Genomic DNA, 55,470 nt, shown 5'->3' with positions numbered 1-55,470 from the left:
TCGAGGTGGCGACGCTGTTCCGGCGCGTGCAGAAGAGTGTCTATGACGCCACCGGCGGCCGGCAGACGCCAGAGCTGTCACTTTCGCTCCTCGGCGATTTCTACCTCAACCGCGAGGAGACCGACGCCGATGTCTGGCGGCGGATCCGGGCCAGCAACGAAGCTGGGGTGCTGAAGGCATTCATCCAGCGCTATCCGACGAGCTTCTTCGCCATCGATGCGCGCACGCGGCTCGACCTGATCGAACGCCGGTTCCTGGAGACGGCCGAGCGCGACAAGCTGGCCCGTGAATTCGCCGAGCGCGAGCGCGTCCTGCTCGAGCGCCTGGAGCGGGCGGAACAGGGGCGCCGGCAGGCTGCGGAGGATCTCGCCCGCAAGGACCAGGGCGATGCGGTCGCCGTCGCGCCGTCGGCGCCGCCGGTCGGGCCTGCACCTCCCGCCGCCAGCGTGCCGATTGCCCCCGCGCCGCGCGCGCAGGACAAGGCCGAACGGGCCCGCCTCGCCGACGAACTCGCCCGCCGCGAAACCGAGCTTGCGGCGATCGCGACCGAGAAGCAGCGCCTGGCCGAGGAGCGGCAGGCGGTCGAGCAGGCCCTGGCGGCAAGGCTGGGCGCGATGGCGATGCCTTCACCCGACCGGTCGGCGCAGCCGGCAGGGGCGTTGCCGGCTTCCGAAGGGCCAGCCCCCGCGGCGAAGGGGCGGATTTCCGCCGGCTGCGCGGAGCTGCTGCTCAGGGCCCAGCTCGGCGACCTGACGCCGGCGACGCGGGAGCAGTTGCGGCTCTGCCGCTGACCATTGCGCGGAACACTCCCGCGCCGACAAGAGGAGAAGCGAGGCAATGACCGGCTCCTTCCGCTTCACCGGCGTTCTCGCCGGCGTGGTCCTGCTGGCCTCCGCCGTCGCGGCAGGGGCTCAGCCGGCGCCGCCCGTGCCGGTTCCGTTCCCGGATGCGCTGCGGAAGGCGGCGGACGATCTCTTCGGCAAGGCGGCGCTCGCTGGGCCGCTCGAACTCGTCATCGATCCGCTGATCGACGCCGCCTCGGGCTCGCAATCGGCGGCGACCCGCGGGATGCAGCAGACGCTGATCGAGATCGTCCGCTCCTCCTATCCGCGCTTCACCGTCCTGCCCTTCGACAGCCAGGCGCTGGCGCGCAAGCCGGTGGTGCTGGTCGGCACCTTCACCGCCGTCAACAACCAGGGCGTCCCAGACGGGCCGCGCGACGCCTATCGCATCTGCCTGACACTCGCCGACCTGAAATCGAACAGCGTCGTCTCGAAGGGCGTCTCGCGCGCGCGGCCGGAGGGCGTCGATGCGACGCCGACATCGTATTACCGCGACGCCCCGCTCTGGACGAAGGACCAGGCCACCGATTCCTACGTCAAGATCTGCCAGGGCACGAAGCTGGGAGACCCGATCGACCCGGGCTATGTCGAGACGCTCACCGCCAACGCGCTGATCAACGACGGCACGCTCGCCTATGAGGGGCAGCATTTCCGCGAGGCGCTGGCGTTCTACCGGGCCGCAGGGAAGCTGCCGGGCGGCGAACAGCTCCGGGTCCGGATCGGGACCTATCTCGCGGCCAGCAAGCTCGTCCGGCGCGAGGACATGGTCGACACGTTCGGCGATCTCGTCGATTACGGCCTGCAGGCGAAGCAGCTGATGGTGAAGCTGCTGTTCAAGCCGGGAACGACGCAGTTCATCGACGATGCGCAGGTCACCGAACCCTATCCGATGTGGCTGAGCCAGATCGCGACGCGGGCGCGGCAGAAGGGGGCGTGCCTGGAGATCGTCGGCCACACCTCGCGTACCGGCCTGCCGCAGGTGAACGAGCGGCTCTCGGTGCTGCGGGCGCAATTCGTCATGGATCTGCTGCTCACCGGCGCGCCCGACAGCCGTGGCCGGATGATCGCGACCGGCCGCGGCTTCAAGGAGAACCTGGTCGGCACAGGCAAGGACGACGCGAGCGACGCGCTCGACCGCCGGGTGGAATTCAAGGTGATCGGCTGCTGAGGCGGCAGGATCGCTCGCCTTTCGGGGGGACCCGCGAGCTTCAGGCCGCGCCCGCCTCGGCCTCGGCGGGCGGCAGGATGCCGCGGCCGACATCGGTATACTGGAAGCCCTTGGCGCGGACCTGCTCGGCCCGGTAGACGTTGCGCAGATCGACCAGGACAGCGCTCTTCATCAGCTGCTTCACGCGGTCGAGGTCAAGCGCGCGGAAGATGTTCCATTCCGTCACGATCACGGCGGCGTCGGCCTCCGTCACGCAGTCATAGGCGTCGGTGCAATAGACCACCTCGCCCGGCAGGGCCGCCTTCGCCTGCTGCATCCCCTCCGGGTCGAAGGCCCGGATGCGCGCGCCGCCGTCGAGCAGCGCCGTCACGATCGCCAGCGAAGGGGCGTCGCGCATGTCGTCGGTGTTCGGCTTGAAGGTCAGGCCGAGCACGGCGATCGTCTTGCCGCGCACCGAGCCGCCACAGGCGGCCACGACCTTGCGCCCCATCGCGCGCTTGCGCTGCTCGTTCACAGCGGCGACGGTCTCGACGATCCGCGCCGGCGTGCCGTGGTCCTGCGCCGTCTTGATCAGCGCGAGCGTGTCCTTCGGGAAGCAGGAACCGCCATAGCCGGGGCCCGCATGCAGGAACTTCCCGCCGATGCGGTTGTCGAGCCCCATGCCGCGGGCGACGTCCTGCACATTCGCGCCGACCTGCTCGCAGAGATCGGCCATCTCGTTGATGAAGGTGATCTTGGTCGCCAGGAAGGCATTGGCCGCATATTTCGTCAGCTCGGCGGTGCGCCGGCTGGTGTTCAGGATCGGCGCGCTGTTGAGATAGAGCGGCCGGTAGATGTCGGCCATCACCTCGCGGGCCCGCTCGTCCTCCGCGCCGATGACGATGCGGTCCGGGCGCTTGAAGTCCTCGATCGCCGCGCCCTCGCGCAGGAATTCCGGATTGGAGGCGACGGAAAAGGCCGCATCGGGGCGCAGCTCGCGCACGATGCGCTCGACCTCGTCGCCGGTCCCGACCGGAACCGTCGATTTGGTGACGATCACCGTATAGCCGTCGAGCGACTGGGCGATCTCGCGCGCCGCCGCATAGACATAGGTCAGGTCGGCAAAGCCGTCGCCGCGGCGGGAGGGGGTGCCGACCGCGATGAACACCGCGTCCGCCTGGGCGACCGGGCCGGCGAGATCGGTGGTGAAGGACAGGCGCCCCGCCGCCGCATTGCTGCGGACGAGCTCGGAAAGCCCGGGTTCAAAGATCGGGATCTCGCCGCGGTTCAGTGCCTCGATCTTGCTCTCCTGCTTGTCGACGCAGACGACGTCGTGGCCGAAATCGGCAAAGCAGGCCCCGGACACGAGTCCGACATAGCCTGATCCAACCATCACGATCTTCATCGTCAGCTCCTGGGAAAGACGGTTCCGCTCGCCTCTCGCGACTGCGAAGTAGCATAGGCGGCCCCGCCGGCCAATGCGCGGCGCGGTCCGCGCAGAGCCGGACGGCCGCCCTCGCGCATCCGTGTCGTTTCAGCCTGGGTGACGCATTCCCTTTGGAGAAGGAGCAGGTTATTCCTGAGGGGGTTCTCGGGGGGCTGCGACCATCGTTACCATCACGCCTCTGATCATGGCCGGCGGGGCCGGCACCAGGCTCTGGCCGGTTTCCCGCGATTCCATGCCGAAGCAGTTCATCACGCTGCTCGATGACGGCCTGTCGACCTTCCAGGCGACGCTGCTGCGCGTGGCCGGCGCCCCGTTCGGCAAGCCGATCGTCATCACCAACCACGAGTTCCGTTTCGTGGCGGCGGAGCAGATGCAGGCGGTCGGCGTGGCCGGCGAGATCGTGCTCGAGCCCGAGCGCCGGGATTCCGCCGCGGCGGTCGCCGTGGGCGCGCTCCTGGCCAGGGGGCAGTCGCGCGATGCCGTTGCGGTCGCGCTCGCGGCCGACCACGTCATCATGGATGCGGCGCGGTTCCGGGCCGATTGCCTGACGGCGGCCGAACTCGCCGCCGGCGGGCTGATCATGACGCTCGGCATCGTTCCGACGGCGCCGTCCACGGCCTATGGCTATATCGAGGCCGGCGAAAGCCTGGACCGGCCGGGTGCCAGCCGCCTGGCGCGCTTCGTCGAGAAGCCGGATGTCGAGACGGCGCAAGGCTATCTCGACCGCGGCTTCCTCTGGAACAGCGGCAATTTCGTCTTCTCGGCCGCGACGATGATCGAGGAACTGACCCAGTTCTCGCCGGAGGTGCTGGCGGGGGCGGGCGCGGCGCTCGACGCCGCCAAGGCCGATCTCGACTTCCTCAGGCTGGACCCGACCGCCTTCGCCGCGGTGACGCGGATCTCGATCGACTATGCGGTGATGGAGAAGACCCGCAAGGCCGGCGTCCTGGCCGCCGGCTTCGACTGGTCCGACATCGGCTCCTGGGATTCGATCCATGAGGTGATCGACAAGGACAACCGGGGCAACGTGATCCATGGCTCGGTCGTCGCGATGGATTCCGCGAACTCCCTGCTGCGCAGCGACGACATGCTCGTCACCGCGATCGGCCTGCGCGACATGGTGGTGGTGGCGACGCGCGACGCGGTGCTGGTCGCGGCCCGCTCCGAGGCGGCGAAGGTGAAGACCCTCGTCGAGCAGATGAAGAAGGAGGGGCGGCCCGAAGCGACGGAGCATCTGCGGATGTACCGGCCCTGGGGCTGGTATCAGCGCATCGATCTCGGCGCGCGCTTCCAGGTGAAGCACATCATGGTCAAGCCGGGCGGCAAGCTCAGCCTGCAGAAGCATTTCCACCGTTCCGAGCACTGGATCGTGGTCAGGGGCACGGCCGAGGTCACGCTCGACGGGACGGTCAGCCATATCCACGAGAACGAGTCGATCTACCTGCCGATCGGCTGCACCCACCGCCTCGCCAATCCCGGCCGGATCGAGCTCGAGCTGATCGAGGTCCAGGTCGGCAGCTATACGGGCGAGGACGACATCGTCCGGCTGGAGGATGTCTACGCCCGCGCCTGAGGAGGCCGACGGCGCGGCCGGCGCCAGACGGCGTCCGGCGCTTGCCGCGATGGGGCCGTGTTTGGTTGCGACCCTGCGATTCCCTCCGTTTCCAACCGGTGCGCCCTCGCGCGCCTGCAGCAGAGACTGTCCATGACCGATACAGTGAGCCCTCTTGCCGGAAAGCGGCTCGAGCCCGGGATGCTCGTCGATGTGGCGGCCCTGACCAAGGCCTATTTCGACCCGCCGGACCCGTCGCTGCGTGCGCAGCAGGTCGCGTTCGGGACATCCGGGCATCGCGGCACCTCGCTGAGCCGCTCCTTCAACGAGGCCCATATCCTCGCCATCGCCCAGGCGATCTGCCTCTACCGGCGCGAGCAGGGCATCGACGGCCCTCTCTTCCTAGGCATCGACAGCCATGCGCTCTCGCGCAACGCCTTCGAGACGGCGCTGGAGGTCTTCGCGGCCAATGGCGTCGTCACCGTGATCGACGAGGCGCTCGGCTTCACGCCGACGCCGGTGATCTCGCATGCGATCATCACCCATAACCGCGGCCGTTCGGCCGGGCTCGCGGACGGGGTGGTGATCTCGCCCTCGCATAACCCCCCGGCGGACGGCGGATTCAAGTACAACCCGCCGCATGGCGGCCCGGCCGATACCGACGCGACCGGGTGGATCGAGAAGCGGGCCAACGGCTTCATTGCCGAAAAGCTCGCCGGCATCGTCCGCATGCCCTATGAGCGGGCGCTGAAGAGCGAATATGTCCGCCGCCACGATTATGTCAGCGGCTATGTCGCGGATCTCGCCGATGTCGTCGACATGGAGGCGATCCGGCAGGCCGATGTCGCGATCGGCATCGATCCGCTCGGCGGCGCGGGCATGGCCTATTACCAGCCGATCATCGACCGCTACCGGCTGAAGGCGACGATCGTCAGCAAGGATATCGACCCGACCTTCGGCTTCATGACGGCGGATTGGGACGGCAAGATCAGGATGGACTGCTCCTCGCCCTATGCGATGTCCAGCCTGATCGGCATGCGCGATCGCTTCGACGTCGCCTTCGCCAACGACACCGATGCCGACCGGCACGGCATCGTGACGCGCAGCGGCGGGCTGATGAACCCGAACCACTATCTCGCGACCGCGAGCGCCTATCTCTTCGCCAACCGACCCGGCTGGCGCGCCGATGCCGCGATCGGCAAGACCGCCGTGTCGAGCGCGATCATCGACCGCGTGGCCGCCAAGCTCGGCCGTGGCCTCGTCGAGGTGCCCGTCGGCTTCAAGTGGTTCGTCGACGGGCTGATCTCCGGGGCCTTCGGCTTCGCCGGCGAGGAGAGCGCCGGCGCCTCCTTCCTGCGCCGGGACGGAACCGCCTGGACCACGGACAAGGACGGCATCATCCTTGGCCTGCTCGCGGCCGAGATCACGGCGAAGACCGGCAGCGATCCCGCCGTGCTCTACCGCAAGCTGACGGCCGAGCTCGGCGAGCCTCTCTATGCGCGCGTCGATGCGCCGGCGAGCGCCAGCCAGAAGGCTGTCCTCAAGAGCCTTTCGGCCGAGAAGATCGCGACCAAGGAGCTGGCCGGGCAGCCGATCACGGCGATCCTCAGCCATGCGCCCGGCAACGGTGCCGCGCTCGGCGGAGTCAAGGTCACGGCGGCGGATGGCTGGTTCGCGGCGCGACCTTCGGGCACCGAGGAGGTCTACAAGATCTACGCCGAGAGCTTCCGCGACGAAGCGCATCTGCGGCGCATCCAGGATGATGCACGGCAGATCGTGGGCGCGGCCTTTGCGGCGGCCGGCGCTGGCTGAACGCCGGCTTCGCCGCTCAGATCGTCTGGTTGTAGGCGCCGACCTCCGGGTTGGCCCTCAGCGCGCCGTCGATAGCGGCGAACATCGCGCGCATGCGCGCCTCGGAGACCGGACTCTCGCAGACGACGACGAGCTCGGGCTTGTTGGACGAGGCGCGCACCAGCCCCCAGGTTCCGTCGGCGACGGTGACGCGGACGCCGTTGACGGTGACGACATCGCGGATCGGCTGATCGGCGAAGCTCCCGCCCGCGGCATGCAGCGCCTCGATCGCCCGGGTGACGCGGGCAGCGACGTCGTATTTGATCTCGTCCGCGCAATGGGCGGCCATGGTCGGCGTGCCCCAGGTCCGCGGCAGTTCGGCATAGAGCTCGGCCATCGAGCGATCGGGGTTGCGGTCGAGCATGTCGAGCACCGCGATGGCGGTGACGAGCCCGTCGTCATAGCCGCGGCCGACCGGTGCGTTGAAGAAGAAATGCCCCGATTTCTCGAAGCCGGCCAGCGCCTGCAGGTCGCGCACCCGGCGCTTGATGTAGGAATGCCCCGTCTTCCAGTAGTCGGTCCGGACGCCGAGCTCGCGCAGCGCGGGATCGCTGGCGAACAGGCCGGTCGATTTCACGTCCACGACGAATTGCGCGCCGGGGTGGAGCCGGCCTAGGTCGCGCGCCAGCATGACGCCGATCTTGTCGGCGAAGATCTCCTCGCCAAGGTTGTCGACGACGCCGCAGCGGTCGCCGTCGCCGTCGAAGCCGAGCGCGACGTCAGCGCCGTGCTGCTTCACGGCCTCCGCCATCGCATGGAGCATCTTCATGTCCTCGGGATTGGGGTTGTAGCGCGGGAAGCTGTGGTCGAGCTCGGCGTCGAGCGGGATGACCTCGCAGCCCAGCGCCTCGAGGATGCGCGGGGCGAAGGCGCCGGCCGTGCCGTTGCCGCAGGCGGCGATGACCTTGAGCTTGCGCGCGATCTTCGGCCGCTCGGTCAGGTCCTTGATGTAGATCTCGGGGAAATCGGGCACGAAACGATAGGAGCCGCCGCCGACGAGGTCGAAATCGGCATTGAGGACGATCTCCTTGAGCGCGTTCATCTCCTCGGGCCCGAAGGTAACGGGGCGCGCCGCGCCCATCTTCACGCCGGTCCAGCCATTGTCGTTATGCGAGGCGGTGACCATGGCGACGCAGGGCACATCCAGCGCGAACTGGGCGAAGTAGGCCATCGGCGACATGGCGAGCCCGATATCGTGGACCTTGCAGCCTGCCGCCATCAGCCCGGTGACGAGCGCCATCTTGATCGCGGCCGAATAGCCGCGAAAATCATGGCCGGTGACGATCTCCCGGGCGATGCCGAGGCGCCCGATCAACGTGCCGAGCCCCATCCCGACGGCCTGCACGCCCATCAGGTTGAGCTCCTCACCGAAGAACCAGCGCGCGTCGTATTCGCGGAAGCCGGTCGGCTTCACCATCGGCAGCGATTCATAGGCGTGGGTGTTCGGCTTGAGCGCGGGCAGGGGCCTGGGAAACATCGTCGACATCCACTCTGAGCCTCGGATCAACCGACATAGCCGAAAGCCCTTGCCAAAATCACCCATGTTCCGCTGCGGTCGCGATGCGAAAAGCCGGCGCGGCCGGCTAGGCCTCGGCGACCTGCTCCAGTACCGTCTCGAAGAAGCTGCGCACCAGCGGCAGCCTGCGACGCTCGGTCCGGCAGACGGCGTATTCGCCGACGGCGAGGTCGGCCCCGGTCACCTTGAGGCGTGTCAGCTGCGGATCGGCGCGGAACTCCGAGTCGAAGGTGATGCCGATGCCGAAGCCGGCGGCGACGGCCTCGCGCACCGCCTCGCGCGACTGGACCTCGAGCAGGTTGGCGGGCCGGATGCCGGCGCTGGAAAGCCGCGTCTCGAACACCTCGCGCGTGATCGAGCCGCGCTCGCGCAGCACCACGTCCTCGCCGGAGAAGGCCTCGATCGGGATGGAGCGGTGGGCGGCCAGGCGGTGGTCGGAGGCGACGAAGGCGACCAGCACGTCGGAGCGGAGCTTCAGGACATGGATCTGCGGGTCCGAGATCGGCCGGGCGGTGATCGCGACATCGGCGGCGAAGTCCATGATCTGGCTGACGACCTCGGAGGAGTTGCCGATCGTGAGCGAGAAGGTCAGCCCGGGATATTTGGAGCGCATGCGGGCGAGCGCGGCCATGACATGGGTCGCGCTGTCGGCGGCGATGCGAAGATGGCCCCGCTGCAGGGTCCGGGTTCCGGCGAGGAGGGCTTGCGCCTCGTCCTGGGCCGCGAACAGGCGCGAGGTGATCACGAACAGGTTCTGGCCGAGCGGCGTCAGCCGGGTCTGCCGGCCGATCCGGTCGAACAGCCTGACGCCATAGCTTTCCTCGAGGCTGCGCACCTGGGCCGAGAGGGTCGGCTGGCTGACATGGCGGGCCCGCGCCGCGCCGGTGAAGCTCTCGGCTTCGGCAACCGCATGGAAGGCCGCAAGGCCGGAATAGCTGATCGCCAATGTATAGATCCTCTCTATGAGTTATATGGAGAGGATGTATTGGAACTATGTCAACCCGCGATCTAGCGTCTGGCAACTGCCCCAGCGCAAAGCGAGACCGACATGGCCCAAGCCCGCCGCCCCGCCACCTCCGAGACCGGCGATCCGCTCCTGCTGACGCCCGGGCCGCTGACCACGAGCAAGGCGATCAAGGAGGCCATGGTCCATGACTGGGGATCTCGCGACGCCACCTTCGTCGGCATCAACAAGGCGGTAATGGACGAACTGCCCAAGGTCATCCACGGCGAGGACGCCTTCGTGACCGTGCCGATGCAGGGCTCCGGCACTTTCGCGGTCGAGGCCATGCTGACGAGCTTCGTCCCGCGCGACGGCAAGGTGCTGGTGCTGATCAACGGCGCCTATGGCCAGCGCGCGCGTCGCATCCTCGAGATCGCCGGGCGCGGCATCGCCGTGCACGAGACGGCCGAGGACATGGTGCCCGATCTGGCCGAGGTCGATGCGATGCTCGCCGCCGACCCCAAGATCTCGCATGTCTTCGCGGTGCATTGCGAGACGACGAGCGGCATCCTCAATCCGGTCGAGGCGATCGCGGCGCTGGTGAAGCGGCATGGAAGGCGCCTGCTGATCGATGCCATGAGCGCTTTCGGCGCCCTGCCGCTCGACAGCCGCGAGGTCTATTTCGACGCCGTCGCGGCGTCCTCGAACAAGTGCATCCAGGGCGTGCCGGGGCTGGGCTTCGTGATCGCCCGCAAGAGCGCGCTCGCCGAAACCAAGGGCAACGCCACGACGCTGGTGCTCGACCTGCACGACCAGAACGCCGGCTTCGAGCGCACCGGGCAGTATCGCTTCACGCCGCCGATCCACGTCATCGTCGCCTTCCATGCGGCGCTCCAGGAATTCTGGGCCGAGGGCGGGGTGGCCGGGCGCGGCGAGCGCTATGCCGAAAACGCCCGTATCCTGATCGAGGGCATGCAGGAGCTCGGCTTCAAGACGCTGCTGCCGGCGACGAAGCAGGCGCCGATCATCGTCACCTTCCACATGCCGCAGGACAAGGCGTTCGTGTTCCAGCGCTTCTACGACGCGCTCAAGGAAGCCGGCTACGTCATCTATCCCGGCAAGCTCACCGTCGCGGACAGCTTCCGCATCGGCTGCATCGGTGCGCTCGGCGCGCAGGACATGCGCAGCTTCCTCGCCACCGTTTCCGACGTGCTCGCCGAGATGGGCGTCGGCCTGAAATCCGCTGCGTGAGAGGTTGAGATGACCCTGCATTCGAAGATCGGCGCGGATGTCTTCGCCAATGGCCGTGGCTATGCGCGTCCGCGGCGTGCGACGGTGGTGATCTGCATGGACGGTTCGGAACCGGCCTATATCGAGGCGGCGAGCGCCAAGGGCCTGACGCCGAACCTCGACCGGATCATGCGGACCGGCGCCAGCACCCACGCCTATTCGGTGATCCCGAGCTTCACCAACCCCAACAACCTGTCGATCATCACCGGCCGGCCGCCGGCCTGGCACGGCATCGCCGGCAACTTCTTCTACGACCGCGAGGCCAAGGAAGAGGTGATGATGAACGACGCCCGCTTCCTGCGGGCGCCGACCATCCTGGCCGAGTTCCAGAAAGCCGGCCACAAGGTCGCGATGGTCACCGCCAAGGACAAGCTGCGCACCTTGCTCGGCAAGGGGCTCGATTTCGCCTCCGGCAGCGCGATCGCCTTCTCCTCGGAGAAGGCCGACAAAGCCAACAAGGCGGAGAACGGCATCGAGAACGTGCTTGATTTCGTCGGCATGCCGGTTCCGTCGGTCTATTCGGCCGATCTCTCGGAGTTCGTCTTCGCTGCCGGCGTCAAGCTGCTGGAGAGCTTCAAGCCGGACCTGATGTATCTCTCGACCACCGATTATGTGCAGCACAAGGCGGGGCCGGGCTCGGAGATGGCCGACTCGTTCTACGCGATGTTCGATGGGTATGTCGGCAAGCTCGACGCGCTCGGCTGCACGCTGGTGATCACCGCCGATCACGGTATGAACGACAAGCATCTCGCCAATGGCGAGCCGGACGTCATCTATCTCCAGAGCCTGATGGACGAGTGGTACGGCAAGGGCACGATGCGCGTGATCCTGCCGATCACCGATCCCTATGTCGTCCATCACGGCGCGCTCGGCTCCTTCGCCACGGTCTACCTGTCCGACGGCGCCAGCCAGGAAGAGGTCGCCGCCCGCATCTCCGGCCTCGACGGCATCGCGCTGGCGGTGACCTCCGCCGAAGCCTGCGAGCGCTTCGAGCTGCCGGCCGACCGGATCGGCGACGTCGTCGCGATCTCGACGCGGCAGAAGGTGATCGGCACCTCGCCGGACAAGCACGACCTCTCCGGGCTGACCGAGCCGCTGCGCTCCCATGGCGGCATCACCGAGCAGCGTGTGCCGATGATCGCCAACCGGCCGATCGCGGTGCCGCAGGGCCGCACGCTCCGCAATTTCGACGTCTTCGACGTCGCCCTGAACCTGGTGAACTGAGATGAACGCGACGGTGAAGCCGCCGGTGCGGCGCGAGGCGATGCGCATCGCCGGCAAGCTGGTCACGACCGACGAGATGGTCGAGGTCCGCAACCCCTATGACAACAGCGTGGTCGGGCTGATCCCGGCGGCTCGGCCTGAACATGTCCGCGAGGCCTTCGCCCAGGCCAAGGCGTTCAAGCCGAAGCTGACGCGCTATGAGCGCCAGCAGATCCTGCAGAAGACGGCCGAGCTGCTGCGCGACCGCAAGGAGCTGTTCGCCAAGCTGATCACGGCCGAAGCCGGGCTGTGCTGGAAGGATTCGCTCTACGAGGCCAGCCGCGCCTATGACGTCTGGTCCTTCGCGGCGCAGCTCACCATCAAGGACGATGGCGAGATGTTCTCCTGCGACATCTCGCCGAACGGCAAGGCGCGCAAGATCTTCACGACGCGCCAGCCGCTGCTCGGCGTGATCTCGGCGATCACGCCCTTCAACCACCCGCTCAACATGGTCAGCCACAAGCTGGCCCCGGCGATCGCGACCAATAATCGGCTCGTGCTGAAGCCGACGGAGCTGACGCCGCTGACGGCGCTGGCGTTGGCCGACGTTCTCTACGAGGCCGGCCTGCCGCCGGAGATGCTCTCGGTCGTCACCGGCAATCCCTCGACCATGGGCGATGCGATGATCACCGATCCCGATGCGGATCTGGTGACCTTCACTGGCTCGGTCCGCGTCGGCAAGCACATCGCCAACACCGCCGGCTACAAGCGCATCGTGCTCGAACTCGGCGGCAACGATCCGCTGATCGTCATGGAGGATGCCGATCTCGACAAGGCGGCCGAGCTCGCCGTCACCGGCGCGACCAAGAATTCGGGCCAGCGCTGCACCGCGGTGAAGCGCATCCTGGTGGTCGAGAGCGTCGCCGACGCTTTCTCCAAGCTCGTCGTCGAGAAGGCGAAGAAGCTGAAATGCGGCGATCCGATGGATCCGGAGACCGATGTCGGCACGGTCATCAACGCCCGCTCGGCTTCGCTCTTCCAGGCCCGCGTCGACGACGCGGTGAGCAAGGGCGCCGAGGTGCTTTACGGCAAGCGGGCGGAAGGGGCGCTGTTCCATCCGACGGTGGTCGACAAGATCCCCTATAGCTGCGAGCTCGTGCATGAGGAGACCTTCGGCCCGGTGATCCCGATCATCCGCGTGCCGAACGACATCGCCGAGGTCATCCGCATCTCGAACTCCACCGCCTATGGTCTCTCTTCCGGCATCTGCACCAACCGCTACGATTACATCCAGCGTTTCGTCGCGGAGCTGGAGGTCGGAACCGTGAACCTCTGGGAGGTGCCGGGCTATCGGATCGAGATGTCCCCCTTCGGCGGCATCAAGGATTCCGGCCTCGGCTACAAGGAGGGTGTCGTCGAGGCCATGAAATCCTTCACCAACGTCAAGACCTGGTCGATGCCCTGGACGGCATAGCCGGAGCAGAACGAAGACAACGGCCGGGGAGCAATCCACCCGGCCGTTCTGGTTTGGGAGACAAATCAAGAAGACGGGTCGAAACCGCAAGAACGATGGGCGTACAACAATAGGGGAAGAGAACATGAAGAGCTGGTTTGCATCCTGCCTCGTCGCGATTTCTCTCGCGACACCCGGCATCGCCTACGCGCAGAAGACCAAGGTCACCATCTATACCGCGCTCGAGAACGACCAGCTCGGGCCGTTCAAGGCCTCGATCGAAAAGGCGGTGCCCGAGGCCGAGGTGGTCTGGGTCCGCGACTCGACCGGCGTCATCACCGCCCGTTTCCTGGCCGAGAAGGACAATCCGCGAGCCGACATGGTGATCGGCCTGGCGGCGTCGAGCCTGCTGGCTTTCGAGAAGGCGGGCCTGCTGGAGACCTACAAGCCGGCCGGCGTCGACAAGCTCAAGGAACCGTTCCGGGACCCGAAGGAGCCCTATACCTGGACCGGCATGGACGCCTATCTCGGCGTGGTCTGCTTCAACACCGCCGAGGCCAAGGGCGTCCCGGTGCCGTCCTCCTGGAAGGACCTGCTCGTGCCCGGCCTGAAGGGCAAGATCGTGATGCCGCACCCGGCTTCCTCCGGCACCGGCTATCTGATGGTCGCGGGCTGGTTGCAGACCATGGGCGAGGCCGAGGGCTGGAAGTTCATGGACGGGCTGCACGAGAACATCGCGGCCTATCTCCATTCCGGCTCGGCGCCCTGCGTGCAGGCCGCTCGCGGCGAGCGCGTCGTCGGGCTGGCGCTCGACATGCGCGGCGCCTCGGAGAAGACCAAGGGCGCCCCGATCGAGGTGATCATCCCCAAGGAGGGCGTCGGCTGGGAAATGGAGGCCAGCGCCATCGTCAAGGGCACGAAGAACCTCGCCATCGCCAAGAAGGTCGCTGACTGGGGCGCGACCAAGGAGGCGAGCGAGCTCTACTCCAAGACCTACGCCATCGTCGCCGCGCCAGATGTCAAGAACACCCCGCCGAACTACCCAGCCGGCGCCGAGGCGGGCATGATCAAGAACGACCTGTCCTGGATGGCCGAGAACCGCGACCGCGTGCTGGCGGAGTGGTCGAAGCGCTACGAGTCGAAGGCGGCTCCCAAGAACTGAGATCGTCGCACCGGCCGGGCAAATCGCGCCGGCCGGTGGCACGCCTCATGCTACAATGTGCTGTCGATCCCAAGACGCGTTTCCGCGCCGTCGCGGCAACGCCGTCCCTTTCGCGCAGCGATGAAAGGCCGGTTCGCCCATGACTTCGTCCAGCCCCTGGTTCCTCTCCATTCGCGACCTCGACAAGAGCTATGGCGAGTTCCGCGCCCTGCGCTCGATCGATCTCGACATCAGGCGCGGCGAGTTCGTCTGCTTCCTCGGCCCTTCCGGCTGCGGCAAGACGACCCTGCTGCGCGCCATCGCCGGGCTCGAGCCGCAGGATAGCGGCCGGATCGAGATGGAGGGGCGGGACGTTTCGCACGCGGCGCCGTCGGACCGCGATTTCGGCATCGTCTTCCAGTCCTACGCGCTGTTTCCCAACCTGACGGTCGCCGAGAATGTCGGCTACGGGCTGGTCAACCGGCGCCAGCCGGCGCGCGCCATTGCCGAGCGCGTGGAAGAGCTGCTCGCGCTCGTCGGCCTGCCGGACCAGGGCCGGAAATATCCGGTCCAGCTCTCCGGCGGGCAGCAGCAGCGCGTGGCGCTGGCCCGGGCGCTGGCGACCGCGCCGGGGCTGCTCCTGCTCGACGAGCCGCTCTCGGCGCTCGATGCCAAGGTGCGCCTGCGCCTGCGCGACGAGATCCGCTCCCTGCAGCAGCGCCTGGGCGTGACCACCGTGATGGTGACCCATGACCAGGAGGAGGCGCTGGCGATGGCCGACCGCATCGTCGTCATGAACAATGGCGCGGTGGAGCAGGTCGGCACGCCGGAGGAGATCTACAGGCGGCCGGCGACGCCGTTCGTCGCCGATTTCGTCGGCCACATGACCTTCCTCGACGCCGTGGTGACCGGGCCCGGCACGGTCCGCGTCGACGATCTCGACCTGCAGGTCGCCAATGCGGGTTCGTTCCCGAGCGGCACGGCGGTGCGGCTGGCGATGCGCCCGGAGGAGGTGCGCACCCGCTCGATCACCGAGGAGACGCCGAACTGCTTCGAGGCGACGATCGGCGATGTCACCTTCCTCGGTTCCTTCTGCCGCGCCCATCTGCAGCCGACGCGCTCGCGCACCACCAGGATCGCGGCGGATTTCTCCGCCAATGCGATGCGTGACCTGGCGATCGCACCGGGCGAGATCCGCAGGATCGCCTTCCCGCCGGAGGCGCTCCACGTCTTCGCGGGAGCTGCCCGATGAGCGATGCCGTGCAGGAGGTTCCGCTGACGGGCTCGCTCGTCGCCCCCCGCCCGCTGCGCATCGGCGAGCGCCAGGTCGGCGCCACGCTCGTTCTCGCGCTCTGCGCCATCCTGGTCCTCATCATCGGCCTGCCGCTCTGGGCGCTGCTGTCGAAGAGCGTCGAGAATACCGAGGGGCACTTCGTCGGCCTCGCCAATTTCGTCACCTATGCGACGACGCCGACGCTGGTCGCCTCGCTGGTCAACAGCCTGTTCGTCGCGGCGACGACGACGGCGCTGGTGATACCGCTCGCCTTTGCCTACGCCTATGCGCTCTGCCGCAGCCGCATCCCGGGTAAGGGGCTGTTCTACGCCGCCGCGATGGTGCCGGTCTTCGCGCCTTCGCTGCTCTCTGGCCTCGCGCTGATCTATGTCTTCGGCAATCAGGGGTTGCTGAAATCCTGGCTGATGGGCGCCTCGCTCTATGGGCCGGTCGGCGTCATCGCCGCGGAGTCGCTCTACTGCTTTCCGCACGCCATGCTGATCATGGTCACGGCGCTGGCCTTGTCCGACGGACGTTTGAGGGAGGCGGCCGAGGCGCTCGGCACCAGCCGTTGGCGCATCTTCAGGACGATCACGCTGCCGGCCGCGCGCTACGGCGTGATCAGCGCCAGCTTCGTCGTGTTCACGCTCGTCATCACCGATTTCGGCATCCCGAAGGTCATCGGCGGGCAGTTCAGCGTGCTCGCCACGGATGCCTACCGGCAGGTCGTCGGCCAGCAGAACTTCCCGATGGGCGCCGTGGTCGGCATCATCCTGCTGGTGCCGGCGGTCATCGCCTTCTTCATCGACCGCGCCGCCCAGAAGCGCCAGAGCGCCATGCTGTCCGCCCGCGCCGTTCCCTATTCGCCGAAGCCGGAGCGCCGGCGCGATACGGTCCTGCTCATTCTGGTGAGCCTCGTCGCCTTCACCATCGTTGCGCCCTACGCCATCGCCGTCTGGGGCTCGTTCGTCCGCTACTGGCCCTACAACCTGTCGCTGACGCTGAACAATTACGACTTCTCGACGGTCGAGCCGAGCGGCTGGGAGCCCTATCGCAACTCGCTGATGCTGGCGGGTCTGACCGCAATTATCGGCACCACGCTGATCTTCTGCGGAGCCTATCTGGTCGAGAAGCTCAAGGCCGTGCCGCACCTGCGGGCCTTCGCCCATTTCCTCGCCATGCTGCCCATGGCCGTGCCCGGCCTCGTCCTCGGTCTCGGCTATGTCTTCTTCTACAACGCGATCTGGAACCCGCTCGGCTTTCTCTACGGCACGCTCGCCATCCTGGTGATCAACACGATCGCGCATTTCTATACGGTCGGGCACATCACGGCGCTGACCAGCCTGAAGCAGATCGACAGCGAGTTCGAGGCGGTCTCGGCCTCGCTCAAGGTGCCGTTCTGGACGACTTTCCGGCGGGTCACGGCGCCGATCTGCATGCCGGCGATCCTCGACATCGCGGTCTATGTCTTCGTCAACGCGATGACGACGGTCTCGGCGGTCATCTTCCTCTACGGCGCCGACACCAAGCTCGCCTCGATCGCGATCGTCCATATGGACGAGGCCGGGGCCGTGGCTTCGGCGGCCGGCATGGCGACGGTGATCATGCTGACCGCGATCGCGGTGAAGCTCCTGCACATCGCGCTGGACCGGCTCGTCTTCGGCCGCTTGCAGCGCTGGCGCCAGCGCTAGCCGTGCTCTCCGAAAGGGCCGATCCGGCGGGAACGGCCGGTCGCCCGGTTGCCCCGGTCCATGCCCTTGCCGTATCCGACGGTCAGGCCCTCCGGAGAACCGCGCATGACCCGCCTTCTCGCCGCAACGCGCCATGAAGCCATCCTGCGGCGGCTCGACGAGGCGCGCAGCGCCACCGTCGAGGAACTGGGAGCCTGGCTCGACGTGTCGCGGGAGACGATCCGCCGCGACCTGAAGCTCCTCGCCGGCCAGGGCCTGCTCGAGGTCGTCCATGGCGGAGCATTGCGCCGCGAGCGCAGGGAAGCGCCGTTCGCCGAACGAAGAATGGCGAACCGCGAGGCCAAGGCCGCGATCGCCACGCTGGCGGCCGGCCTCGTCGCCGACGGCATGTCGGTGCTGCTCGATTCCGGCACGACCACCGAATATGTGGCGCGGGCGCTGGTCCAGGCCGGCCGCCGGCGTCTCACCATCCACACCATCTCCGTCGAGGCGGCGCGCATCTGCACGGCGCTGCCGGAGGGCCGCGTCCGCCTGATCGGCGGCGATTTCGATGGCGACGACGATGCCACGGCCGGCCCCGAAATGCAGCGCGTGCTGGCACGCCTTTCGGTCGACATCGCCTTCGTCGGCGTGGGCGCGATCGACGAGCAGGGCGAACTGACGGACTATACCCGCCTCGCTGCCACGACCCGGGGGCTGATGCTGAGGGCGGCGGAGCATCCCTATCTGGTCGGGGACGGCAGCAAGCTCGGCCGGCGGCTGGCGAGCACGGTGCCCGAGGAGGGGAGGGCGGCAGGCCTCCTGACCGACCGCGCGCCGCCCGCTGCGGTCGCTGCAGGTCTCGCGGCGAAAGGGGTTGCAGTCAGAGTCGGAGCTATTTGACCGATTTTGTGGTTTTAGTTGTTTTTGTGACCGATCGTGATATGCATTGCTTCACCGAAAGCGGAGCAGCGCAGCGGAGCGGTTCATGAGCGACAAGGTCCTTCCCACGCAGTCCCGCGTCGTCATCATCGGCGGCGGCATCATCGGCTGTTCCGTCGCCTATCATCTGACCAAGCTCGGCTGGCGCGACGTGCTGCTGCTCGAGCAGGGGCGCCTTTCCTCCGGTACGACCTGGCATGCGGCAGGGCTCGTCGGGCAGCTGCGCAGCCAGTCGAGCATGACGCGGCTGATCCGCTATTCGACCGAGCTCTACGCCTCGCTCGAAGCCGAGACCGGCCTCGCCACCGGCTGGAAGCGCTGCGGTTCGGTCTCGGTCGCGCGCACGCAGGACCGGATGGTCCAGCTGCGCCGGACGATCTCGGCCGCGCGGGCGCAGGGCGTCGAGATCGAGGAGCTGAGCCCGGCGCAGGCCGGCGAGAAATGGCCGGTGATGCGCACCGACGACCTCGTCGGTGGCGTCTGGCTGCCGGGAGACGGCAAGGCCAATCCGGCCGACATCACCCAGGCGCTGGCGCGCGGCGCGCGTTCGGGCGGCGCCACGATCCGGGAGCAGATTCGCGTCACCGCGATCGAGACCGAGCGAGGGCGGGTGCAGGCCGTCGTCACCGACCAGGGTCGCATCGCCTGCGAAGCAGTGGTGATCTGCGCCGGCCAATGGTCGCGCGAGGTCGGCAGGATGTGCGGCGTCTCAGTGCCGCTGCATGCGGCCGAGCACATGTACATCGTCACCGGCAAGATCGAGGGGGTGGCGCCCGACCTGCCCGTGATGCGGGATCCGGACGGCTACATCTACTGCAAGGAGGAGGTCGGCGGCCTCGTGATGGGCGGTTTCGAGCCGCATGCGAAGCCCTGGGGCATGGACGGCATCCCCTATCCCTTCGAGTTCCAGCTGCTGCCCGATGACTGGGACCAGTTCTCCATTCTGATGGAGAACGCCCTGCAGCGGATACCGGCGCTCGAAACCGCCGAGATCAAGACCTTCCTCAACGGGCCGGAGAGCTTCACGCCGGACAACAACTTCCTGCTCGGCGAGGCGCCTGAGGTTCGTGGCATCTTCGTCGGTGCCGGCTTCAACTCGATGGGCATCGCCTCCGCCGGCGGCGCCGGGCGGGCCCTGGCTGAGTGGGTCGTCGCCGGCGAGCCGACCAGCGATCTCTGGCCGGTCGATATCCGCCGCTTCGCCGGGTTCAACAACAATCCGGCCTGGCTGCACGACCGCGTCAAGGAGACGCTGGGTCTCCACTACGCGATGCCCTGGCCCAATCGCGAGCTCGACAGCGCCCGGCCCTTCCGGCGCTCGCCGCTCTATGAGCGCCTCGCCGCGAAAGGCGCCGTGTTCGGCTCCAAGATGGGCTGGGAGCGCGCCAACTACTTCGCCAGGACGCCGGAGGAGCGCAGGATCCAATACAGCTTCGGCCCGCAGAACTGGTTCGAGACGGTGGCGGCGGAACATCGCGCCTGCCGCGAGACGGCCGGCATCGTCGACATGAGCTCCTTCGCCAAACTGCTCCTGCAGGGCGAGGGCGCCGAGGCCGCCCTGCAGCGCCTCGCCGCCAACGACGTGGCCGTCCCTCCCGGGACCTCGGTCTACACCGCGCTGCTCAACGCGCGCGGCACCTTCGAGAGCGACCTGACCGCCGCCCGGCTCGGGCCGGACCGCTATCTGCTGCTCACCGGCACGGCGCAGGCGACGCGCGACGCCGACTGGCTGGGGCGCCACCTGCCGCCCGGCGTCACGCTGACGGATGTGACCTCCGGCTATTCCGTGCTGGCGCTCGCCGGCCCCAATGCGGCGGCGATCCTCGGGCGCGTCACGCCGACGCCGCTCGATCCGCTCTCCTTCCCGGCCAATGCCGTGCGCGAGGTCACGATCGGCTACGCCACCGCCTGGCTGTGCCGCCGCAGCTATCTCGGCGAAGGCTTCGAACTCTACGTCCCCGTCGAATTCGCCATCGCGGTTTATGACGCCCTGCAGGAGGCGGGAGCCGATCTCGGCCTGATGGATGTCGGCTACTATGCGGTGGATTCGCTGCGCATCGAGATGGGCTTCCGGGCCTGGGGGCGGGAGCTGACCCCGGACGTCAACCCCTATGAGGCGGGGCTGGGCTTTGCCGCCAAGCCGGGCAAGGGCGACTTCCTCGGACGTGACGCCCTGCTGGCCGCCAAGGCGGCGCCGCGGCGCAAGCGGCTGGTCGCCCTCGTCGGGCCTGCGCCCGAGGAGCAGATGGCCTGGGGCGGCGAGGCGATCCTCGCCGACGGCCGGCCGGTCGGTGACGTCACCTCTGCCGCCTTCGGCGCAAGCGTCGGCGGGATCGTCGCGCTGGGCTGGGTGCAGAGCGAGGGCGAGGCGATCGACCAGGCCTGGCTCGACCGGCGGTCATGGTCGATCGAGCTCGCGGGGCGCCCCCTGCCGGTCAGTGCCAGCCTCGCAGCGCCGCTCGAGCAGATGAAGCGCCTCGCCGAGGCAAGCCAAGCGCAGGCCCGGCTGGCCTGAGGACGCAGGGCGCCCGGAACAGCTCTGGAGCCGCAGTATCCTTGACGGGCCGGCCGTCACTCCGGTGCGGCCCCCTGAGCCCGGCCCGGAACCAGGGCCTGTCGACGGGCGACTCTCTGCCTTGTTCGCCTTTCCGGTCGGCGGCGCGGGTTCTGGATTCCGGGCTCTTCGCTGTGCGAAGCCCCGGAATGACGCAGGTGGTTGCGCGGAAGATCAGCTGGTTCTAGCCGTTGCCGCCGGCCTGCGCGTCGACGACCGTGGCGGACTGGCTCTCGGCCGCGCGGTCCAGGCAGGCCGCCATCTGCGCCGTGCCCCATTGGAATTTCGAGCATTGCTCGGTGCCGACCGTCAGGTCGCGGGCGACGTGGTTCTGCTGCGAAGCGTTGCTGCAACCCATCAACGCCAGAGCCAGGGCCACGGATATCCATCTCATCTTGAGCCTCCTCGAAGGTGAAGGCTCGCGATTGGGCCGCATAACGGCCGGTGGATCAAGCCTGTTCGTCCGGCGCGGTTTGTCGCGGCAGGCCATGCTCGATCACGAGGGCCATCACCTTCCCGGCGGCGGCTTCCGGCAGCGTTGCCTCGATGCGCAGCCGGACCGTGCCCGGAGCGGCCCGCTTCGCCAGCAGCTCGAAAGGCTGGCCGGAACCGCGCGGCGCCTTGGGATTCCAGCCGCGGGCGATCAGCCGCGAGTCGAGCCGCTTGCCGAATTCGCTGAGCTCGAGATCGAGCCCCGCTTCAGAAACGTCGTCCATGGGCTGGCTGTCTCCGATCCTGTTGACAACCCTTGAGAGGATGATTCGCCCCAAGAAATTCGTTTACAAAACGTTAAAATTTTAGCAAACGACGCGGCGGGGTTATGGGGTCAGTTGCGTCATGTTTCAGGCGATTTGCATCGCGGCTCTGATGATCGGGACCGCCGGCCTGTCGTGGGTCGTCGCGGAATACTTTCAGTTCTAGCATAGGCCGCGGGGCTCCACCTCCGTTCTTCCCTTCCTTTGCGGGCAGGCGGCGCGGTCCAGCGCCCGCCGCGGAAAGCGTCGCTTCGTGCGAGATCGGGCGAGGACGTCCGATCTCGCACCAAGGACGAAAATTGGCGCCAGCTTCGCTAGGAAGCCGTGACCTTCCGCGCTCCGCGCCCCGCCGCTTGCGCGGCAGCGCCGGCCTTGCGGCCGAGGCCCATCGACCTGGCGAGATTCGAGCGGGCCTCCGCATAGCTCGGAGCCACCATCGGATAGTCGGATGGCAAGCCCCATTTCGCCCGGTACTGATCGGGCGTCATGCCGAGCGTGCTCAGATATCGCTTGAGGGTCTTGAACTTGCGCCCATCCTCGAGGCTGATGATCCAGTCCGGGGTAATGGACTTCTTGATAGGCACGGCCGGAACGGGTTTTTCCGCGGGCGGCAGCTCGGGCGGGTTGCCGAGATTGGCCAATGCGCCGTGCGTCCGTTCGATCAATCCGACCAACTCGGCCTGCGGCACGCTGTTGTGCTGCACATAGGCGGCGACAACCATCGCAGAAAGTCCAAGCAAAGCCTTGCTATCTTCAGCCATTCAAGCCCCCATTTCGAAAGTTCAGGGGCTTAGCAGATTAGGACGCTCAGGCAAACTCCGGAGAGAGAGAATGATGAGGCGCGGATGCTTCAATCCTTCTCCGACGAGGCGTTCTCAAGGGTTGTTACGACCTCATCGAGGCTTTCCTTCACGCCGAGCATGAAATCCTTCCGAAAACCTATGATCGTGTCCGGCGGTTCTCCCTTGAAGGTGTAGACAACGCTCACCTGATCGGGATTGACGTAGACGGGGGCGCCGTCCCGCGGCGATGTGAACTTGCAGAGCTTTGGCATGCCTGGTCGCTTGATTCCGTCGCTTCAGGATGGAGACGATGCGCAAAGCTCTACGCGTGTTGCCGGGCATTGACCAGAACGAGAGGCCGCACCCGCCGGGCAGCGCGCCCTATCCGCCACATTCGGTCAGCTCGCCGTTCGACACCGCGTGCGTATGGCAGACGGGCTGGTCGCGCGTGCATCCTGAGATGATCAAAGCAATGAGGAGCAGCAGCGCGGAGTGGAAGCTTCTCATCGCCGTTCCCCTCCGCCACGCACAAGGATCAGCAGCCAATTCATCTGATCGTGGCCAAAGGCCGAGATCAATGAATTTAACGATCAAGGCCAATCGAACTGGCCATGATCAGGACCTCTGCTCTATCGTTCGCTTCTTTGCTGAATTGGAGAGGATCATGCGGGCCATTTTGCTCGTGCTTGTCGGGCTGACCGTTTCAACGGCGTCGCTGGCCGCGGATACGCTCGCGCGGGTGCGTGAAACCGGGGTGCTGCGCCTCGGCTTCCGGGCCGATGCCCCTCCCTATTCGTATCGGGCCGCCGATGGGGGGCCGCTCGGCTACATCGTCGATCTCTGCCGCGAAGTCGCCCGCGGTATCGGAAAGTCGCTCGACAAGCCGGATATGAAGATCGTCTTTACCGAGGTGCCCTCGGCAGCGCGCCTGGAGAGCCTTCGCGACGGAAAGATCGACATTCTCTGCGACCCGACCTCGATGACGATGTCGCGGCGCGCCCTGGTCGACTTCTCCCTGCCGACCTTCATCGACGGGGCTGGCGTGCTCTATCGCACCGGCGGCGTGCACCGGCTCGAAGATCTCAGCGGCAAGAAGATCGGCGTCCTTCGGGGGACGACGACCGAAGACACGTTGAAGACGACGCTGGCCCAGCTTGGCATCGAAGTCGGGATCTTTCCGATGCAGAGCCACCCGGATGGAATCCGAAGCCTGTCCGAGGGGAAGATCGACGCCTATTTCGGCGATCGCGGCATACTCAGCTACTATCTGCGAAACAGCCAGAACCTCGCCGGCATCAAGCTGGCCGAACAGTATTATACCTTCGAGACCTACGCGCTGGCCCTTCCGCGCGACGACAGCAAGCTGCGGCTGCTGGTCGATGCGACGCTGGCCGATCTTTATCGCACCGACGCGGTCAAGGGGCTCTACGCTCGAAATTTCGGGAACTACCCGCCGGACCAGTTCATTCGCGCACTCTTCGTCATCAACGGCGTGCCGAACTGAGCTGTCGAGGGGGCGGCAGCCTCCTGTGCCCCGAAGACTGCGGCGGCTATCCGGGAGGGCGTTTTCCTGGCGGGCGCCTCAGCGGGAAACCCTTTGGGAACAAAAAAGGCGGCGTCCAGGACGCCGCCGAAGCCCGCGAGAAAGCCGAACGGCTCCTCGAAATGGGCGAGAGGCTCACCACCGCGGCGGGGGCGGGCGATAGCCCGGGCGCGGGCCATAATGGCCAGGCCGGCCGTAATAGCCCGGCCGGGGGCCGTATCCGGGGCGCGGGCCGTAGCCGGGCCGCGGACCATAATGGCCGGGGCGGCCGTAGCGCGGCTGCGCGCTCTGCATCATCATCAGGCGGCGCTGCTTCGCGGCCGTCATGGTGAATGCGGCGGGCGTCTCGTCGATCTGCCGGGCAAGGCTCTGCGGGACGGCTTCGGAGGCCATCGCCGGCGTGCCGATGGCGGCTCCGATGGCAATGGCGGCGGACAGGATGATCAGGCGCATGCGGTACTCCTTTGCCGCGGCATAGGACGCGCAAAGGCTCAAGGCTTCATGAACGCTGCCGATGCTCCGGCGCATCCGCGCCATGCGGTCGAAGCAGCTCCGGATCAGCGCATCCCTGACAGGTCGTAGCCAACCGCCGCACCGAAGGCCGCCGCGACCAGGGCACCGAAGATCAGGATCAGCAGATCGGCGCCATGGAAACTGACCCTGCCGCCGTTGACGGCCGCGCTCCGCTGCATGCCTCCCCAGAGGCCGATCAGAGCGCCGACCAGGGCGCCCCACAGCATGCCGCTCATCCTGTCCTCCTTCCGGCCCCGGATGCCAGAGCAACTCCGTGTTCCTTCGAAACGCGGAGTTACGCCAGGCTTTTGTTTTATCGCATTTTCTTCACGCGAACCCGTGCCCGCTTCGCTGGAAAATGCTCTAGCGCTTCATCTCGATCTCGATGAAGCTCAGCTTGGTCGTCCCGGCATTCTTCACGTCGTGCTTCACGCCCTTGGGGCGGATGTAGCTGTCGCCCGTCCGGACTTCCTTCTCGGTGACGACGCCATCGACCTCATAGGCCATGACGGCGTCGGACATGATCACGACGGCATAGTCCATGCCATGCTCATGCCAGCCCGTCGTCGCGCCCGGCTCGAAATCCCAGCGGGTGATCTTCGCCTTCTCGTCCTCGGCCAGGACGGTCGCGACGGCGGGGATGTTGCATTCGAACGGCATGATTCTCGGTGCCTCTGATCTGAGCGGATCGTGGGGCCACGCTAGCCGATCGAAACGGGTTTCGCGACCGATCGATCCGGACGGGAAAGGCAAAGGGGCGCGGCCGTTGATCGCGGCCAGTGCGGCGAGGAAGCCCCTGATGCGTCACGACAGGTGTCGCATTCTCGGGAAACGCGCGTGTTTTGCCGGAATGGCGAGGGATGGCGGGCAGATCGCCACTGCTGCATGGCGGGGCGATCACCCGGGCCGATGGCACGGGCGCATGGCGGGTCTTCGGCAGGAGCGGGCCAGAGCCTGAAGCGCTGCGGCTCGGACGGTCCGGAAGCCGACCATAGGCCCATGCCCAAGGCAGGCGCGTCGAGGCAGCCGCCTATCCCGGTTGTGCTTGGAGTCTGCGTCGTCGCACACCGATGATGCGCAATGAGGCCCCCGGGGGATGTCTCGCGCAACCTTCAAATCATGGACCTATGCGCCGCCGCGTTGGCTTCGGTTCCAGGAGAGCAGGAGTGCGATCGTCAGCCCGCCGTGCAGCGCTGCGATTGGCCAGAGAAGCGGGCCCGCCGACGCTGACGAAAAACCGGTATAGGCGAGATAGAGCGTTATGAGCGCGCTATAGACCGTCATGCCGAGCCTGGGAGGGCCCGGCCAGCAGGCAATCCCAAGCGCGAGCAGAGCCACGCCGAGGATGCTGGCCACCATCGTGGCTGGCTCAGTCAGCGGAACGCCAAGCAGGAGTCTGCCGATCAGCGAAGGCATGGCAATCAGCGCAAGGCCAGTTGCCATCTCGGCAATCGCCGTAAGAGGCAGGATGTATTTCATGTCACTCCGTGGCCTGCGATTTTACCAGCGTCGGACCTGGCTGCCGATCACGGGTGTCCTCACCGGCTTCGCCAGCCCGAAGAAGACGGCGAAGCCGTCGCCCCCGCAGCGCATCGAGACGGTTTCGTCGGGGATCTTTGCCAGGCAAACCTCATCCATGAGATCGATACCGTCGGCAGCCACCCGTTCCCGGCCGGATCGACGACCACGTCGGTCAGGAATTGCATGCCCTTGCCCGCATAGCCGGTCTTCGGCGGAGAGATCGGGGCGCCCGTCTTGAAGCTGGGAGGGCATGTCTCGGTCCTCACACCGCAAGCTGCGTCAGCGTTTTGCCGAAACCGTTCGCGACCCAGACGTGGTGCCGTCGATGGTGATGCCCCAAGGTCCGCTGATGCTCCCTCCGCCGTCAAGCGAATTCAATCGCTTGCAGGAAAGCAGTGGCGGGAGAGGGATTTGGTTCGAGTGTGGGGCCGTTGATAGCGGGAGACCCACTTGGTCGTTACGCACACCCACGAGTGGGGGGAACGATGGTAGCGGGAGAGGGACTTGAACCCCCGACACGCGGATTATGATTCCGCTGCTCTAACCAGCTGAGCTACCCCGCCACGAAACGGGGGCCGGCAAAGCCGGCCCGTCGTCGAGGCGCGATATAGGCGCCACGATATGGCTGCGTCAAGCCTTCGATCGCGAGTTATCGGCAGCGGCGAGTTTGCGCAGGCGGACGACCTTGAAATAGCCGCGCCCGACATGGACGGTTTCATAACGGCCGGTCGCCTTCGCCCAGTCGGTCAGGCGGCTGACCTTGAAGTCCGAACTCCAGCCGATCGCCTTCGACAGCGGGGCGACGGCGCGCCAGAACGGCGCGAGCAGCCCGCCATCGTCGACGAGGCGGCTCGACACGATGATCTCGCCGCCGGGCTTCAGGACGCGGTCCATCTCGGTGAGCGCCTGCTCGGGGTCGGGCACGAGGGTGATGACGAACTGGGCCGTCACCGCATCGAAGCGCTCGTCGCCGAAGCCGAGCCGGCAGGCATCCATCACCATCAGCCCGCGCACATGCCGCAGATTCTGGCTGGCGACCTTGCGATGCGCCACCTTGAGCATGTCGAGCGAGAGGTCGGCGCCGAGGACGCGCGATTCCGGCGTGAAATAGGGCAAGGTGAGGCCGGTGCCGACGCCGATCTCGAGGATGTCCGGCCCGCAGGCGCAGGCCGCGGCGACGGCTTCCTGCTGCGGGCGCGCCAGCATGCGCTGGTAGATGCGGTCGTAGAATTTGGCCCAGGTCGCGTAGACGCGCTTCTGGCCGTCGAGGTCGTAAGTCACCGGCATGGATCGGTCCGAGCGGAAGGGGGGAGCGGCCTGAACGGTCAGGACAGGGCGAGCGTCGCGGGCGCGGCGGCGGCCGGCAGGGCGAACGGCCGGCGCAGGATGGTGCCGCCGCCGAGCACCCGCGAGCCGGGGCCGGCATCGGCATAGATCACGCAGGCCTGGCCGGGCGACACGCCTTCCTCGTCGGTGGCGAGTTCGATGCGCAGGCCCTCGGCGTCGCGGAAGAGCCGGGCCTCGCGCGGGGCGCGGGTCGAGCGGACGCGCACCGCTACGTCGAGCCCTTCCGGCGGCAGGTCGTCGGGCGCGGTTTCGCCGAGCCAGTTGAGGTCGCGCAGGCGGATCTCGCGCACGCTCAGCGCCTCGCGCGGGCCGACGATGACGCGCGCGTCGTCGGCGTCGAGACGCAGCACATAGAGCGGCTCGGCCGCGCTGATGCCGAGGCCCTTGCGCTGGCCTACGGTGTAGTGGAGCACGCCCTCATGATGGCCGAGGACGCGCCCGTCGAGATGGACGATGTCGCCGGGCCGGGCGGCACCGGGCTTCAGCCGCTCGATGACGTCGGCATAGCGGCCGTTGGGGACGAAACAGATGTCCTGGCTGTCGGGCTTGTCGGCGATGGCGAGGCCGAGCTCGGCCGCGAGCGCGCGGGTCTGCGCCTTGTCGACATGGCCGAGCGGGAAGCGCAGCAGGTCGAGCTGCTCCTGCGTCGTGGCGTAGAGGAAATAGCTCTGGTCGCGGTTCATGTCGGCGGCGCGGAACAGGCCGCGATGGCCGTTGCCTAGGTCGCGGCTGACGACGTAGTGCCCGGTCGCCAGCGCGTCGGCGCCGAGCTCCTTCGCCAGATCGAGCAGGTCGCGGAACTTGACGGTGCGATTGCACTCGACGCAGGGGATCGGCGTCTCGCCGGCGAGATAGCTCTCGGCGAAGCGCTCGATCACGGCATCGCGGAAGCGGCTTTCGTAGTCGAGAACGTAATGGGGGATGCCGATCGCCTCGGCGACGCGGCGCGCGTCATGGATGTCCTGGCCGGCGCAGCACGCCCCGGCGCGATGGACGGCGGCGCCGTGATCGTAGAGCTGCAGCGTCACGCCGATGACGTCGTAGCCCTCGCGCTTCAGCAGGGCGGCGACCACGGAGGAGTCGACGCCGCCCGACATCGCCGCGACGACGCGCGTCGCCGCGGGCGGCTTGGCGATGTCGAGCGAATTGCGGGGCGTGGTCATCGGCTGGCGGGCTGTCCGTGGTTCGGGGGCTCGAAGGCGCGGCTCCGGCACATCTGCCGGCTCTATACCGGGTTTGGGCGGTGGCTGCCAGCCGGATCGGCAAATCCTGCCGGCTTCCATCTTTCAGCGGGCGCTTCTTGCCGCCGCTTGGGGAATGCTGTGTGCTAAGTCCTTGATTTTCGGAGCTTCCGCTCTGGCTCGCAATTTGCTGGAGGGCGGCGGGGCGCGTCGTTGCCCGCGCACGGAACCGTTCATGTCGATCCAGCCTGTCTCCACTCCTCAGCGAGCTTCCGAAGCCCCGGCTTCGCGCCGTCGCGCGGAAGGCGGCGCGGGAGAGGCTTTTGCCTTGCCCGGGCAGCAGGAGGGCGCCGCCGCCGGTGCGGAGAAGGGCTCCGAGGCCAAAACCGCCGACAAGGCGGCCGCGATCGAAGAGGCGGTTGCGGCCAAGACGGGCGGCGGCGGCGAAAAGATTGCAGTGGCAGCCAAAGGGGATGCGACCGCCGTGAAGACGGCCGATGTCGCGGTGAAGTCCGTTGCGCCTGGGCAGGAGGGAGCACAGGCAGAAGCCGCTTCCCAGGGCGCCGGAATCGATTTTTTGATCGCGATGGCCGCGGCCCAGATGGAAGCCGCTGCCGCTCGGGGCGAGGAAACGTCGCAGGCAGACGGCAAGGCGAAACCGGCTGAAGGCGATCAGAAGGCGGCAGAGGCCGAGTCGGAGGAAGCCTCCGCCGCTGACAGCCAGATTGCGCCTGCCGGCCAGATCGCGATCGCCGTTCCGGAGACGCATCCGGTCGCCGTGCCCGCGCTTCCGTTGCCGGTGGCGTCTGCGGAAAGCGAGCAGGTCGCGGCGCAGCCCGGCAGCGGCTCGACGAGCGCCATGGGCGATGCCGCCAAGCAACAGGCAGCGGTGCCTGTGGCCATCGCCTTGGCCGCATCCGGCAGCAACCCCACAAAATCGGCCGACCCGATTGGTGCTGGCGATGCCGTCGAGACGGTCGACGGCAAGGGCGGCACGGATGCTGGCCATGCCGCCGAGAGCAAGGGTGCCGAGGAGAGGCCTGTCGTCGGTGCGGGCCCGAAGATCGACGCAGTCGCCGCTGCAGCGGCGCCGGCAGCTTCCGATCCGAAGCCGTTCGACAGCCTGCAGCAGGCGCTCGGCCCGCTCGATCTTTCGGCCATGCTGCAGCACGCCTCGGCCAGGCCGGGCCATGATCGCATGGTCCAGCCGCTCGATCCGAATCCGATGCCGAACGGGGGCGCGGCGGTGCCCGGGCAAGGCGCCGCGGGCGGCCAGCCGACGCCGATCCATGTGGTGCCGATCGAGATCGGGCTGCGCGCGATGTCGGGCTCCCGGCAGTTCGACATCCGCCTCGACCCCGACGAGCTCGGGCGCGTCGACGTCAATCTCTCGATCTCGGACAATGGCGAGGTCAGCGCCCGGCTGGTCGTCGACCGCGTGGAGACGCTGCACCTGCTGCAGCGCGATGCCCGCACGCTGGAGCGCGCCTTCGAGCAGGCGGGGCTGAAGCCCTCGGATGGCGGGGTGGACATCAGCCTGCGCGATCCCTCCGATCAGTCGGCCTTCCGCCAGAACCGCCAACAGGACGAGGCGCCGCAGCGTCCGCGCCCGCCGCGCGACGAGTCGGCGGAGAATGCTCCCCTTTCCATCGATCCCGCCCCGCAGCGTCGCCTCGTGCGGCTCGGCGGCGTCGATCTCAGCATCTGAACGAGGACAAGCGCCATGGCGGTTTCCGGGACAAGCGGCACGTCCGGTACCTCGAACACCAACAACACGGTCTCCGGCGCCACCACCGGGATCGCGAACAACTTCGACCAGTTCCTGCTGCTGCTGACGACGCAGCTCAAGAACCAGTCGCCGCTCGACCCGCTCGACACCAACCAGTTCACGGCGCAGCTCGTGCAGTTCGCCGGTGTCGAGCAGCAGCTCAAGACCAACGAGACGCTGGGCTCGCTGCTCAGCCTGAGCGCTGCCGGCACGGCGACGAACGCGGTCGGCTTCATCGGCGCCAAGATCACCGCCGACGGCACGACGACGCGGTTGATCGACGGCAAGGCCGAGTGGAAGGTCAACATGTCCTCCGCGGGCACGGCGAACATCACGATCAAGGATTCGAAGGGCAACGTCGTCCAGACGGCGACCAAGACGCTGGTCGCCGGCGACCTGACCTATAGCTGGGACGGCACGACCTCGATCGGCAGCAAGGCGCCGGACGGCGAATACACGATCACGATCGACGCGAAGAACGTGGCCGGCGAGGCCGTCACCGCGAAGACCCAGATCAGCGGCATCGTCGACGGCGTCGACTTCACCTCCTCGATCCCGATGCTGAAGATCGGCTCGATCAGCGTGCCGATCGACAAGGTGAAGAGCGTGGTGCGCAGCGAGTGAGCGCAGGCGAATCAATCATGGACATACGAGGCGATCGCTTTAGCCAATTTTTAAAGCCGCCCTCCTATGCTGCCCTCAGTAGCTCTGTTGAGTTGTGTGAGAGTACCATGACCGAGCCATTGCGACCGCGGGTGAAGTACGTGATCGGGCCGGACGGAAGTCCGCTGACGATCGCGGACCTCCCGCCGATGAATACGAGGCGCTGGGTCATCCGGCGGAAGGCCGAGGTGGTGGCCGCCGTGCGCGGCGGGCTGCTCAGCCTCGAGGAAGCCTGCCAGCGCTATACGCTGACCGTCGACGAGTTCCTGAGCTGGCAGATGTCGATCGACCAGCACGGCCTCGCCGGCCTGCGGACGACGCGGATCCAGCACTACCGCCAGTAAGCGGCGGCCGTTTTCCGTTTCCTTTCAAAGGCGTCGGTCCGAGCAGGGCCGGCGCCTTCGGCGTTTGCGCGCGGCCCCGCAGCGCGAAGTTAACAGCCTCCGGCAAAAAATTAACCGACCGCTAACCATGCGCTGGGAAAAACTTGCCTAGTGGGTCGGGCAAGAGCGCCGCCCCTTCGATTCTGTGGGACGGATGGCGGCGTGAACGGCCTGATCGAGCAATTCGCCAAATTCGGCGCGGCGCGGCTGGCGGCCATGCTGGCGGTGACGCTGGCACTCGTCGGCTTCTTCGGCTTCGTGATGCTGAAGATGTCCCAGCCGGCGATGAGCGTCCTGTTCACCGACCTCTCCAGCCAGGACGTCAGCGCGATCCTGAAGGATCTCGACACGCGCGGCATCAAGTACGAGCTGCGCGGCGACGGCCAGACGGTGCTCGTGCCGAAGGCCGACGTGCCGCGCCTGCGCCTCGACCTCGCCGGCAAGGGCATCCCGGCCGGTGGCGGCGTCGGCTACGAGATCTTCGACAAGGGCGACGCCTTCTCCTCGACCAGCTTCGTCCAGAACATCAACCATCTGCGGGCGCTCGAGGGCGAGCTGTCGCGCTCGATCCGCTCGATCAGCCGGGTGCAGGCCGCGCGCGTCCACCTCGTCATTCCGGAACGGCGCCTGTTCGAGCGCGACCGCGAGCCGCCGCGCGCCTCGATCGCGCTCAAGCTCGCCGGCGATCTCGACGCCGCCCAGGTGCGCGCCGTGCGCCATCTCGTCGCCTCGGCCGTCGACGGGCTGAAGCCCGAGCGGGTCTCGATTGTCGACGAGCGCGGCCGGCTGCTGGCGGACGGCGCCCAGAGCGACCAGAGCCTGATCGGCCTCGGGATCGAGGAACGCCAGACCGCGATCGAGAAGCGGCTCAAGTCGCAGGTCGAGGACATCGTCGCCAGCGTCGTCGGCCATGGCCGGGCACGGGTGCAGGTCTCGGCGGCGCTCGACACCAACCGGATCGAGAGCCGCTCCGAGAGCTACGACCCGGAAAGCCGGGTGCTGCGCTCCAGCCAGAACCGCACCGAGGCGTCGACCACGACCGAAGGCGGCAACGGCGCCGTCACGGTCGGCAACGAGCTGCCGGGCGCGCAGCAGGCGCAGGGCGCCCAGCAGAACCAGCGCGAGAACTCCTCGAAGAACGAGGAGGTGGCCAATTACGAGATCTCGCGCACCACGCGCACCGAGGTGCTCGAAGGCGGGCGGGTCAAGAAGCTCTCGGTCGCCGTGCTGGTCGACGGCACCTACAACCGCAGCCCGGCGGGCGAGGTCGCCTATCAGCCGCGCAATGCCGAGGAGCTGGAGCGGATCGGCGAGCTGGTGCGCACCGCCGTCGGCTTCGATCAGGGCCGTGGCGACAAGGTCGAGATCGTCAATCTGCGCTTCGCCGAGGCGCCGCCGGCGCCGGGCGACCTGACCGAGCAGACGCTGATGCAGCAGCTCACCTCCTTCACCCGGGAGGATCTGGTCCGCTTCGCCGAGCTCGGCGTGATCTCGCTGCTGACGCTGATGGTGCTGATGACGGTGGTGCGGCCGCTGCTGAAGCAGGTGCTGGCTTCCGACAACAGCAATGTCCGCGCCATCCCCTCCTTCATGCGCAATGCCACGCTGACCGGCACCGAAATCACGACGGGCGATCCGGCCGGCACGGGGCGGGCGGTCACCACGGTCGGTCCCGACGGCGAGATCCTGACGGCGGAAGTCGAGGCGCCGTCCGAGCGGATGCTCGCGATCGCCCAGGTCAAGGGCCAGCTCAAGGCGCAGTCGGTGGAAAAGATCGGGGCGCTGGTCGCGCAGAACCCGGCCGACTCGGTCGCGGTGCTGCGCAGCTGGATCCACGAAAAAGCTCCGGCGTGACGGGGCGCTGAACCATGGCCGAGACACGTTCCATCGCAACGCGCAGCACCGCCCTCCAGGACGGCATCGAGGGCGGCGGCTTCGGCACCATGTCGGTGTCGGAGATGACCGGCCCGCAGCGCGCGGCCGTCATCCTGCTCGTGCTCGGCGAGGACCATGGCAAGACGATCTGGCAGGAATTCGACGACGACGAGATCCGGATCATCACCCGCGCCATGGCGGAGCTCGGCACGGTCGATGCCGACGATGTCGAGCGGCTGATGCTGGACTTCGTCGGCAAGCTCTCCAGCGCCGGCGCCGTGACCGGCTCCTTCGACCGCACCATCTCGCTGCTCGAGAAGATCCTGCCGACCGAGCAGGTTGCGCTGATCATGGAGGAGATCCGCGGGCCGGCCGGCCGCAACATGTGGCAGAAGCTCGGCAATATCGACGCCGTGGTGCTCGCCAACTTCCTCAAGAACGAATATCCGCAGACCATCGCCGTGATCCTGTCGAAGATCCGGCCGGACCATTCCGCGAATGTGCTGCGCAATCTGCCGAACGATCTCTCGATCGAGGTGGTCGGGCGGATGCTGCGGCTGGAATCGGTGCAGAAGGAAGCGCTCGACCATATCGAGAACACCCTGCGCACCGAGTTCGTCTCGACCCTGACCCAGACGCGCCGGCGCGACCCGCACGAGATGATGGCGGAGATCTTCAACGGCTTCGATCGCCAGACCGAGATCCGCTTCCTCTCGGCGCTCGATGCCTCGAACCAGGAATCGGCGGAGCGGATCCGCGCGCTGATGTTCACCTTCGAGGATCTCAACAAGCTCGATCCGGCCGGGCTGCAGACGCTGATGCGCCAGGTCGACAAGGACATCCTGGCGCGCGCGCTGAAGGGGGCGAGCCAGTCGATGCGCGATTTCTTCTTCAGCGCGATGTCCCAGCGCGCCGCCAAGAACATGCAGGACGACATGGAAGGGCTCGGCCCCCTGCGCCTCAAGGAGGTCGACGAGGCCCAGACCAGTCTCGTCCAGATGACCAAGGACCTGGCCGACAAGGGCGAGATCGTCCTGTCCAAGGGCAATGCCGACGACGAGCTGGTGTACTGAGATGGCCTCCGCGACGAAATTCATGTTCGGCACGGATTTCCGCGAAGGCAGCCGCAAGGCAGCCAGCGAGGCGGATCTCGCCGCCGCGCGCGCGGAGGGTTTCCGTGCCGGCCAGGAGCAGGCGCATCGGGAGGCGCAGAGCCAGCTCAGCGGCCTGACCGGGCAGCTCGCGCGCTCGGCCGAGCGGCTCTTCGCCCAGGAGGCGGCGCGCGCCGCGGCGCTCGAGGAGCACGCCGCCCATGTCGCGCTCGCCATGGCCAAGGCGCTGGCGGGGGCCGCCCTGGCGGAGAAGCCGATGGCGGCGCTGACGGCGGCGGTGCGCGAAGCCTTGAGCCATGCCAGGACGGCGCCGCATCTGGCGCTGCGGGTCAACGAGGGAATGGTCGAGGCGGCCGAGGGCCTCGCCCGCAAGCTCGCCGCTGAGCACGGTTTCGCCGGAAAGCTGATCGTGCTCGGACAAGCCGACATCGCGCCCGGGGACGGGCGCATCGAATGGGCCGAGGGCGGCTTCGTCCTCGACAGCCAGCAGCTTGAAGTGCTGATCGAGCAGGCGGTCGCCCGCGTGTTCGGCCATGCCCAAGCGGAACCATGAAAGACTGAGCCATGAGCCCGGAGAACGATCTCAACCTGCCGCCGCTGAACCAAGCCGACCTGTCTTTCGACCAGAACCAGACCTCGGTCGCGCATTCGGGGCCGGTCCCGGTCAAGACCGCCGAGGATCTGGAGCAGGTCTTCGACGTGCCGGTCACGGTCTCGGCCGTACTCGGCTCCTCGAAGGTCGCGGTGGGAGACCTGCTGCAGATCGTGCCGGGCGCCGTGCTTGAGCTCGACCGGCGCGTCGGCGAGGCGATCGACATCTTCGTCAACGAGCGGCTGGTGGCGCGCGGCGAGGTTGTCGTCGTCGAGGACCGCCTCGGCGTGACCATGACCGAAATCATCAAGGCGGACCGGTGAGAACCGGCGCCGCCCGCAGAACGACAAGCAAGAGGACCTGAGCCATGCGCCTCATCATCGCCGGCGGTCTCAAGGGACAGATCATCGCCGCGGCCAAGATCGCGATGTCGCACGGCGCCGCCGTGACGCACACCGACGGCCTCGACCAGACGCTCGCGGTGCTGCGGGCCAGGGGCGCCGATCTCCTGATGATCGATGTCGCGCAGCCGATCGCGGCCTATGTCGCGGCGCTGGAAGCCGAGCGCATCCGCACGCCGATCGTCGCCTGCGGCACCTCGACGGATGCGCGCGCCGCCGTCGCCGCGATCCAGGCCGGCGCCAAGGAATATGTGCCGCTGCCGCCCGATCCGGATCTGATCGCGGCGGTGCTCGAAGCCGTCGCCGCCGACCAGTCGAGCCTGATCTGGCGCGATCCGGCGATGGAGCGCGTCGTGCAGCTCGCCTCGCAGATCGCCCGCTCGGAGGCGCCGGTGCTGGTCACCGGCGAGAGCGGCACCGGCAAGGAGGTGATCGCCCGCCACCTGCACCAGAAATCGGGACGCAAGGACAAGGCGTTCGTCGCGGTGAACTGCGCGGCGATTCCCGACAACCTGCTCGAATCCGAGCTGTTCGGCCATGAGAAAGGCGCTTTCACCGGCGCCATCGCCCGGCGCATCGGCAAGTTCGAGGAGGCGAATGGCGGCACGCTGCTGCTCGACGAGATCTCGGAGATGGATGTGCGCCTGCAGGCCAAGCTGCTGCGCGCGCTGCAGGAGCGCATGATCGACCGCGTCGGCGGCACGCAGCCGGTCAAGGTCGATATCCGGATCATCGCGACCTCGAACCGCAACCTTGCGGAAGCCGTACGTGAGGGCTCGTTCCGCGAGGATCTGCTCTATCGCCTCAACGTGGTGCATCTGCGCCTGCCGGCGCTGCGCGAACGGCCGGGCGACATCCTGGCGCTCGCCGAGCATTTCGCCAGGAAATATGCCGAGCTGAACGGGTTGCCGGCGCGGCCCATCGCGGCGGATGCGCGCAAGCTCCTGGTCGCCAACGCCTGGCGCGGCAATGTGCGCGAGCTCGAGAACACGATGCACCGGGCGGTGCTGCTGGCGAGCGGATCCGAGATCGCGGCCGATGCGATGCTGACGCCGGAAGGCGAGATCTTGTCCGCCGCGCCTGCGCGCGATCCGGCGGCACGGGCTGCCCAGACGGCGGAAGCGATGACGCGTTCGCTGGTGGGGCACACCGTCGCCGATGTCGAGCGCGAGCTGATCCTCGACACGCTCGACCATTGCCTCGGCAACCGCACGCATGCGGCCAAGATCCTGGGGATCTCGATCCGCACGCTGCGCAACAAGCTGAGCGAGTACACCGCCGCCGGCATCACCGTGGCGGAGCCGGGTCAGGCGCGCATCAGCGCTGCCTGACCCGGGCAGGCCTTACCAATAGCGCCGGCGATAATAGTAGCGCGGGCGATAATAATACCGGGGGCGATAGTAATAGCGCGGCCGGTAATAGGGCCGGTAATAGGGGCGCCGATAATAGCCGTAGCGCGGCCTGCGATAGTAGTAATACTGGGCAAACTCGGCGTCTGTCTTGTCCAGCGCCTCCTTCATCTCGGCCGGCACGGCCTCGTCGCCCTTGGCGGGCCCGGTGTCGGGCTGCGGGGCGGGCTTGGGCTGTGCCGCGTCCGCGGCGGCGATGCCGCCAAAGCCGGCGGCGGCGACGCCTCCGATCAGCGTCATCAGGAACGAGCGTCTGTCCACGACAACCTCCAGACTGTTGTCACCACATCTCCCATTGCATTCCTAAAGAGAGAATGCAGGCCGAGAATAATGCATTCGAAGGATGCTTTGTTCCTTCCGGCGAGCTTTTCGGCGCCATGGTTGCCGATGCCTCAATCGACCGCGTTGAGCGGGCGGGCGACGCTTTCGAGCGGCTTGCGCTCGGCCCGGATCGCGAAGCGCGCCGCGATCGCGGCGGCCGCCAGCATCAGCGCCGCGCCCAGCAGGTAGCCGCCGAAGACGCTGCCGCGCGAGCCGGTGTCGATCAGGATGCCGAAGAGCCAGGGGCCGGCGATGCCGCCCGCGCCGGTGCCGATCGCGTAGAACACGGCGATGGCGAGCGCGCGCATCTCGACCGGGAAGGTCTCCGAAACCGTGAGATAGGCCGAGCTCGCAGCCGCCGAGGCGAAGAAGAAGACGACGCTCCAGCACAATGTCAGCTGCGAAGCCGTGACCCAGTCCTTCCAGAACAGGTAGCCGGTCACGGTCAGCAGCACGCCGGACAGGGCATAGGTCGTCGCGATCATCACGCGCCGGCCCAGCGTGTCGAACAGCCGGCCGATCAGCAGCGGGCCGAGGAAGTTGCCGGCGGCGAAGGGCAGGATGAACCAGCCGATATTCTGCGAGGGCACGTTGTAGAAGTCCGTCAGGATCAGCGCGTAGGTGAAGAAGATCGCGTTGTAGAAGAAGGCCTGCGACAGCATCAGCGCCAGCCCGACCAGGGCACGCTCGCGATGGACGACGAAGAGCGCCCGGAACACCTCGGCCAGCGGCGTGGCGCGGCGCGGACGCAGCCGGGTCAGGGCCAGGGTCTCGCCGGGCGGCGGCACGAAGCCGGCCCGGCGCTCGATGTCGGCGATGATGGCGGCGGCGCGCTCGGGGTGGCCATGGCTGATCAGCCAGCGTGGGCTCTCCGGAATCCATTGCCGCAGGATGAGGATGACGAGGCCGAGCGCGGCGCCGATGAAGAAGGCGAGACGCCAGCCCTTCTCGGGGTCGATCACGGCGGGATCGAGCAGCACGATGGCGCCGAGCGCCCCGAGCGCGGCGCCGACCCAGAAGGAGCCGTTGATGACGAGATCGGTCCAGCCGCGCACGCGCGCCGGCACGAGCTCCTGGATGGTCGAGTTGATCGCCGCGTATTCGCCGCCGATGCCCATGCCGGTCAGGAAGCGGAAGAGGATGAAGCTCCAGACGTTCCAGGAGAAGGCGGTGGCCGCCGTGGCGGAAAGATAGACCAGCACCGTGATCGTGAAGAGCTTCTTGCGGCCGAGCCGGTCGGTGAGCCAGCCGAAGAAGACCGCGCCCAGCACCGCGCCGGCGATGTAGGCCGCGCCGGCCAGGCCGATCTCGGTGTTGGTGAAGCGCAGGACCGGGCTGTCCTTCAACGCTCCGGAGACGGAGCCGGCGAGGGTGACCTCAAGGCCGTCGAGGATCCAGGTGATGCCGAGCGCGACGACGACCAGCGTGTGAAAGCGGGACCAGGGCAGGCGGTCGAGGCGGGCGGGAATGTCGGTCTCGACGATGAGCTGGTCGGCTTCCCGGGAGGCGGCATGCTGCACGGGTTTTCTCCGATGAGACAGGCGCTCTTGCGGCGCTTTGGGACAGGCGTGCACCGGCACAGAAAGGCGGCTGGCGCGCGGACGACGCGGCGCGATGCCGGCTCGCCGGCGCAAACTGCGTCGTGACGCAAACGAGGCGGGCCGCAGAAAGTTCCGCTGCCGCATCGCGGCACGGGTTTCGAAGCGGCAGCTTAACCAATCATTCACCATGCACCCGGCAAGAATTGCCGGGTCGTGCCCTGCTTCGGGGCGCGCGCGCCGCCGTGCGGCGCAGGGGACGGGCGGGGCGGTCGATGACCGATATGACGGCAGGTCAGGGAAGCGGGTTCAGCATTCCCGATCGCGGCGCGATGGGGAAACTCCTCAATCGGCCGGACCTGTTCCTCGCCATCGGCGTCATGGGCATCCTCGTGGTGCTCATCTTCCCGATGCCGGCGATCCTGCTCGACATCCTGCTGGCGCTCTCGATCATCCTGTCCGTGCTGGTGCTCATGACGGCGCTCTTCATCGAGGAGCCGCTCGAATTCTCCGCCTTCCCGACGGCGCTGCTGATCGTCACCATGTTCCGGCTGGCGCTGAACCTCGCCTCGACGCGCCTCATCCTCGCCCATGGCCATGAGGGCACCGCCGCAGCCGGCCATGTCATCGAGGCCTTCGCCGGCTTCGTCATGAGCGGCAATTTCGTGATCGGGGTGATCGTCTTCACCATCCTGATCATCGTGAACTTCGTCGTCATCACCAAGGGCTCGGGGCGCATCGCCGAAGTCGCGGCCCGCTTCACCCTCGACGCCATGCCCGGCAAGCAGATGGCGATCGACGCCGACCTCTCGGCCGGGCTGATCGACCAGGAGACCGCCAAGACCCGCCGCAAGGCGCTGGAGGACGAATCCTCCTTCTTCGGCTCGATGGACGGCGCCTCGAAATTCGTGCGCGGCGATGCGATCGCCGGCCTGCTGATCACCTTCATCAACGTGCTCGGCGGCATCATCATCGGCGTGGCGCAGCAGGGGCTCTCTTTCGGCGATGCGGCGCACAACTATACGCAGCTCACCGTCGGCGACGGCCTCGTCAGCCAGATCCCGGCGCTGATCGTCTCGACCGCCGCGGGCCTGCTCGTCTCGAAGGCGGGCGTGCGCGGCGCCGCCGACAAGGCGCTCGGCAAGCAGCTCTCCGGCTATCCCAAGGCGCTCGGCATGTCGGCGGCGGTGATGCTGCTGATCGCGCTGCTGCCCGGCATCCCGATGCTGCCCTTCCTGCTGCTGGCAGGCGGCGCCGCCTTCCTCGCCCGCCGCTTCGGCCGGGCCGCCAAGGCACGCGAGGCCGAGCAGACGCTCGCCGGCCAGGCGCAGCCGGGCGGTGCGGCGACCGCCGCCGACGGCTCGCCCCGCGAGGAGACGCTCAACGACCTGCTCAGGATGGACGAGCTCAAGATCGAGATCGGCTACGGGCTGCTGCCGCTCGTCAATGCCGCGGCCGGGCAGGACCGGCTGACCGATCAGGTGCGGGCGCTCCGGCGCCAGCTCGCGGCCGAGCTCGGCTTCGTCATGCCGGCGGTGCGCATCGTCGACAACGTCCAGCTTGAGGCGAACCACTACTTCATCAAGATCAAGGAGATCGATGCGGGGCAGGGCATCGTCTATGCCGGCCAGTACATGGCGATGGATCCGATGGGCGGCGCGGTCAACCTGCCTGGCCACAACGTGCTGGAGCCGACCTTCGGCCTGCCGGCGACCTGGATCGACGGGGCGCTGCAGGACGAGGCGCAGCTGCGCGGCTACACCGTGGTCGACGCCGCGACCGTGATCTCGACGCATCTGACCGAGGTGCTCAAGTCGAACATGCCGGAGCTGCTCTCGCATGGCGAGGTTCAGAAGCTCCTGCGCGAGCTGCCGAAGGACCATGCCGATCTCGTCAAGGAGATCGTGCCCGGCCAGATCTCGACCACCGGCATCCAGCGCGTCCTGCAACTGCTGCTGTCCGAGCGCATCTCGATCCGCGATCTGCCGACCATCATCGAGGGCATCGCCGAGGTTTCCGCCAGCGTCCGGAACCCGCGCGAGATCGCCGAGCATGTCCGTGCCCGCCTCGCGCGCCAGATCTGCGCTCAATTCTCCGACGGTAACGGCGTCCTGCCGATCATCACGCTCTCGCCGGCCTGGGAGAGCGTCTTCGCCGAGTCGATCATCGGCCAGGGCGAAGAGCGCCACCTCGCCATGCAACCCTCGCGCCTGCAGGAGTTCGTCCGGCATGTCCGCGACAAGTTCGAGGATGCGGCGCGCATCGGCGAGATGCCGGCGCTCGTCACCTCGGCCATGGCGCGCCCCTTCGCCCGCCAGATCATCGAGCGCTTCCGCCGCGAGACGCCGGTGCTGTCGCAGGCCGAGATTCACCCGCGGGTGCGGCTGAAGACCGTGGGCAGCGTCTGACGGGCCGGGAGAGAGCCGGCCCGACGGTGAGCCTTCATCCTGAGGAGCCATTCCCTTGGGAATGGCGTCTCGAAGAATGCTTCGGGAAGCTCCGGAACCAGCTGGACCATCCTTCGAGACGCGAACCTTCGGCCCGCTCCTCAGGACGAGGGCTCAAGGGGAGCAAGCGGTCTCTCGCGCCTCCGGTTTCCACGGCCCCCCGATGCCCGCCGCGCAATGGTCAGCGCCGGGGGCTGCGGCTAAGCGGAGGCATGTCGCGCAACGCCGCTCTCTTCGCCGTCATGTGCCTCGTCTGGGGGCTGACCTGGCTTCCGGTCAAGGTCGGGGCCACGCATGTGCCGCCGGTCTTCCTGGCGGCGGCGCGCTTCACGGTGGCCGGCCTCCTGATGCTGCTCTGGGCCGGGCGCGACCTGCCCAAGGTGCCGCGCGGCGCCTGGCCCCGGCTGATCGGCACGGCGCTGCTGCTCAACACCGGCAACTACACCCTGCTGTTCTGGGGCACGGCGCAGGCGCCGAGCGGGCTCGCCGCCATCGTCAACTTCGCGACGATCCCGATCTACACCCTGCTGGCCAGCCGGGTGTTCGAGGGCGAGCGCATCGACGGGCGCAAGCTCGCGGCGATCGCGCTCGGCACGGTCGGCCTCGGCTTCCTGTTCGCGACGCGGGCGCTGGGCGGGCTCTCGGCCGCGCAGGGCAACCCGCTCGAGGCTCTGGGGCTCGCGGCGGTGGCGGCCGGGACGCTGCTCTATTGCGTCGGCGCCGTGCTGGCTCGCCCGATCGCGGGGGCGATGCCGACGTTGACGCTCGCCGGCTGGCAGACGCTGATCGGCGGCCTCGGCCTGACCGCGGTCTCGCTCGCCATCGAGCCGGTGGGTTACGACGATCTGGCGAAGCTGGTGCAGTGGCCGGTGCTGCCCGCCGTCGCCTTCCTCGTCATCGGCGGTTCGCTGATGGGCTTCACCATCTATATGCGGCTGCTGCGCGACTGGGGCGCCTTCCGGGCCGGGCTCTACGCCTTCGTCAGCCCGGCGATCGCGGTCGCGGTCGGCGTCATGGCGCTGGACGAGCCGTTCGGCTGGTCGGAGGCGACCGGCGCGCTGCTGATGTTCGGCGCGGCGGCCATCGCGCTCAGGAAACCGTCGGCCAAGCCGGCGATGGCCTGAAAGCCTCGCTTCAGGGCGGTGGCGCGATGCGGGTGCTGCGCTTGAGCTGCGCCCTTTCGAAGGCGAGGACGATCGGCAGCGAGAACACCAGCGGCAGGATGAGATAGAACAGCCGCCAGATCAGCAGCGCGGCGAAGACGGCGGGCGCCGGCACGCCCGGCATCACCGCCAGGAAGACGGCCTCCATCACGCCGACGCCGCCTGGAACCTGGCTGAGGAGCCCGGCCGAGAAGGAGAGCAGGAAGGCGCCGAGCACGATCAGGAAGCCCGGATTGCCCTGCTCGGGCAGCGCGAAATAGATGATGCCGGCCGCGCCCGCCAGCTCGAGCGGAGCGGCGAGATATTGCCGGGCGACGATGCGCAGCCGCGGGTAGATGATCTCGAGCTTGCCGATCCTCAGCGGCTTGAAGCGCAGCCAGGAGCCGATCGTGTAGAGCGCGACGAAGGCGAGCATGCCGATGCCGATCATGCGGGCCGTGCTGTCGCCGATGGCGAACCAGCGCGACATCCGTTCCAGCGGTCGCAGGATCTGTGGTTCGTAGAGCAGCACGAGCGCCATCAGGAAGATCGTGCCGAAGGCGAAGGTGAAGGAGCAGAGCGCGACCAGCACCGCGACCTCGGCTGCCGTCAGCCCCTTGGCCGTATAGGCCCGGTAGCGCACCATGCCGCCGGAAAAGACCGAGGCGCCGATATTGTGCGAGAGCGCATAGGTCACGAACGAGCAGAGCGAGATGTAGAACCAGGAGATGCCCTTCTCCTTGCCGAGATGGATCAGGGCGATGCGGTCGTACCAGGCGAGGGCGGCATAGGCGACGAGCGTCGCCAGCGCGGCGTGGAAAAAGGCCTCCGGCGGGATAACCGCGATCTTGTGGCCGATCCTGTGGGCGATGATCTTGATGCTCTGCCAGAGGCTCGCATTCTCGAGCAGCGCTTCGATGGCCGCGTCGGTGCCGGCCTCCGCCTTCAACTTGCTCCAGAGCAGCTCGACCGACCAGACGACCGCAACGAGACCGATGATCGGCCAAAGGTAGTCGAGATAACGCTTCATGCGGGCCGCGGGGCTGGGATTGGTGACGCTGGGTGAGGCGGGCCCACGTCGTCACCGCTGCGGCGCGAACCTTCCCTCTCTCTGTGCCAGCGAGCGGGGACGAGGGCAAGCGCCCGAAGGCGCCTGCCCCCGCCGGTCGCGGGGAGGGTTACTTGCCGTTCTTCTTCAGCCAGTCCTGCATCATCGCGATCTCCTTCTCCTGCTCGCGGATGACGCCTTCGGCGAGCTTGCGGATCTCCGGGTCCTTGCCATGGGCGAGCACCACTTTCGCCATGTCGATCGCGCCCTGGTGGTGCGGGATCATGCCGCGCACGAAATCAGCGTCGGCATCGCCGGTGAAGGCGAGGTCCATGTTCTTGTGCATCTTGGTGTTGGCTTCCCGGTAGGCCTTGGTCGCGGCGCTGTCGGAGCTTGTCGACGCGGCCGGGGAGCCGTGGCCGTGATGCTGCTGGGCCTGGGCGGCACCGGCCGACAGGCCGATGGCGAGGAGGGCGGCCAGCGCGAAGGAAGTACGAGTCATCTGTCTTGTCCTTGATAGGGTCGACGAGGCGGATCGCGCCGGCAGGCGGCGCCGTGATCCGCCGATAGGATTCGTTTCAGAGGAGGCGGCGGCCGGATCGCGGCGGGCGCTCCGCCGGTTCGGTCGTCAGGCCGTATTCGAGCCGAATCGACGGCGGGACGGCTTTCGACCATGCGATGGCCGTCGGCAGGGCCGGGGCCGCGGGCGCTTCCGCGATCAGGCCGCAGCCGGCGATGCAGCACGGCGGCGTCGCCGGGGTGGCGTGGTCGGAGGAGGCCGGCTTGCGGCAATGGCTGGCCGACTGTGCCGGCTGCATGGCGGCCATCGCCGCTACGGCCGGGCCGTGGCCGCCATGGCCGGAGCCATCCCCACGCATCATCGAGGCTGCTCGGGTGAGGTGCGGCAGGACGGCGAGGGCCATCACCAGCAGGGCGAACAGCAACGCGCCCTGCCGCCCGCGATGGGGCGGGCGCCGATGTCTGTCTGCACTGTCACGCCGGGCATGCATCATTGCGCGATGATCTTTCGAACCGGATCATGTCATGATCGCGGCGAACATCGTCCTTTCGAGCCAGCGCTGCACCCGACCCCCATGCCCCAGAGCCTGACCATCACCCTGACGGGAACCACTGACCTGCCGCCGGGCAAGATCGCGACGATCGTGACCTCGCTGGAGATGTTCGAGCGACCGCCGGAGCGCCCCGACGCCGCCGGGACGGAGGGGTTCTCTCTCGATCCGATCGATCGCGGCGACGTCGAGCGCTATCTGCGCATCTATCGCCTGCTGGGCGAGCGCTGGATGTGGTTCAGCCGGCTGACCAAGCCGCGGGCGGAGCTCGAGGCGATCTTCGCGGATCCGGCGGTGGAGTTCTATGCCGCCCGCTTCGAGGGGCGGGATGTCGGGCTGCTCGAACTCGACTTTCGCGTAGCCGGGGAGGGGGAGCTCGCCTTCTTCGGCCTCGACGAGCCCGTGCTCGGCAAGGGCGCCGGCCGTTGGCTGATGAACCGCGCGCTCGCGCTGGCCTGGGCCAAGTCGATTTCGCGCTTCTGGGTGCATACCTGCACGCTCGACCATCCAGGAGCGCTCGCCTTCTACCAGCGCTCGGGTTTCACCGTGTTCAAGCGTGGGGTCGAGGTCGACGACGATCCGCGGCTGACGGGCAAGCTGCGCAGCGACGCCGTCGCGCACCATCCCGTCATCGCATGAAGAAAGGCGGCGTCCGGGGGACGCCGCCTTTTCACTGAAACCGTCGGGTGGATCAGGCGCGCGAGCGCAGCCCGATCGCGTCCATCGTGGCCTGGTCGCGGGCCGCCTCGGCGGCGCGCTCGGAGGCGCGCTCGCGGTCGTCGAGGATCTCGACCTTCTTCATGTCCTCGAAGGCTTCCTGCAGCTCGGCCTTGGCCTCCTCGAGCTGGCCCTGCAGGTTGTCCGCCGACTGCCGCAGGTTGTCGCGGCGGCCGAGCGCGGCCTTGGCATAGGTCGGATAGGCGAAATGGGCCGGATCGGCGATGCCGGCGCGGGCTTCCTCGGCCTGGATCTCGCGATCGAGATCGTTCGCCATCCTGTGGAAGTCGGCGATCATCATCTCGATCTGGCTGACCCGGCGACGCTTCTCGTCCACCTGGAAGCGCTTCAGCCGCAGAAGCGTCTCTCGCGACTTCATGTCGTTTTCAACTCCTGATTACGCATCTTGGGCACCGCCGACCCCTCGGCAGGCGCCCCAACTCCAACCGCGAGACGTGGCGCAGCATGGCGCAAGGAGGTTGACCTTTTCTTACCGGAACGAGCTGCTTTTTCTGCATGCTCAAGCCGCGTTGCAGCTCCTGCCGCGCCCTGTCCCGTTGATCTAGTGATCAATCGGGTGGCCGTCCGGCCCATGCCCGCGGATATCCTGTCTTGGCTGCTTCTCCACGTTTCGGCGGGCACGGCCCGCTGCTCTGCGGTCTTGCCCTCACGCGCATCATCGGCTGGGGCTCGACCTTCTATTCCCCTTCCGTGCTGGTCTCGGCGCTGGATCGCGACATCGGCCTCAACACCGAAATCGTCTTCGGCGGCATCACCATCCTGCTCATCACCGGCGCGCTGGTCGCGCCGGCGATCGGGCGCCGGCTCGACCGGGAGGGGACGCGCCGCTCGATGTGCGTGGGCGCGGTCGCCTGCGCGCTCGGGCTCGCGATCCTCTCCCTGGCGCAGGGGCCGGTGAGCTATCTCGCGAGCTGGTTCGTCATCGGGATCGGGCATGCGCTGTCGCTCGCCAATGTCGGCAACGTCACCATCGCGCAGCTGATGGGCGACCGGACGCGGCGCGTCATCGGGCTGATGATGCTGGTGACGGGGCTTGCCTCCAGCGTGTTCTGGCCGCTGACCGCCGCGCTGATGGACGCCTTCGGCTGGCGCACGACGCTCCTCGTCTTCGCGGCGATGCAGATCGTCATCGTCCTGCCGATCTATGCCGCGGTGCCGCGCTTCCACCATTTGCCGCCGTCCGCACCGGCGGGCGCAGTCGCCGCGTCCTTGGCCGCCGAGAACGGGCGCGTGGCGCCGGAGGCCCGCAGGGCCGCGTTCTGGCTGGTCGCGCTCGCCTTCTCGGCGAGCGGGCTGGTGTCCTGGGGGCTGCCGCTGCATCTCATCACGCTCTTCCAGGAAGCTGGGCTGACCCAGGCCGAAGCCGTGTGGATCGCGTCGCTCAGCGGGCCGGCGACGATCGCGGCGCGCGCCGTCGACGCCATGGCCGGCGAGCGGCTGCCGGCGGAGAAGGTGGCGCTGTTCGGCCTCCTGCTCGGCCCGGTCATGTGCCTGGCCCTGCCGCTGGTGCCGATGACGACCATGGCGGCGGCGGCCTTCGTCCTCCTGTTCAGCGCGGCCCTCGGCGTCATCTCGGTGGCGCGGGCGACGCTGCCGCTCGCGCTTTTCGGCCGCAACGGCTTCGCCGCCATGCTCGGCAGGTTGACCGTGCCGCAGAACATCACCTTCGCGGCGGCGCCGCTGCTCTTCGCGGTCCTGGTCGAGCGGTTCGGGGCGGATGCGACGCTGATCGTTTCCGCCGCGATCCAGGCGATCGGCTTCGCGGCGATGCTGGCGCTGGTGCGGATGCTGGCCCGGGCCTGACCGTCCACCCTGCGGCGGGCGGTGCGCTCAGACGCTTTCGTTCATGATCGCGGCCAGGCGCTGATAGCATTCCGGCAGCGGGGTCGCGTCGTCCTTGGCCTGCTTGAGAAAGGCTTCCAGCGCCGGATGCAGGCGGATCGCCTCGTCCACCTCCGCCGAGGCGCCCTGGCGATAGGCGCCGAGGCGGATCAGTTCCTCCATGTCGGCATAGGTCGCGAGCGTGGACCGTGCCTTCTGCACGACCGGGTAATAGGCGGGGTCGCAGGAGCGCGGCATCGTGCGCGAGACCGATTTCAGGATGTTGACCGCCGGATAGCGTCCGCGCTCGGCGATGGAGCGCTCCATGACGATATGGCCGTCGAGGATGCCGCGCACGGCGTCCGCGACCGGCTCGTCATGGTCGCCGCCATCGACCAGCACGGTGAACAGCCCGGTGATGGCGCCGTCGCTCGTGCCGGGGCCGGCACGCTCCAGCAGGCGCGGCAGCTCGGCGAAGACGGTCGGCGTATAGCCCTTGGTGGTCGGCGGCTCGCCCGCGGCCAGGCCGATCTCACGCATCGCCATGGCGAAGCGCGTCACCGAATCCATCAGGCACATCACCTGCAGGCCACGATCGCGGAAGAACTCGGCCAGCGCCAGCGTGGTCAAGGCCGCCTGCTTGCGCATCAGGGCTGGCTCGTCCGAGGTGGCGACGACGACGATCGAGCGGGCGAGGCCCTGCGGCCCGAGATCCTCCTGGAGGAACTCCTGCACCTCGCGGCCGCGCTCGCCGACGAGGCCGATGATGTTGACGTCGGCCTGCGCATAGCGGGCGAGCATCGAGAGCAGCACCGACTTGCCGACGCCCGAGCCGGCGAAGATGCCCATGCGCTGGCCGACGCAGCAGGTCAGGAACGTATTGAGCGCGCGCACGCCGAGGTCCAGCGGCTTGCCGACGCGGCGGCGGGCATGGGCGGGCGGGGGATCGTTGCGAAAGGCGTAGAGCGTGTCGCCCTGCGGCAGCGGCGGCCCGCCATCGACGGGCCGGCCGAGGGCATCGACGACGCGGCCGAGCCACGCCGCCGTGGGCTTGAGGCCCGGCTGGGCGCGATCGACATGGACCGGGCAGCCCCGGCGCACGCCGTCGAGCCCGCCGAAGGGCATGACCAGGGCCTTCTCGCCGGAAAAGCCGACGACCTCGCAGGGCACGCGCGTGTCGGGGGCGATCTCGATGCCGACACGCCCGCCCAGGCTCATCGCGCCGATCGGGCCGGCCACCTCGACGAGCAGGCCGCGCACGCCGATGACGCGGCCATAGACGCTCAGTCCGTCCAGCTGCTCGATGGCCGAAGCGAGGGCGGAGAGGCGGTCGGAACCATGGGAGGGAGCGGTCATGAAGCGTGTTCTATCTCCGGCGTCGGCAAGGCCCGGATAAGCCGGCGGCCGCGCCTGTGGAAGACTGGTAAGGATTCCTAACAAGTTGCGCGCATTTACCTTCCATTAAGCTCTGTGATTAACACTGCGGGTCGAGGCGCGTCGTGTGTTTCAGGGTTTTTCGGCCCTGTTTCGCGAGGCAACCCTCCGCGAAAGGGCGTTTTCGCGGTTGAGAGTTCACAGATCCGTGTCAAATTCGACTCACATCGACAAGGATCGTTCACTTTCTCCGAGGAAGCGCTTGCGCTCGGGAATCACGGTTTGTTAACCAGTTTCCTCGTAGCGTGTCGCGTGGCGTTTCATTGGGCAAGTGCGTCGTCGTCAGGGGCCGGGAAGGCTCGGGCGGAAACAACGGTCAAACCTGCCCTGCGGGCGAAATTGGGGACGTGGACATGCGGGTTCTGCTGATCGAGGACGATAGCGCGACCGCTCAAAGCATCGAGCTCATGCTCAAATCCGAGAGCTTCAACGTCTACACTACGGATCTCGGCGAAGAGGGCGTCGATCTCGGCAAGCTCTACGACTACGACATCATCCTGCTCGACCTGAACCTGCCGGACATGTCGGGCTACGAGGTGCTCCGGTCGCTGCGCGTCGCCAAGGTCAAGACACCGATCCTGATCCTCTCCGGCCTCGCCGGCATCGAGGACAAGGTGAAGGGCCTCGGCTTCGGCGCCGACGACTACCTCACCAAGCCGTTCCACAAGGACGAGCTGGTCGCCCGCATCCATGCGATCGTGCGCCGCTCGAAGGGCCATGCCCAGTCGGTCATCACCACCGGCGACCTGGTCGTGAACCTCGACACCAAGACCGTGGAAGTCGACGCCGCCCGCGTCCACCTCACCGGCAAGGAATACCAGATGCTGGAGCTGCTCTCGCTCCGCAAGGGCACGACGCTGACCAAGGAGATGTTCCTCAATCATCTCTATGGCGGCATGGACGAGCCCGAGCTCAAGATCATCGACGTCTTCATCTGCAAGCTGCGCAAGAAGCTGGCGAACGCGTCCGACGGCAAGAACTACATCGAGACCGTCTGGGGCCGCGGTTACGTGCTGCGCGAGCCGTCCGACGCCGAGGAGCGCATCCCGGCTTGACGTATTCCCGTCGCCCGCCCGTCATCGGGCGGTCATGAAGCGACGGCATAAAGCTTTTGATCTGATCGTCGGATGTACACGACAGGTCGACGGGACCCCGCCGCGAGGCGGGGTTTTTGTTTTGGGGCCGGCGCTGCGGGCGTTCAGGCGCTCCAGCCGGCGAGGCGTTCCTTGCGCGCGAGCCCGTCCGGCGGCGAGGCGGCCGGACGGGCGCGCAGGGCAGGGCCCGGCAGCCGATACAGGCCGCGATGCTCGGGGTCGCAGGCGAAGCTGGTCGCCAGCCCGAGGACGGTTTCGGCGGCGCCGAGCAGCAGCGCTCCGTCCGGCGCGAGGCGCGGCGCCAGCAGCTCCAGCGCCTTCACCTTGGTCGGCACGTCGAAATAGATCAGCACGTTGCGGCAGAAGATCACGTCGAAGCGGCCGAGATGGTCGTTCCGCTCGAGCAGATTGTGCCGGCGGAACTCGACCATGCGTCGCAGCCGCTCCGACACCTGCCATTTGTCGCCGCGCTGCTCGAAATGCTTCAACAGCATCTGGATCGGCAGGCCGCGCTGGATCTCGAACTGGCTGTAGCTGCCCGAGCGCGCCTTCTCCAGGATCTCCGACGAGATGTCGGTCCCGACGATGTCGATCTTCCAGCCCTGCAGGCGGGCGGCGGCCTCGTCGATCAGCATCGCCAGCGAGTAGGCCTCCTGGCCGCTCGACACCGCCGCGCACCAGATCCGCAGCGAGCGGGTGGCGGCGTTGGCGGCCAGGCGCTCCGGCAGGATGACGTCGCGGAACAGGTCGAACGGCGTCCGGTCGCGGAAGAACAGCGTCTCGTTCGTCGTCATGGCGTCAACGACGGCGTTCTCGAGCGCCGGCTCGCGCGCCGACCGCAAGCGTGCGATCAGTGTCGTGATGTCGGCGATGCCGCGCCGGCGGCAGAGGATGCCGAGGCGGCTTTCGGCGAGGTACTGCTTGTCGGCCGTCAGCGACAGGCCGGAGCGCTGCTGCAGAAGCAGGCGCAGGAAGGTGAAGTCCGCCTCGGTCATGCCGGCTGCACCCCGCGGACGAGGCAGCGGATCGAGGCCCCGATCTCGTCGAGGGCGATGACCCTGCTGGCATGCTGCGCCCGGACCACGGAGCCCGGCATGCCCCAGATCGTGCTGCTCGGCTCGTCCTGGGCAATGACGGCGGCACCGGCCTGGCGAAGGGCGCCGGCGCCTTCGGTGCCGTCGCTGCCCATGCCGGTGAGCACGAGGCCGAGCGCGGCCGCGCCGAGATGGCGGGCGGCATCGCCGAACAGCACGTCGACGGCGGGCCGGCAGAAATTCACCGGCGCCTCGTCGCCGATGCGCGCGACGATGTGCCCGAGGCGGCGGTCGATGCCGAGATGGCGGCCCCCCGGCGCGATATAGACCGTGCCACGCATCAGGCGCTCGCCGTCGAAGGGCTCGCGCGCCGGCACGCCGATATGGGCTGCGACCTGCTCGGCGAAGGAGGCGGTGAAGAGCGGCGGCATGTGCTGGACGACCAGCGTCGCCAGGTCATGCAGGCCCTCGCCGATGTCGAACAGCACCTTGGCGACGGCGCGCGGCCCACCGGTAGAGGCGCCGATCACGAGATAGCGCGGCATCACCGAGACCAGCGGGCGCAGATTGACCGGGCCGGCCGGCGGCAGATCCACCAGGTCGACCTCCGGCGGCAGGGACCCAGGCTTTACCGCAGCCTGGGCGATGTTGCCGAGCTTGAGCAGGAACTCGCTGCGGAAGTCGAGCGACAGTGTCATGCCGCTGCGGCTGTCCGGCTTCGAGACGACGTCCATGGCGCCCTTGGTCATGCATTCGAGCGCGATGCGGGTGTTGCGCTCGTTCAGCGTGGCGGCGAGCAGCACGCCGGTTCTCGGGCTTTCCCGCAGGATCTGGGGCAGGGCGGCGGCGCCGTCGACGCCCGGCATGTCGAGGTCCAGCACCATGACGTCGGGCTTGTAGCGTGTGGCATGCGCGACCGCGGTCTCGCCGTCGCCGGCGACCGCGACGACGTGGAAATGCCCCGCTTCCCCCAGCCAGCGCGCGAAAAGGCCGCGCACGACGACGGAGTCGTCGGCGATGACGACCGTCTTGTGCCGCAACGGGCCGGGAACGAGGACGCGGGAGGCCATCATGCCGCTATCGCCAGTCGGGGCCGATCCCGCTCAGAGCAGGCCGACCTGATGGAATTTCGAGGCCACGATCTCCTTGTCGAACGGCTTCATGATGTATTCGTCGGCGCCGGCGTGCATGGCACGCGCGATATGGGCGATGTCGTTCTCGGTGGTGCAGAAGACCACCTTCGGCCGCTTCCCGCCGGGCATCTGACGCAGCGTGCGCAGGAACTCGTAGCCGTCCATGATCGGCATGTTCCAGTCCAGCAGCACGGCATCCGGCATCTCGCCCTTGCAGGCGTCGATGGCGCGCGCGCCGTCCTCGGCCTCGGCGATGCGGAACTGCAGCCCCTCGAGAATGCGCCGCGCGACCTTCCGGATCACGGCTGAGTCATCGACGACGAGACAGTATTTCATGGTCGGTCTCCAAAGTTTCGCCGCCGCCGGTCAGGCGGCCGTGTCGAGATCGAGGTCGAGGACGGCATCGAGATCCAGCACGACGAGAAGCTCGTCGGCGAGGCGATGAACGCCGGTTGCCAGTGCTGCCCAGACCCGGTCGAGATGGACGGGCAGGGGCTCGAGGGTGGAGCGGTCGAGCCGGACCACCTCGCCGACGGCGTCCACGATCAGCGCGTAGGATTCGCCGCCGTGATCGATGCCGATCGCCGTCAGCTCGATGAGCCCCTGGGCGTCCGGCGCGAGCGTGACCGACCTGCCGAGACGCCGCCGCAGGCAGATCGCGGTGACGATGCGGCCGCGCAGATTGAGCAGGCCGACGATCTCGTCCGGCGCGCGCGGCACCACGGTGATGCGATTGGCGATGAAGACATCCTGGACGCGCCCGATCGGCAGGCCGAGCAGCTGGTCGCCAACGCGGATGGTCACGTAGTCCAGCGAATTCCCGAAGCCGGGCGCGGTCGCGGAAGCGGCGTCTTGGGGAGAGAGGGCGCTCATGCCGCGTGCCTCGCCTCGGCGCCGCCGGCATTGAGCTCGGTCAGCAGGGCGCGGCGGTCGAACTTTCCGACGATGTCGTCGAGCCCGGCCTGGGCCGCGCGCAGGTGGAGATCGGGCGTGGCGCAGGCGGTCAGGCCGAGCAGGCGCGGGCGTTCGCCACGCGGCTTCTCCTGGCATGCGGCGGCGAAGGCGAAGGCGGCTTCCGCGTCGCGGTCCAGGTCGAGCAGCACGGTTGCGAAGCTCTCCTCGGCGATCGCGGCAGCCGCGGCGGCGAAGTCGGCGATCATGGTGAGGTTTTGGCCCGAGGCCTTCAGCACCGGGCTGAGCATCTCGCGCAGGAAATCGGAGGGCTCGACGAGAAGCACCCGCTTGGCGGCGACGGCGCCGCGCGCCGCGCCCAGCCAGCCGGCTCCGCCAGTCGGGAGGTAGTGGGCCAGATCGACGATGTCGGTGGTGCGGCCGCGGATCACGGCCGAGCCGATGACGCCGCGCTCGTCGGGATCGGCCATTTCGAGGTCGAAGGTCTCCTCGACGATGTCGACGATCGCCTCGACCGCGAGGGCCAGCGTCAGGTCGCCATCCGAGACGATGACGAGGGGCTGGATGCCCTGGTTGCGGAGCTGCGTGTCGGCGATCGCGGTCACCGGCACGAGGCGGTTGCGATAGTGCAGCAGGGTGCGGCCGCCGCCGCGCTCGAACGCCTGGGCCTCGACCTCCTCGAGCCGGGTGACCAGCGAGAGCGGCAGGGCCTGCAAGCCGCCGGCACCGGTCCGGAAGACGAGCATCGTGGTGCGCTCGCCGTTCTGGACATGGTCGTGGCTGGCCTGCGGCTCCGCCTCCGCCTCGTTCGACAGGGCCGCGCCGACAAGGCTGGCGACGCCGTTCGGGTCCACGATCAGGACGACCGCGCCGTCGCCGAGGATGGTGTTGCCGGAAAAGAGCGGGATGTGGCGAAGCTTGCTCGACATCGGCTTCACCACGATTTCCTCGGTGTGGAAGACGCTGTCCACGAGGATGCCGAATTGCCGCTCGCCGATCTGGGTGACGACGATGAAACCTTCGCCGGCCGCTGCTCTCGGCGTGCCCATCAGCTCGGACAGCGAGATGATCGGCAGCAGGCGCCCGCGCAGCCGAAGCACGGGCGCGCCGTTGATCTGCTCGATGCGGTTGTCATCCCCCGCCTTGACGCGCACCAGCTCGCGCACCGCCGTCTGCGGGATCGCATAGCGGTCTGCTCCGGCGACGACGATCAGGGCCGAGATGATCGCCAGCGTGAGCGGGATCTTGATCGTGATCGCGGTGCCGAGGCCGGGGCGGCTGGAGATGTCGACCGTGCCGCCGATGGAATCCACATTGGCCTTGACGACGTCCATCCCGACGCCGCGGCCGGACACTGCGGTGACGTTCTCGGCGGTCGAGAAGCCGGGCTGGAAGATGAAGCGGCCGATCTGCGCGTCGCTCAGCTTCTCGAGCTCGGCCTCCGTGGTGAGCCCCCGGGCGATGGCCTTTCCGCGAATGCGCTCGATGTCGAGCCCGCGACCGTCATCGGTGACGGAGATGGTGACCGATCCGCCCTCGTGATAGGCGGCGAGCCGGATCGTGCCCTGTTCCGGCTTGCCGGCGGCGCGCCGGTCGGCCGGGAGCTCGATCGCATGGTCGGCGCAGTTGCGCACCATGTGGATGAGCGGATCCTTGATCAGGTCGAGGATCTGGCGGTCGAGTTCGGTCTCGGCGCCCTCGGTGACGAGCTCGATGCGCTTGCCGAGCTCGCCGCTGAGATCGCGGACGATGCGCGGGAGCTTCGACCAGGCGTTGCCGATCGGCTGCATGCGCGTCTTCATGACGCCGTCCTGCAGCTCTGCGGTGATCAGGGAGAGGCGCTGGAGCGGCGCCTTCAGGCCGGGATCCTCCTGGCGGCGCGAGACCTCGAGCAGCTGGTTGCGGGTGAGCACGAGCTCCGAGACCATGGTCATCAGATGCTCGATCGTGTCGACATTGACGCGCAGCGTGGCCGGGCCGCTGGCGCGGGCGGCGCCGTGGCTCTCCTCGGCATGGACCGGCTGCTCGCCAGGTTCGATGCGGCCGTCGCGCCCGCGCTGAGGGCTCGGCGCGCTGCGGAAGACGATGTCCTCGGCGGCGGACTGCGCCGTCGCCTGGCCATGGCGGGCGAGATAGGCCGCGACGGGGTCCATGGGGGCCGGCGGAGGCGGGGCGGGGGCGATCTCGCCTCGGGCCTGATCGGCCAGGGCCAGAAGCTCTCCGATCAGGGTCTCGTCGTTGCCTTCCGGCTCCTGCCCTTTCTCTGCGAGCTCGGCCAGGATGTCCTTGATGCGATCGATGGTCTCGAGGATCGCGGTGACGGCGATGGGCTTCACCGTCGCCCCGTCGCGGAACTGCCCCATCACGGATTCCGCGGCGTGGGTCAGCGCCTCGAGGCGCGGCAGGCCGATGAAGCCGCAAGTGCCCTTGACGGTGTGGACCAGCCTAAAAATGTTGCGCAGGATGTCGCGGTCGTTCGGGTCCTGCTCGAAGCGGACGAGTTCCCGATCGACCGTGTCGAGATTCTCGCCGGTCTCCGTCAGGAACTCTTGCAGCAGCTCGTCCATGCAGGAACATCACTCAACGCGATACGCTGCCGGAACTAAAGCAGGAGAAGGGTTTATGATCGGTTGAGATCGCCCTTCGAGAGGTCTGGATCAGGCCGGACGAGCGGCCTTGATGGTCACTGTTTCGCCCTCGATCGAGACCGAAATCTCCATGCCGGCGGCACGGGCGACCATGCCGGTATAGACCGGCTGGACGGCATGGGCGTCGATCGCGCCACCGGGCGCGTTGCCGGCGAGCAGCTCTTCGACATGGGCCGGAATCCGGGCATGCGAGCCGGAGGCGGTGATCTCGAAGCTGCCCTGCTCGCCTTCCACGGTGGCGCGCGAGACCAGCTTGCCGCCGCGCGGCACGGCCTGCGCGGCGATGACCAGCAGGTTCAGCAGCAGCTTGACCTGGTTCTTCGGCAGCAGGGCGCGGGGGGCGTCCCAGTCGAGCGAGAGTTTCTCGTCGTTGAGGAAGCCGTTGGCGACGTTGCCGGCGTCGCCGAGATCGATCATCGCG

Annotated in this window: 53 protein-coding genes and 1 tRNA gene (2 of these 54 only partly in view); 26 read left to right on the top strand and 28 right to left on the bottom strand. The window is 67.8% G+C overall.

The features are described 5' to 3' along the window. Positions 1 to 791, top strand: the 3' portion of a protein-coding gene (locus tag B5Y19_RS02995; protein WP_055729384.1) for a caspase family protein. 655 nt of this gene lie to the left of the window's left edge; only the last 791 of its 1,446 coding nucleotides appear in the window; its start codon lies beyond the left edge, outside the window; it ends in the stop codon at positions 789 to 791. A 46-nt stretch (positions 792 to 837) separates the two neighbouring features. Further along, positions 838 to 2,010, top strand: a complete 1,173-nt coding sequence (locus B5Y19_RS02990) for an OmpA family protein (RefSeq protein WP_139384234.1) — start codon at positions 838 to 840, stop codon at positions 2,008 to 2,010. A gap of 40 nt (positions 2,011 to 2,050) precedes the next feature. On the opposite strand, the gene B5Y19_RS02985 is transcribed toward B5Y19_RS02990, so the two are convergent. Next, a complete protein-coding gene (locus tag B5Y19_RS02985) occupies positions 2,051 to 3,394 on the bottom strand; it encodes a UDP-glucose dehydrogenase family protein (protein ID WP_055729385.1) in 1,344 nt (447 codons plus the stop codon). 202 nt (positions 3,395 to 3,596) lie between these two features. On the opposite strand from B5Y19_RS02985, the gene B5Y19_RS02980 reads away from it, so the two are divergent. Together B5Y19_RS02980 and pgm are read left to right on the top strand one after the other, a co-directional pair. Continuing rightward, complete coding sequence (locus tag B5Y19_RS02980) at positions 3,597 to 5,009, top strand: mannose-1-phosphate guanylyltransferase/mannose-6-phosphate isomerase (RefSeq protein WP_280174376.1); 1,413 nt, start codon at positions 3,597 to 3,599, stop codon at positions 5,007 to 5,009. A gap of 132 nt (positions 5,010 to 5,141) precedes the next feature. Then, entirely contained in the window at positions 5,142 to 6,800 is a 1,659-nt protein-coding gene (gene pgm, locus B5Y19_RS02975) for a phosphoglucomutase (alpha-D-glucose-1,6-bisphosphate-dependent) (RefSeq protein ID WP_055729387.1), read from the top strand. Positions 6,801 to 6,816: 16 nt separating this feature from the next. Here pgm and B5Y19_RS02970 read toward each other — a convergent pair whose 3' ends face one another. After that, on the bottom strand, positions 6,817 to 8,316 hold the full coding sequence (locus B5Y19_RS02970; protein ID WP_055729490.1) for a phosphomannomutase/phosphoglucomutase: 1,500 nt from the start codon (positions 8,314 to 8,316) through the stop codon (positions 6,817 to 6,819). 106 nt (positions 8,317 to 8,422) lie between these two features. Then, positions 8,423 to 9,301, bottom strand: coding sequence for a LysR substrate-binding domain-containing protein (locus tag B5Y19_RS02965; RefSeq protein WP_055729388.1), 879 nt, complete (start codon positions 9,299 to 9,301; stop codon positions 8,423 to 8,425). Positions 9,302 to 9,403: 102 nt separating this feature from the next. Between B5Y19_RS02965 and B5Y19_RS02960 the strand changes: the two genes are divergently transcribed. The 8 genes from B5Y19_RS02960 to B5Y19_RS02925 all read left to right on the top strand — a co-directional run bounded on the left by B5Y19_RS02960 (position 9,404) and on the right by B5Y19_RS02925 (position 20,785). Continuing rightward, positions 9,404 to 10,549 carry a 2-aminoethylphosphonate--pyruvate transaminase gene (locus B5Y19_RS02960; protein WP_055729389.1) on the top strand — a complete coding sequence of 382 codons (1,146 nt, stop codon included), beginning with the start codon at positions 9,404 to 9,406 and terminating at the stop codon, positions 10,547 to 10,549. A gap of 9 nt (positions 10,550 to 10,558) precedes the next feature. After that, positions 10,559 to 11,812, top strand: a complete 1,254-nt coding sequence (phnA, locus tag B5Y19_RS02955) for a phosphonoacetate hydrolase (RefSeq protein ID WP_079591061.1) — start codon at positions 10,559 to 10,561, stop codon at positions 11,810 to 11,812. 1 nt (position 11,813) lies between these two features. Continuing rightward, positions 11,814 to 13,265, top strand: a complete 1,452-nt coding sequence (phnY, locus tag B5Y19_RS02950) for a phosphonoacetaldehyde dehydrogenase (protein ID WP_079591060.1) — start codon at positions 11,814 to 11,816, stop codon at positions 13,263 to 13,265. 124 nt (positions 13,266 to 13,389) lie between these two features. Continuing rightward, positions 13,390 to 14,406: a putative 2-aminoethylphosphonate ABC transporter substrate-binding protein gene (locus B5Y19_RS02945; protein ID WP_055729392.1), complete on the top strand. Its 1,017-nt coding sequence runs from the start codon at positions 13,390 to 13,392 to the stop codon at positions 14,404 to 14,406. Between the two features lie 139 nt (positions 14,407 to 14,545). Beyond that, positions 14,546 to 15,637, top strand: coding sequence for a putative 2-aminoethylphosphonate ABC transporter ATP-binding protein (locus B5Y19_RS02940; RefSeq protein ID WP_055729393.1), 1,092 nt, complete (start codon positions 14,546 to 14,548; stop codon positions 15,635 to 15,637). Then, a complete protein-coding gene (locus B5Y19_RS02935; RefSeq protein WP_055729394.1) occupies positions 15,634 to 17,349 on the top strand; it encodes a putative 2-aminoethylphosphonate ABC transporter permease subunit in 1,716 nt (571 codons plus the stop codon). The genes B5Y19_RS02940 and B5Y19_RS02935 overlap by 4 nt, the downstream gene beginning before the upstream one ends. A gap of 105 nt (positions 17,350 to 17,454) precedes the next feature. Next, entirely contained in the window at positions 17,455 to 18,231 is a 777-nt protein-coding gene (locus B5Y19_RS02930; protein ID WP_055729395.1) for a DeoR/GlpR family DNA-binding transcription regulator, read from the top strand. Positions 18,232 to 18,316: 85 nt separating this feature from the next. Beyond that, the gene (locus tag B5Y19_RS02925; protein ID WP_055729396.1) at positions 18,317 to 20,785 is read left to right on the top strand and encodes a GcvT family protein; all 2,469 of its coding nucleotides are present in this window, start codon (positions 18,317 to 18,319) and stop codon (positions 20,783 to 20,785) included. 223 nt (positions 20,786 to 21,008) lie between these two features. Here the strand turns inward: B5Y19_RS02925 and B5Y19_RS25565 are convergent, their stop codons facing one another. The 4 genes from B5Y19_RS25565 to B5Y19_RS02910 form a co-directional block, all read right to left on the bottom strand. Beyond that, positions 21,009 to 21,218, bottom strand: a complete 210-nt coding sequence (locus B5Y19_RS25565; protein ID WP_139384233.1) for a hypothetical protein — start codon at positions 21,216 to 21,218, stop codon at positions 21,009 to 21,011. Between the two features lie 55 nt (positions 21,219 to 21,273). Then, a complete protein-coding gene (locus tag B5Y19_RS02920) occupies positions 21,274 to 21,540 on the bottom strand; it encodes a hypothetical protein (protein WP_055729397.1) in 267 nt (88 codons plus the stop codon). Positions 21,541 to 21,893: 353 nt separating this feature from the next. Beyond that, positions 21,894 to 22,340, bottom strand: a complete 447-nt coding sequence (locus tag B5Y19_RS02915) for a Ros/MucR family transcriptional regulator (RefSeq protein ID WP_055729398.1) — start codon at positions 22,338 to 22,340, stop codon at positions 21,894 to 21,896. A gap of 89 nt (positions 22,341 to 22,429) precedes the next feature. Continuing rightward, positions 22,430 to 22,633, bottom strand: coding sequence for a hypothetical protein (locus tag B5Y19_RS02910; RefSeq protein ID WP_055729399.1), 204 nt, complete (start codon positions 22,631 to 22,633; stop codon positions 22,430 to 22,432). A gap of 38 nt (positions 22,634 to 22,671) precedes the next feature. Between B5Y19_RS02910 and B5Y19_RS02905 the strand changes: the two genes are divergently transcribed. Next, a complete protein-coding gene (locus B5Y19_RS02905) occupies positions 22,672 to 23,865 on the top strand; it encodes an amino acid ABC transporter substrate-binding protein (RefSeq protein WP_176168543.1) in 1,194 nt (397 codons plus the stop codon). Positions 23,866 to 24,039: 174 nt separating this feature from the next. On the opposite strand, the gene B5Y19_RS25970 is transcribed toward B5Y19_RS02905, so the two are convergent. The 8 genes from B5Y19_RS25970 to mnmA all read right to left on the bottom strand — a co-directional run bounded on the left by B5Y19_RS25970 (position 24,040) and on the right by mnmA (position 28,448). Further along, positions 24,040 to 24,357, bottom strand: coding sequence for a hypothetical protein (locus B5Y19_RS25970; RefSeq protein ID WP_176168542.1), 318 nt, complete (start codon positions 24,355 to 24,357; stop codon positions 24,040 to 24,042). Between the two features lie 104 nt (positions 24,358 to 24,461). Continuing rightward, a complete protein-coding gene (locus B5Y19_RS02895) occupies positions 24,462 to 24,653 on the bottom strand; it encodes a hypothetical protein (protein WP_079591057.1) in 192 nt (63 codons plus the stop codon). A gap of 127 nt (positions 24,654 to 24,780) precedes the next feature. Next, complete coding sequence (locus B5Y19_RS02890) at positions 24,781 to 25,077, bottom strand: cupin domain-containing protein (RefSeq protein ID WP_055729403.1); 297 nt, start codon at positions 25,075 to 25,077, stop codon at positions 24,781 to 24,783. A 465-nt stretch (positions 25,078 to 25,542) separates the two neighbouring features. Then, positions 25,543 to 25,896 carry a hypothetical protein gene (locus tag B5Y19_RS02885; RefSeq protein ID WP_055729404.1) on the bottom strand — a complete coding sequence of 118 codons (354 nt, stop codon included), beginning with the start codon at positions 25,894 to 25,896 and terminating at the stop codon, positions 25,543 to 25,545. A 21-nt stretch (positions 25,897 to 25,917) separates the two neighbouring features. Continuing rightward, a complete protein-coding gene (locus tag B5Y19_RS25555) occupies positions 25,918 to 26,190 on the bottom strand; it encodes a hypothetical protein (protein ID WP_139384232.1) in 273 nt (90 codons plus the stop codon). A 234-nt stretch (positions 26,191 to 26,424) separates the two neighbouring features. Beyond that, a tRNA-Met gene (locus B5Y19_RS02880) sits at positions 26,425 to 26,501 on the bottom strand. Between the two features lie 67 nt (positions 26,502 to 26,568). Further along, positions 26,569 to 27,225, bottom strand: a complete 657-nt coding sequence (locus B5Y19_RS02875; protein WP_055729405.1) for a class I SAM-dependent methyltransferase — start codon at positions 27,223 to 27,225, stop codon at positions 26,569 to 26,571. Positions 27,226 to 27,263: 38 nt separating this feature from the next. Beyond that, positions 27,264 to 28,448 carry a tRNA 2-thiouridine(34) synthase MnmA gene (mnmA, locus tag B5Y19_RS02870; protein WP_055729406.1) on the bottom strand — a complete coding sequence of 395 codons (1,185 nt, stop codon included), beginning with the start codon at positions 28,446 to 28,448 and terminating at the stop codon, positions 27,264 to 27,266. Here mnmA and B5Y19_RS02865 point away from each other — a divergent pair. The 8 genes from B5Y19_RS02865 to flbD all read left to right on the top strand — a co-directional run bounded on the left by B5Y19_RS02865 (position 28,420) and on the right by flbD (position 36,591). Beyond that, complete coding sequence (locus tag B5Y19_RS02865; protein WP_079591092.1) at positions 28,420 to 30,174, top strand: flagellar hook-length control protein FliK; 1,755 nt, start codon at positions 28,420 to 28,422, stop codon at positions 30,172 to 30,174. The two genes, mnmA and B5Y19_RS02865, sit on opposite strands and share 29 nt — an antisense overlap. 15 nt (positions 30,175 to 30,189) lie before the next feature. Further along, the gene (locus B5Y19_RS02860) at positions 30,190 to 30,858 is read left to right on the top strand and encodes a flagellar hook assembly protein FlgD (protein WP_079591056.1); all 669 of its coding nucleotides are present in this window, start codon (positions 30,190 to 30,192) and stop codon (positions 30,856 to 30,858) included. A gap of 107 nt (positions 30,859 to 30,965) precedes the next feature. Beyond that, positions 30,966 to 31,241 carry a CtrA inhibitor SciP gene (gene sciP, locus B5Y19_RS02855; protein WP_038359348.1) on the top strand — a complete coding sequence of 92 codons (276 nt, stop codon included), beginning with the start codon at positions 30,966 to 30,968 and terminating at the stop codon, positions 31,239 to 31,241. Positions 31,242 to 31,442: 201 nt separating this feature from the next. Beyond that, positions 31,443 to 33,134, top strand: coding sequence for a flagellar basal-body MS-ring/collar protein FliF (fliF, locus tag B5Y19_RS02850; protein ID WP_079591055.1), 1,692 nt, complete (start codon positions 31,443 to 31,445; stop codon positions 33,132 to 33,134). A gap of 14 nt (positions 33,135 to 33,148) precedes the next feature. Continuing rightward, positions 33,149 to 34,228 (top strand): flagellar motor switch protein FliG, encoded by a 1,080-nt coding sequence (gene fliG, locus B5Y19_RS02845; protein WP_139384231.1) that lies wholly within the window; start codon positions 33,149 to 33,151, stop codon positions 34,226 to 34,228. 1 nt (position 34,229) lies between these two features. Continuing rightward, positions 34,230 to 34,820, top strand: coding sequence for a FliH/SctL family protein (locus B5Y19_RS02840; RefSeq protein WP_055729409.1), 591 nt, complete (start codon positions 34,230 to 34,232; stop codon positions 34,818 to 34,820). An 11-nt stretch (positions 34,821 to 34,831) separates the two neighbouring features. After that, positions 34,832 to 35,182 carry a flagellar motor switch protein FliN gene (fliN, locus tag B5Y19_RS02835; RefSeq protein WP_055729410.1) on the top strand — a complete coding sequence of 117 codons (351 nt, stop codon included), beginning with the start codon at positions 34,832 to 34,834 and terminating at the stop codon, positions 35,180 to 35,182. A gap of 44 nt (positions 35,183 to 35,226) precedes the next feature. Next, positions 35,227 to 36,591 (top strand): sigma-54-dependent transcriptional regulator FlbD, encoded by a 1,365-nt coding sequence (flbD, locus tag B5Y19_RS02830; protein ID WP_055729411.1) that lies wholly within the window; start codon positions 35,227 to 35,229, stop codon positions 36,589 to 36,591. A 12-nt stretch (positions 36,592 to 36,603) separates the two neighbouring features. Here the strand turns inward: flbD and B5Y19_RS02825 are convergent, their stop codons facing one another. Both B5Y19_RS02825 and B5Y19_RS02820 read right to left on the bottom strand, forming a co-directional pair. Beyond that, on the bottom strand, positions 36,604 to 36,930 hold the full coding sequence (locus B5Y19_RS02825) for a hypothetical protein (RefSeq protein ID WP_139384230.1): 327 nt from the start codon (positions 36,928 to 36,930) through the stop codon (positions 36,604 to 36,606). A 131-nt stretch (positions 36,931 to 37,061) separates the two neighbouring features. Continuing rightward, on the bottom strand, positions 37,062 to 38,510 hold the full coding sequence (locus B5Y19_RS02820; protein WP_244555456.1) for an MFS transporter: 1,449 nt from the start codon (positions 38,508 to 38,510) through the stop codon (positions 37,062 to 37,064). 350 nt (positions 38,511 to 38,860) lie between these two features. Here B5Y19_RS02820 and flhA point away from each other — a divergent pair, with 350 nt between their 5' ends. Both flhA and B5Y19_RS02810 read left to right on the top strand, forming a co-directional pair. Continuing rightward, the gene (gene flhA, locus B5Y19_RS02815; protein ID WP_411914134.1) at positions 38,861 to 40,936 is read left to right on the top strand and encodes a flagellar biosynthesis protein FlhA; all 2,076 of its coding nucleotides are present in this window, start codon (positions 38,861 to 38,863) and stop codon (positions 40,934 to 40,936) included. A gap of 251 nt (positions 40,937 to 41,187) precedes the next feature. Next, complete coding sequence (locus B5Y19_RS02810) at positions 41,188 to 42,099, top strand: DMT family transporter (RefSeq protein WP_244555455.1); 912 nt, start codon at positions 41,188 to 41,190, stop codon at positions 42,097 to 42,099. A gap of 10 nt (positions 42,100 to 42,109) precedes the next feature. On the opposite strand, the gene B5Y19_RS02805 is transcribed toward B5Y19_RS02810, so the two are convergent. The 3 genes from B5Y19_RS02805 to B5Y19_RS02795 all read right to left on the bottom strand — a co-directional run bounded on the left by B5Y19_RS02805 (position 42,110) and on the right by B5Y19_RS02795 (position 44,109). Continuing rightward, entirely contained in the window at positions 42,110 to 43,147 is a 1,038-nt protein-coding gene (locus B5Y19_RS02805; RefSeq protein ID WP_055729414.1) for a lysylphosphatidylglycerol synthase transmembrane domain-containing protein, read from the bottom strand. A 148-nt stretch (positions 43,148 to 43,295) separates the two neighbouring features. Further along, a complete protein-coding gene (gene copM, locus B5Y19_RS02800) occupies positions 43,296 to 43,667 on the bottom strand; it encodes a CopM family metallochaperone (RefSeq protein WP_055729415.1) in 372 nt (123 codons plus the stop codon). 76 nt (positions 43,668 to 43,743) lie between these two features. Beyond that, complete coding sequence (locus tag B5Y19_RS02795; protein ID WP_055729416.1) at positions 43,744 to 44,109, bottom strand: hypothetical protein; 366 nt, start codon at positions 44,107 to 44,109, stop codon at positions 43,744 to 43,746. 150 nt (positions 44,110 to 44,259) lie between these two features. On the opposite strand from B5Y19_RS02795, the gene B5Y19_RS02790 reads away from it, so the two are divergent. Continuing rightward, positions 44,260 to 44,874, top strand: coding sequence for a GNAT family N-acetyltransferase (locus tag B5Y19_RS02790; protein ID WP_055729417.1), 615 nt, complete (start codon positions 44,260 to 44,262; stop codon positions 44,872 to 44,874). Between the two features lie 52 nt (positions 44,875 to 44,926). On the opposite strand, the gene fliJ is transcribed toward B5Y19_RS02790, so the two are convergent. Next, positions 44,927 to 45,331 carry a flagellar export protein FliJ gene (gene fliJ, locus B5Y19_RS02785; protein ID WP_055729418.1) on the bottom strand — a complete coding sequence of 135 codons (405 nt, stop codon included), beginning with the start codon at positions 45,329 to 45,331 and terminating at the stop codon, positions 44,927 to 44,929. 233 nt (positions 45,332 to 45,564) lie between these two features. On the opposite strand from fliJ, the gene B5Y19_RS02780 reads away from it, so the two are divergent. Next, a complete protein-coding gene (locus B5Y19_RS02780) occupies positions 45,565 to 46,776 on the top strand; it encodes an MFS transporter (protein WP_055729419.1) in 1,212 nt (403 codons plus the stop codon). Positions 46,777 to 46,803: 27 nt separating this feature from the next. On the opposite strand, the gene fliI is transcribed toward B5Y19_RS02780, so the two are convergent. Next, positions 46,804 to 48,150, bottom strand: coding sequence for a flagellar protein export ATPase FliI (gene fliI, locus B5Y19_RS02775; RefSeq protein ID WP_055729420.1), 1,347 nt, complete (start codon positions 48,148 to 48,150; stop codon positions 46,804 to 46,806). A 431-nt stretch (positions 48,151 to 48,581) separates the two neighbouring features. On the opposite strand from fliI, the gene ctrA reads away from it, so the two are divergent. Beyond that, a complete protein-coding gene (gene ctrA, locus B5Y19_RS02770; protein ID WP_055729421.1) occupies positions 48,582 to 49,283 on the top strand; it encodes a response regulator transcription factor CtrA in 702 nt (233 codons plus the stop codon). Between the two features lie 143 nt (positions 49,284 to 49,426). On the opposite strand, the gene B5Y19_RS02765 is transcribed toward ctrA, so the two are convergent. The 6 genes from B5Y19_RS02765 to chpT all read right to left on the bottom strand — a co-directional run. Further along, a complete protein-coding gene (locus B5Y19_RS02765) occupies positions 49,427 to 50,317 on the bottom strand; it encodes a CheR family methyltransferase (protein WP_079591052.1) in 891 nt (296 codons plus the stop codon). Beyond that, entirely contained in the window at positions 50,314 to 51,429 is a 1,116-nt protein-coding gene (gene cheB, locus B5Y19_RS02760) for a chemotaxis-specific protein-glutamate methyltransferase CheB (protein WP_055729423.1), read from the bottom strand. Before cheB ends, B5Y19_RS02765 begins: the two co-directional genes overlap by 4 nt. Before the next feature lie 30 nt (positions 51,430 to 51,459). Continuing rightward, positions 51,460 to 51,825 carry a response regulator gene (locus tag B5Y19_RS02755; protein WP_038359309.1) on the bottom strand — a complete coding sequence of 122 codons (366 nt, stop codon included), beginning with the start codon at positions 51,823 to 51,825 and terminating at the stop codon, positions 51,460 to 51,462. 30 nt (positions 51,826 to 51,855) lie between these two features. Next, positions 51,856 to 52,362, bottom strand: coding sequence for a chemotaxis protein CheW (locus tag B5Y19_RS02750; RefSeq protein WP_055729424.1), 507 nt, complete (start codon positions 52,360 to 52,362; stop codon positions 51,856 to 51,858). After that, on the bottom strand, positions 52,359 to 54,968 hold the full coding sequence (locus B5Y19_RS02745) for a chemotaxis protein CheA (RefSeq protein ID WP_079591051.1): 2,610 nt from the start codon (positions 54,966 to 54,968) through the stop codon (positions 52,359 to 52,361). The genes B5Y19_RS02750 and B5Y19_RS02745 overlap by 4 nt, the downstream gene beginning before the upstream one ends. Before the next feature lie 90 nt (positions 54,969 to 55,058). Then, positions 55,059 to 55,470 carry the 3' portion of a histidine phosphotransferase ChpT gene (gene chpT, locus B5Y19_RS02740; RefSeq protein WP_055729426.1) on the bottom strand. It continues 230 nt past the right edge of the window, so 412 of the gene's 642 nt are visible here — the last part of the coding sequence; the start codon falls outside the window, past its right edge — the gene reads right to left on this strand; it ends in the stop codon at positions 55,059 to 55,061.

This window comes from Allobosea thiooxidans (genome assembly GCF_900168195.1).
Lineage (GTDB): Bacteria > Pseudomonadota > Alphaproteobacteria > Rhizobiales > Beijerinckiaceae > Allobosea > Allobosea thiooxidans.
The sequence above is the reverse complement of the archived record's forward strand: the minus strand, read 5'-3'. Positions and strand labels throughout refer to the sequence as shown.

What these genes read in the sequence shown, in the direction of transcription:
- fliI (WP_055729420.1), bottom strand. Translation starts at nt 48,150, where the DNA reads ATGACCGCTCCCTCCCATGGTTCCGACCGCCTCTCCGCCCTCGCTTCG.
- B5Y19_RS02790 (WP_055729417.1), top strand. Translation starts at nt 44,260, where the DNA reads ATGCCCCAGAGCCTGACCATCACCCTGACGGGAACCACTGACCTGCCG.
- B5Y19_RS02920 (WP_055729397.1), bottom strand. Translation starts at nt 21,540, where the DNA reads ATGGACGACGTTTCTGAAGCGGGGCTCGATCTCGAGCTCAGCGAATTC.
- B5Y19_RS25970 (WP_176168542.1), bottom strand. Translation starts at nt 24,357, where the DNA reads ATGCGCCTGATCATCCTGTCCGCCGCCATTGCCATCGGAGCCGCCATC.
- ctrA (WP_055729421.1), top strand. Translation starts at nt 48,582, where the DNA reads ATGCGGGTTCTGCTGATCGAGGACGATAGCGCGACCGCTCAAAGCATC.
- fliN (WP_055729410.1), top strand. Translation starts at nt 34,832, where the DNA reads ATGAGCCCGGAGAACGATCTCAACCTGCCGCCGCTGAACCAAGCCGAC.
- B5Y19_RS02990 (WP_139384234.1), top strand. Translation starts at nt 838, where the DNA reads ATGACCGGCTCCTTCCGCTTCACCGGCGTTCTCGCCGGCGTGGTCCTG.
- fliG (WP_139384231.1), top strand. Translation starts at nt 33,149, where the DNA reads ATGGCCGAGACACGTTCCATCGCAACGCGCAGCACCGCCCTCCAGGAC.
- B5Y19_RS02910 (WP_055729399.1), bottom strand. Translation starts at nt 22,633, where the DNA reads ATGCCAAAGCTCTGCAAGTTCACATCGCCGCGGGACGGCGCCCCCGTC.
- B5Y19_RS02750 (WP_055729424.1), bottom strand. Translation starts at nt 52,362, where the DNA reads ATGAGCGCCCTCTCTCCCCAAGACGCCGCTTCCGCGACCGCGCCCGGC.
- B5Y19_RS02915 (WP_055729398.1), bottom strand. Translation starts at nt 22,340, where the DNA reads ATGGCTGAAGATAGCAAGGCTTTGCTTGGACTTTCTGCGATGGTTGTC.
- flbD (WP_055729411.1), top strand. Translation starts at nt 35,227, where the DNA reads ATGCGCCTCATCATCGCCGGCGGTCTCAAGGGACAGATCATCGCCGCG.
- cheB (WP_055729423.1), bottom strand. Translation starts at nt 51,429, where the DNA reads ATGATGGCCTCCCGCGTCCTCGTTCCCGGCCCGTTGCGGCACAAGACG.
- pgm (WP_055729387.1), top strand. Translation starts at nt 5,142, where the DNA reads ATGACCGATACAGTGAGCCCTCTTGCCGGAAAGCGGCTCGAGCCCGGG.
- B5Y19_RS02745 (WP_079591051.1), bottom strand. Translation starts at nt 54,968, where the DNA reads ATGGACGAGCTGCTGCAAGAGTTCCTGACGGAGACCGGCGAGAATCTC.
- B5Y19_RS02945 (WP_055729392.1), top strand. Translation starts at nt 13,390, where the DNA reads ATGAAGAGCTGGTTTGCATCCTGCCTCGTCGCGATTTCTCTCGCGACA.
- B5Y19_RS25555 (WP_139384232.1), bottom strand. Translation starts at nt 26,190, where the DNA reads ATGCCCTCCCAGCTTCAAGACGGGCGCCCCGATCTCTCCGCCGAAGAC.
- B5Y19_RS02935 (WP_055729394.1), top strand. Translation starts at nt 15,634, where the DNA reads ATGAGCGATGCCGTGCAGGAGGTTCCGCTGACGGGCTCGCTCGTCGCC.
- B5Y19_RS02840 (WP_055729409.1), top strand. Translation starts at nt 34,230, where the DNA reads ATGGCCTCCGCGACGAAATTCATGTTCGGCACGGATTTCCGCGAAGGC.
- B5Y19_RS02930 (WP_055729395.1), top strand. Translation starts at nt 17,455, where the DNA reads ATGACCCGCCTTCTCGCCGCAACGCGCCATGAAGCCATCCTGCGGCGG.
- sciP (WP_038359348.1), top strand. Translation starts at nt 30,966, where the DNA reads ATGACCGAGCCATTGCGACCGCGGGTGAAGTACGTGATCGGGCCGGAC.
- fliJ (WP_055729418.1), bottom strand. Translation starts at nt 45,331, where the DNA reads ATGAAGTCGCGAGAGACGCTTCTGCGGCTGAAGCGCTTCCAGGTGGAC.
- B5Y19_RS02970 (WP_055729490.1), bottom strand. Translation starts at nt 8,316, where the DNA reads ATGTTTCCCAGGCCCCTGCCCGCGCTCAAGCCGAACACCCACGCCTAT.
- B5Y19_RS02805 (WP_055729414.1), bottom strand. Translation starts at nt 43,147, where the DNA reads ATGAAGCGTTATCTCGACTACCTTTGGCCGATCATCGGTCTCGTTGCG.
- B5Y19_RS02905 (WP_176168543.1), top strand. Translation starts at nt 22,672, where the DNA reads ATGCGCAAAGCTCTACGCGTGTTGCCGGGCATTGACCAGAACGAGAGG.
- phnA (WP_079591061.1), top strand. Translation starts at nt 10,559, where the DNA reads ATGACCCTGCATTCGAAGATCGGCGCGGATGTCTTCGCCAATGGCCGT.
- B5Y19_RS02865 (WP_079591092.1), top strand. Translation starts at nt 28,420, where the DNA reads ATGTCGAGCGAATTGCGGGGCGTGGTCATCGGCTGGCGGGCTGTCCGT.
- B5Y19_RS02885 (WP_055729404.1), bottom strand. Translation starts at nt 25,896, where the DNA reads ATGAAATACATCCTGCCTCTTACGGCGATTGCCGAGATGGCAACTGGC.
- B5Y19_RS02895 (WP_079591057.1), bottom strand. Translation starts at nt 24,653, where the DNA reads ATGAGCGGCATGCTGTGGGGCGCCCTGGTCGGCGCTCTGATCGGCCTC.
- B5Y19_RS02940 (WP_055729393.1), top strand. Translation starts at nt 14,546, where the DNA reads ATGACTTCGTCCAGCCCCTGGTTCCTCTCCATTCGCGACCTCGACAAG.
- B5Y19_RS02755 (WP_038359309.1), bottom strand. Translation starts at nt 51,825, where the DNA reads ATGAAATACTGTCTCGTCGTCGATGACTCAGCCGTGATCCGGAAGGTC.
- flhA (WP_411914134.1), top strand. Translation starts at nt 38,861, where the DNA reads ATGGGGAAACTCCTCAATCGGCCGGACCTGTTCCTCGCCATCGGCGTC.
- B5Y19_RS02875 (WP_055729405.1), bottom strand. Translation starts at nt 27,225, where the DNA reads ATGCCGGTGACTTACGACCTCGACGGCCAGAAGCGCGTCTACGCGACC.
- B5Y19_RS02765 (WP_079591052.1), bottom strand. Translation starts at nt 50,317, where the DNA reads ATGACCGAGGCGGACTTCACCTTCCTGCGCCTGCTTCTGCAGCAGCGC.
- B5Y19_RS02860 (WP_079591056.1), top strand. Translation starts at nt 30,190, where the DNA reads ATGGCGGTTTCCGGGACAAGCGGCACGTCCGGTACCTCGAACACCAAC.
- copM (WP_055729415.1), bottom strand. Translation starts at nt 43,667, where the DNA reads ATGACTCGTACTTCCTTCGCGCTGGCCGCCCTCCTCGCCATCGGCCTG.
- B5Y19_RS02890 (WP_055729403.1), bottom strand. Translation starts at nt 25,077, where the DNA reads ATGCCGTTCGAATGCAACATCCCCGCCGTCGCGACCGTCCTGGCCGAG.
- B5Y19_RS02810 (WP_244555455.1), top strand. Translation starts at nt 41,188, where the DNA reads ATGTCGCGCAACGCCGCTCTCTTCGCCGTCATGTGCCTCGTCTGGGGG.
- B5Y19_RS02960 (WP_055729389.1), top strand. Translation starts at nt 9,404, where the DNA reads ATGGCCCAAGCCCGCCGCCCCGCCACCTCCGAGACCGGCGATCCGCTC.
- phnY (WP_079591060.1), top strand. Translation starts at nt 11,814, where the DNA reads ATGAACGCGACGGTGAAGCCGCCGGTGCGGCGCGAGGCGATGCGCATC.
- B5Y19_RS02925 (WP_055729396.1), top strand. Translation starts at nt 18,317, where the DNA reads ATGAGCGACAAGGTCCTTCCCACGCAGTCCCGCGTCGTCATCATCGGC.
- mnmA (WP_055729406.1), bottom strand. Translation starts at nt 28,448, where the DNA reads ATGACCACGCCCCGCAATTCGCTCGACATCGCCAAGCCGCCCGCGGCG.
- B5Y19_RS25565 (WP_139384233.1), bottom strand. Translation starts at nt 21,218, where the DNA reads ATGAGATGGATATCCGTGGCCCTGGCTCTGGCGTTGATGGGTTGCAGC.
- B5Y19_RS02985 (WP_055729385.1), bottom strand. Translation starts at nt 3,394, where the DNA reads ATGAAGATCGTGATGGTTGGATCAGGCTATGTCGGACTCGTGTCCGGG.